This window comes from Nocardioides sp. NPDC051685 (assembly GCF_044453405.1).
GTDB lineage: Bacteria > Actinomycetota > Actinomycetes > Propionibacteriales > Nocardioidaceae > Nocardioides.
In genome coordinates this window covers 211570-269240 of record NZ_JBITCR010000007.1, presented here as the reverse complement: position 1 = coordinate 269240, position 57671 = coordinate 211570, and the positions used below count along the sequence as shown (strand labels likewise).

At 69.8% G+C, this 57671-nt stretch carries 52 protein-coding genes (1 of these 52 running past the window's edge); 42 read left to right on the top strand and 10 right to left on the bottom strand.

Features of this window, described 5'->3' with window-relative positions:
* A protein-coding gene (locus tag ACIA03_RS21220) for a TetR/AcrR family transcriptional regulator (protein WP_396986148.1) crosses the window boundary here: on the bottom strand, window positions 1-10 show its 5' end (the start). Its footprint begins 635 nt before the window's first position; only the first 10 of its 645 coding nucleotides appear in the window; it begins with the start codon at window positions 8-10; its stop codon lies beyond the left edge, outside the window.
* Between the two features lie 66 nt (window positions 11-76).
* Here ACIA03_RS21220 and ACIA03_RS21215 point away from each other — a divergent pair, with 66 nt between their 5' ends.
* Window positions 77-1489, top strand: a complete 1413-nt coding sequence (locus ACIA03_RS21215; RefSeq protein WP_396986145.1) for an amidase — start codon at window positions 77-79, stop codon at window positions 1487-1489.
* Between the two features lie 18 nt (window positions 1490-1507).
* Here the strand turns inward: ACIA03_RS21215 and ACIA03_RS21210 are convergent, their stop codons facing one another.
* Window positions 1508-2896 carry an aspartate aminotransferase family protein gene (locus tag ACIA03_RS21210; RefSeq protein ID WP_396986143.1) on the bottom strand — a complete coding sequence of 463 codons (1389 nt, stop codon included), beginning with the start codon at window positions 2894-2896 and terminating at the stop codon, window positions 1508-1510.
* Window positions 2897-3013: 117 nt separating this feature from the next.
* Here ACIA03_RS21210 and ACIA03_RS21205 point away from each other — a divergent pair, with 117 nt between their 5' ends.
* The 6 genes from ACIA03_RS21205 to ispG all read left to right on the top strand — a co-directional run bounded on the left by ACIA03_RS21205 (window position 3014) and on the right by ispG (window position 13233).
* Window positions 3014-4456, top strand: coding sequence for a gamma-aminobutyraldehyde dehydrogenase (locus ACIA03_RS21205; protein WP_396986141.1), 1443 nt, complete (start codon window positions 3014-3016; stop codon window positions 4454-4456).
* Window positions 4457-4597: 141 nt separating this feature from the next.
* Window positions 4598-6646 (top strand): acyltransferase family protein, encoded by a 2049-nt coding sequence (locus ACIA03_RS21200; RefSeq protein WP_396986139.1) that lies wholly within the window; start codon window positions 4598-4600, stop codon window positions 6644-6646.
* Between the two features lie 258 nt (window positions 6647-6904).
* A complete protein-coding gene (locus ACIA03_RS21195) occupies window positions 6905-9529 on the top strand; it encodes a substrate-binding domain-containing protein (protein ID WP_396986137.1) in 2625 nt (874 codons plus the stop codon).
* Between the two features lie 50 nt (window positions 9530-9579).
* Window positions 9580-10689 (top strand): 1-deoxy-D-xylulose-5-phosphate reductoisomerase, encoded by a 1110-nt coding sequence (dxr, locus tag ACIA03_RS21190; protein WP_396986135.1) that lies wholly within the window; start codon window positions 9580-9582, stop codon window positions 10687-10689.
* The gene (locus ACIA03_RS21185) at window positions 10686-12044 is read left to right on the top strand and encodes a M50 family metallopeptidase (protein WP_396986133.1); all 1359 of its coding nucleotides are present in this window, start codon (window positions 10686-10688) and stop codon (window positions 12042-12044) included. Before dxr ends, ACIA03_RS21185 begins: the two co-directional genes overlap by 4 nt.
* Before the next feature lie 22 nt (window positions 12045-12066).
* Window positions 12067-13233 carry a flavodoxin-dependent (E)-4-hydroxy-3-methylbut-2-enyl-diphosphate synthase gene (gene ispG / locus ACIA03_RS21180; protein WP_396986131.1) on the top strand — a complete coding sequence of 389 codons (1167 nt, stop codon included), beginning with the start codon at window positions 12067-12069 and terminating at the stop codon, window positions 13231-13233.
* 203 nt (window positions 13234-13436) lie between these two features.
* Here the strand turns inward: ispG and ACIA03_RS21175 are convergent, their stop codons facing one another.
* Both ACIA03_RS21175 and ACIA03_RS21170 read right to left on the bottom strand, forming a co-directional pair.
* Window positions 13437-13850, bottom strand: a complete 414-nt coding sequence (locus tag ACIA03_RS21175) for a hypothetical protein (protein ID WP_396986129.1) — start codon at window positions 13848-13850, stop codon at window positions 13437-13439.
* Window positions 13847-14002 carry a hypothetical protein gene (locus tag ACIA03_RS21170; RefSeq protein ID WP_177191407.1) on the bottom strand — a complete coding sequence of 52 codons (156 nt, stop codon included), beginning with the start codon at window positions 14000-14002 and terminating at the stop codon, window positions 13847-13849. Before ACIA03_RS21170 ends, ACIA03_RS21175 begins: the two co-directional genes overlap by 4 nt.
* Window positions 14003-14224: 222 nt before the next feature.
* Between ACIA03_RS21170 and ACIA03_RS21165 the strand changes: the two genes are divergently transcribed.
* The 4 genes from ACIA03_RS21165 (at window position 14225) to ACIA03_RS21150 (ending at window position 18682) form a co-directional block, all read left to right on the top strand.
* Window positions 14225-16231, top strand: a complete 2007-nt coding sequence (locus tag ACIA03_RS21165) for a hypothetical protein (RefSeq protein WP_396986126.1) — start codon at window positions 14225-14227, stop codon at window positions 16229-16231.
* Window positions 16215-16994, top strand: coding sequence for an SDR family NAD(P)-dependent oxidoreductase (locus ACIA03_RS21160; protein ID WP_396986124.1), 780 nt, complete (start codon window positions 16215-16217; stop codon window positions 16992-16994). Before ACIA03_RS21165 ends, ACIA03_RS21160 begins: the two co-directional genes overlap by 17 nt.
* A 126-nt stretch (window positions 16995-17120) precedes the next feature.
* Entirely contained in the window at window positions 17121-17780 is a 660-nt protein-coding gene (locus ACIA03_RS21155; RefSeq protein WP_396986122.1) for a hypothetical protein, read from the top strand.
* 56 nt (window positions 17781-17836) lie between these two features.
* Window positions 17837-18682: a GNAT family N-acetyltransferase gene (locus ACIA03_RS21150; RefSeq protein ID WP_396986120.1), complete on the top strand. Its 846-nt coding sequence runs from the start codon at window positions 17837-17839 to the stop codon at window positions 18680-18682.
* Between the two features lie 13 nt (window positions 18683-18695).
* Here the strand turns inward: ACIA03_RS21150 and ACIA03_RS21145 are convergent, their stop codons facing one another.
* On the bottom strand, window positions 18696-19694 hold the full coding sequence (locus ACIA03_RS21145; protein WP_396986118.1) for a hypothetical protein: 999 nt from the start codon (window positions 19692-19694) through the stop codon (window positions 18696-18698).
* A gap of 91 nt (window positions 19695-19785) precedes the next feature.
* Between ACIA03_RS21145 and ACIA03_RS21140 the strand changes: the two genes are divergently transcribed.
* The 3 genes from ACIA03_RS21140 to ACIA03_RS21130 all read left to right on the top strand — a co-directional run bounded on the left by ACIA03_RS21140 (window position 19786) and on the right by ACIA03_RS21130 (window position 23654).
* Complete coding sequence (locus ACIA03_RS21140; protein ID WP_396986116.1) at window positions 19786-21546, top strand: proline--tRNA ligase; 1761 nt, start codon at window positions 19786-19788, stop codon at window positions 21544-21546.
* A gap of 117 nt (window positions 21547-21663) precedes the next feature.
* Entirely contained in the window at window positions 21664-22905 is a 1242-nt protein-coding gene (locus ACIA03_RS21135; protein ID WP_396986114.1) for an acetyl-CoA hydrolase/transferase C-terminal domain-containing protein, read from the top strand.
* Between the two features lie 44 nt (window positions 22906-22949).
* The gene (locus ACIA03_RS21130) at window positions 22950-23654 is read left to right on the top strand and encodes an HAD family hydrolase (RefSeq protein WP_396986112.1); all 705 of its coding nucleotides are present in this window, start codon (window positions 22950-22952) and stop codon (window positions 23652-23654) included.
* A 222-nt stretch (window positions 23655-23876) separates the two neighbouring features.
* Here ACIA03_RS21130 and ACIA03_RS21125 read toward each other — a convergent pair whose 3' ends face one another.
* Together ACIA03_RS21125 and ACIA03_RS21120 are read right to left on the bottom strand one after the other, a co-directional pair.
* Window positions 23877-24308 (bottom strand): DUF4439 domain-containing protein, encoded by a 432-nt coding sequence (locus ACIA03_RS21125; protein WP_396986110.1) that lies wholly within the window; start codon window positions 24306-24308, stop codon window positions 23877-23879.
* Window positions 24305-24742 (bottom strand): hypothetical protein, encoded by a 438-nt coding sequence (locus tag ACIA03_RS21120; protein WP_396986108.1) that lies wholly within the window; start codon window positions 24740-24742, stop codon window positions 24305-24307. Before ACIA03_RS21120 ends, ACIA03_RS21125 begins: the two co-directional genes overlap by 4 nt.
* 170 nt (window positions 24743-24912) lie before the next feature.
* On the opposite strand from ACIA03_RS21120, the gene rimP reads away from it, so the two are divergent.
* The 17 genes from rimP (at window position 24913) to ACIA03_RS21035 (ending at window position 44699) form a co-directional block, all read left to right on the top strand.
* Window positions 24913-25395: a ribosome maturation factor RimP gene (gene rimP, locus ACIA03_RS21115; RefSeq protein WP_396986106.1), complete on the top strand. Its 483-nt coding sequence runs from the start codon at window positions 24913-24915 to the stop codon at window positions 25393-25395.
* 3 nt (window positions 25396-25398) lie between these two features.
* Window positions 25399-26376, top strand: coding sequence for a transcription termination factor NusA (nusA, locus tag ACIA03_RS21110; RefSeq protein ID WP_141792705.1), 978 nt, complete (start codon window positions 25399-25401; stop codon window positions 26374-26376).
* Window positions 26377-26378: 2 nt separating this feature from the next.
* Window positions 26379-27281 carry an alpha/beta fold hydrolase gene (locus ACIA03_RS21105; protein ID WP_396986104.1) on the top strand — a complete coding sequence of 301 codons (903 nt, stop codon included), beginning with the start codon at window positions 26379-26381 and terminating at the stop codon, window positions 27279-27281.
* A gap of 77 nt (window positions 27282-27358) precedes the next feature.
* Window positions 27359-27721 (top strand): YlxR family protein, encoded by a 363-nt coding sequence (locus ACIA03_RS21100; protein WP_396986102.1) that lies wholly within the window; start codon window positions 27359-27361, stop codon window positions 27719-27721.
* A 93-nt stretch (window positions 27722-27814) separates the two neighbouring features.
* The gene (gene infB / locus ACIA03_RS21095) at window positions 27815-30751 is read left to right on the top strand and encodes a translation initiation factor IF-2 (protein WP_396986100.1); all 2937 of its coding nucleotides are present in this window, start codon (window positions 27815-27817) and stop codon (window positions 30749-30751) included.
* A 124-nt stretch (window positions 30752-30875) separates the two neighbouring features.
* Window positions 30876-31337 carry a 30S ribosome-binding factor RbfA gene (gene rbfA / locus ACIA03_RS21090; protein WP_218145261.1) on the top strand — a complete coding sequence of 154 codons (462 nt, stop codon included), beginning with the start codon at window positions 30876-30878 and terminating at the stop codon, window positions 31335-31337.
* Window positions 31334-32209 (top strand): tRNA pseudouridine(55) synthase TruB, encoded by an 876-nt coding sequence (gene truB / locus ACIA03_RS21085; protein ID WP_396986098.1) that lies wholly within the window; start codon window positions 31334-31336, stop codon window positions 32207-32209. The genes rbfA and truB overlap by 4 nt, the downstream gene beginning before the upstream one ends.
* Before the next feature lie 56 nt (window positions 32210-32265).
* On the top strand, window positions 32266-33294 hold the full coding sequence (locus ACIA03_RS21080) for a hypothetical protein (RefSeq protein WP_396986096.1): 1029 nt from the start codon (window positions 32266-32268) through the stop codon (window positions 33292-33294).
* A 26-nt stretch (window positions 33295-33320) separates the two neighbouring features.
* On the top strand, window positions 33321-34265 hold the full coding sequence (locus ACIA03_RS21075; protein WP_396986165.1) for a bifunctional riboflavin kinase/FAD synthetase: 945 nt from the start codon (window positions 33321-33323) through the stop codon (window positions 34263-34265).
* 49 nt (window positions 34266-34314) lie between these two features.
* Window positions 34315-35181 carry a hypothetical protein gene (locus ACIA03_RS21070; protein ID WP_396986094.1) on the top strand — a complete coding sequence of 289 codons (867 nt, stop codon included), beginning with the start codon at window positions 34315-34317 and terminating at the stop codon, window positions 35179-35181.
* Between the two features lie 92 nt (window positions 35182-35273).
* Window positions 35274-35600 carry a PadR family transcriptional regulator gene (locus ACIA03_RS21065; RefSeq protein ID WP_045548854.1) on the top strand — a complete coding sequence of 109 codons (327 nt, stop codon included), beginning with the start codon at window positions 35274-35276 and terminating at the stop codon, window positions 35598-35600.
* A complete protein-coding gene (locus ACIA03_RS21060) occupies window positions 35597-36820 on the top strand; it encodes a hypothetical protein (protein WP_396986091.1) in 1224 nt (407 codons plus the stop codon). The genes ACIA03_RS21065 and ACIA03_RS21060 overlap by 4 nt, the downstream gene beginning before the upstream one ends.
* A gap of 300 nt (window positions 36821-37120) precedes the next feature.
* Window positions 37121-37396, top strand: coding sequence for a 30S ribosomal protein S15 (gene rpsO / locus ACIA03_RS21055; RefSeq protein ID WP_008363208.1), 276 nt, complete (start codon window positions 37121-37123; stop codon window positions 37394-37396).
* Between the two features lie 103 nt (window positions 37397-37499).
* Window positions 37500-39578, top strand: a complete 2079-nt coding sequence (locus ACIA03_RS21050; protein WP_396986088.1) for an MMPL family transporter — start codon at window positions 37500-37502, stop codon at window positions 39576-39578.
* A gap of 32 nt (window positions 39579-39610) precedes the next feature.
* On the top strand, window positions 39611-40795 hold the full coding sequence (locus ACIA03_RS21045) for a molybdopterin-dependent oxidoreductase (RefSeq protein WP_396986086.1): 1185 nt from the start codon (window positions 39611-39613) through the stop codon (window positions 40793-40795).
* 275 nt (window positions 40796-41070) lie between these two features.
* Entirely contained in the window at window positions 41071-43332 is a 2262-nt protein-coding gene (locus ACIA03_RS21040; RefSeq protein ID WP_396986084.1) for a polyribonucleotide nucleotidyltransferase, read from the top strand.
* Entirely contained in the window at window positions 43329-44699 is a 1371-nt protein-coding gene (locus tag ACIA03_RS21035; RefSeq protein WP_396986082.1) for a M16 family metallopeptidase, read from the top strand. The genes ACIA03_RS21040 and ACIA03_RS21035 overlap by 4 nt, the downstream gene beginning before the upstream one ends.
* 120 nt (window positions 44700-44819) lie before the next feature.
* Here ACIA03_RS21035 and ACIA03_RS21030 read toward each other — a convergent pair whose 3' ends face one another.
* Complete coding sequence (locus ACIA03_RS21030) at window positions 44820-45335, bottom strand: trans-aconitate 2-methyltransferase (protein ID WP_045548848.1); 516 nt, start codon at window positions 45333-45335, stop codon at window positions 44820-44822.
* 131 nt (window positions 45336-45466) lie between these two features.
* On the opposite strand from ACIA03_RS21030, the gene dapB reads away from it, so the two are divergent.
* Entirely contained in the window at window positions 45467-46213 is a 747-nt protein-coding gene (dapB, locus tag ACIA03_RS21025; protein WP_396986079.1) for a 4-hydroxy-tetrahydrodipicolinate reductase, read from the top strand.
* Window positions 46214-46229: 16 nt separating this feature from the next.
* Here the strand turns inward: dapB and ACIA03_RS21020 are convergent, their stop codons facing one another.
* Together ACIA03_RS21020 and ACIA03_RS21015 are read right to left on the bottom strand one after the other, a co-directional pair.
* Window positions 46230-46682, bottom strand: coding sequence for a lamin tail domain-containing protein (locus ACIA03_RS21020; RefSeq protein ID WP_396986077.1), 453 nt, complete (start codon window positions 46680-46682; stop codon window positions 46230-46232).
* 76 nt (window positions 46683-46758) lie between these two features.
* Window positions 46759-47343 (bottom strand): DUF3043 domain-containing protein, encoded by a 585-nt coding sequence (locus ACIA03_RS21015; RefSeq protein ID WP_396986075.1) that lies wholly within the window; start codon window positions 47341-47343, stop codon window positions 46759-46761.
* A gap of 187 nt (window positions 47344-47530) precedes the next feature.
* On the opposite strand from ACIA03_RS21015, the gene ACIA03_RS21010 reads away from it, so the two are divergent.
* The 10 genes from ACIA03_RS21010 (at window position 47531) to ACIA03_RS20965 (ending at window position 57550) form a co-directional block, all read left to right on the top strand.
* Window positions 47531-48313, top strand: coding sequence for a PspA/IM30 family protein (locus ACIA03_RS21010; protein WP_396986073.1), 783 nt, complete (start codon window positions 47531-47533; stop codon window positions 48311-48313).
* The gene (locus ACIA03_RS21005) at window positions 48310-48588 is read left to right on the top strand and encodes a hypothetical protein (protein WP_396986071.1); all 279 of its coding nucleotides are present in this window, start codon (window positions 48310-48312) and stop codon (window positions 48586-48588) included. The genes ACIA03_RS21010 and ACIA03_RS21005 overlap by 4 nt, the downstream gene beginning before the upstream one ends.
* Before the next feature lie 14 nt (window positions 48589-48602).
* Entirely contained in the window at window positions 48603-49511 is a 909-nt protein-coding gene (htpX, locus tag ACIA03_RS21000) for a zinc metalloprotease HtpX (protein WP_396986069.1), read from the top strand.
* Between the two features lie 10 nt (window positions 49512-49521).
* Window positions 49522-50109 carry a hypothetical protein gene (locus ACIA03_RS20995; protein ID WP_396986067.1) on the top strand — a complete coding sequence of 196 codons (588 nt, stop codon included), beginning with the start codon at window positions 49522-49524 and terminating at the stop codon, window positions 50107-50109.
* Window positions 50110-50268: 159 nt separating this feature from the next.
* Entirely contained in the window at window positions 50269-51537 is a 1269-nt protein-coding gene (locus ACIA03_RS20990; RefSeq protein ID WP_396986065.1) for an efflux RND transporter periplasmic adaptor subunit, read from the top strand.
* Window positions 51534-52244, top strand: a complete 711-nt coding sequence (locus tag ACIA03_RS20985) for an ABC transporter ATP-binding protein (RefSeq protein ID WP_396986063.1) — start codon at window positions 51534-51536, stop codon at window positions 52242-52244. Before ACIA03_RS20990 ends, ACIA03_RS20985 begins: the two co-directional genes overlap by 4 nt.
* A complete protein-coding gene (locus ACIA03_RS20980; RefSeq protein ID WP_396986061.1) occupies window positions 52241-53470 on the top strand; it encodes an ABC transporter permease in 1230 nt (409 codons plus the stop codon). The genes ACIA03_RS20985 and ACIA03_RS20980 overlap by 4 nt, the downstream gene beginning before the upstream one ends.
* Before the next feature lie 31 nt (window positions 53471-53501).
* Window positions 53502-55358, top strand: a complete 1857-nt coding sequence (locus tag ACIA03_RS20975; RefSeq protein WP_396986059.1) for an efflux RND transporter periplasmic adaptor subunit — start codon at window positions 53502-53504, stop codon at window positions 55356-55358.
* Between the two features lie 60 nt (window positions 55359-55418).
* The gene (locus ACIA03_RS20970; RefSeq protein WP_396986057.1) at window positions 55419-56141 is read left to right on the top strand and encodes a response regulator transcription factor; all 723 of its coding nucleotides are present in this window, start codon (window positions 55419-55421) and stop codon (window positions 56139-56141) included.
* Window positions 56138-57550 (top strand): sensor histidine kinase, encoded by a 1413-nt coding sequence (locus ACIA03_RS20965; RefSeq protein ID WP_396986055.1) that lies wholly within the window; start codon window positions 56138-56140, stop codon window positions 57548-57550. Before ACIA03_RS20970 ends, ACIA03_RS20965 begins: the two co-directional genes overlap by 4 nt.
* The last annotated feature ends 121 nt before the right edge of the window (window positions 57551-57671 follow it).

Genomic DNA, 57671 nt, shown 5'->3' with positions numbered 1-57671 from the left:
GTCGTTTCATGGGAGCCAGCATAAAGTGTGGAAGATCTTCTAGACTTTTCGGAGCGGATCCAGCACGCTGTCCGGCATGACCGCACCGGCCCGCGTACACGCCTTCACCGACGACGCCCTCGCCGACCACGACGCCGTCGAGCTCGCCCGCCTCGTCCGGACCGGCGAGCTGAGTTCGGCGGAGGTCGAGGCAGCGGCGGTCGCCCGGCTGCGACATGTGGCCCCGGAGCTGCACGCGATGGCGTACGAGGCCTACGACGCGCCCCGTCGCGCGGACACCGACACGGGGTTGCTGCACGGCGTGCCCACCCTGCTCAAGGACAACACCGACCTGCTCGGGATGCCGACCAACCATGGCTCGGAGGCGTTTCGGGCGCGCCCGGCCACCCGCGACGGGCGCTACACGACCCAGTTCCTCAGCACCGGGATGACGGTGCTGGGCAAGAGCCGGATGCCGGAGTTCGGGCTCAACGCGACGACGGAGTTCCGCAGCGGGCCGCCGACGCCCAACCCCTGGAACACCCGACACTCGGTCGGTGCGTCCTCCGGCGGGGCGGCGGCCCTGGTCGCCGCCGGGGCCGTTCCGGTCGCGCACGCCAACGACGGCGGCGGCTCCATCCGGATCCCGGCCGCGGCCGCCGGCCTGGTCGGCCTCAAACCCAGTCGCGGGCGGCACATCGACGGTGAGACTGCCCGCACGCTGCCGATCAACATGGTCAGCGAAGGCGTGCTGACGCGCACCGTACGAGACACCGCGACCTTCCATGCCGCGCTCGAGCGGCACTGGCGAAACCCTGCTCTTCCGCCTCTCGGGCTGGTCGAGGGTCCAGCGCGGCGCCGGCTCCGGGTCGCGATGATCATGGAGTCGGTGACCGACGCCGTCGTGGACACGCCGACCAAGGCGGCCGTGGAACGGACCGCCACCCTGCTCGAGGAGCAGGGCCACAGCGTCGAGCCGGTCCCGATCCCCGTCGACGCGCGCTTCGGCGACGACTTCCTCAGCTACTGGGGCCTGCTCGCCTTCCTCGCCGGCAACCTGGGCCGCCTGACCATCGACCGGACCCTCGACACCGCTCGCCTCGACGGGCTCACCGACGGCCTGCGCCGTGCCTTCACCGCCGGTGGCTGGCGACAGACGCCGGCGGCACTGCTCCGCCTGCGGCGGGCCGCGGCGGCGTACGCTGCGGTCTTCGACCATCACGACGTGGTCCTGTGCCCGGTCGTCGCCGGGGTCACCCCGCCGCTGGGCCACCTCTCCCCGAACGTGCCGTTCGAGGAGCTCGTCGACCGGCTCCGGCGGCACGTCGCGTTCACGCCGCTGCAGAACATCACCGGGGCGCCGGCGATCTCGCTGCCGATGGCGCTCAGCGAGGACGGGCTGCCGATCGGGGTCCAGCTCTCGGCGGCGTACGGCGACGAGCGGACCCTCCTCGAGCTGGCCTATGCCCTCGAGGAGCAGTCGCCGTGGCCCCCCATCCAGGACAACTGAGTCAGCTCTGAGACGTCCTCAGAGCATCGTCGAGGCCTTCTCCAGCACCCGGCGCAGGATCTGCTCCATCTCGTCGAACTCGGCCTGACCGACGGTGAGCGGCGGGGAGAGCTGGATGACGGGGTCTCCGCGGTCGTCCGCACGGCAGTAGAGACCTTCGGACCACAGCGCCTTGGAGACGTACCCGTACAGGATCCGCTCGCACTCCTCCGCCGTGAACGTCTCGCGAGTCCCGCGGTCCTTGACCAGCTCGATGCCGTAGAAGTAGCCGGTGCCGCGCACGTCACCGACGATCGGCAGATCCTTCAGCTTCTCGAGCGTGGCGCGGAAGGCGGCCTCGTTGCGACGTACGTTGCCGAGCAGGTCCTCGGCTTCGAAGAGGTCGAGGTTGGCCAGCGCCACCGCGGTGGAGACGGGGTGACCGCCGAAGGTGTAGCCGTGGTAGAAGGTCTCCTCGCCCTCGAGGAAGGGCGCCATCAGCCGGTCGGAGATGATCGTGGCGCCCAGCGGCGCGTATCCCGAGGTCAGCCCCTTGGCCGAGGTGATGATGTCGGGCACGTAGCCGAACCGCTCGCAGCCGAACATCGTGCCGAGCCGCCCGTAGGCGCAGATGACCTCGTCGGAGACGAGCAGCACGTCGTGCTCGTCGCAGATCTCCCGCACCCGCTGGAAGTAGCCCGGGGGAGGCGGGAAGCAGCCGCCCGAATTCTGCACCGGCTCGAGGAAGACCGCGGCGACGGTGTCGGGGCCCTCGGCGCGGATGGTGACGTCGATCTGGTCGGCGCACCAGCGGCCGAACGCCTCCGGGTCGCTGCCGTCCATCAGCCCGCCGGTGATCTCAGAGGCCCGGTAGATGTTGGTGTTCGGCACCCGGAAGGTCGAGGGCACCAGCGGCTCGAACGGTGCCTTGATGTCGGCCAGACCGGTGATCGACAGCGCGCCGTGGGTGGTGCCGTGGTAGGCGATGTTGCGCCCGATCACCTTGTGCTTGCCCGGCTTCCCGCGCAGCTTGAAGTAGTTCTTGGCGAGCTTCCACGCGGTCTCGACGGCCTCGGAGCCGGAGTTGGTGAAGAAGACGCGGTTCAGATCGCCGGGAGCGAGCGAGGCCAGCCGGGCGGCGAGCTCGATCGCCGGCTCGTGGGCGTAGGACCACAGCGGGTGGAAGGCCAGCTGCTTGGCCTGCGCAGCGCCGGCCTCGGCGAGCTCGGCACGCCCGTGGCCGACCTGGGTGACGAAGAGTCCGGCGAGACCGTCGAGGTAGCGGTTGCCCTCGATGTCGTAGATGTAGGCGCCCTCGCCCCTGGCGATGATCGGCACGTCGGCCTCGGCGTAGCTCGAATGCCGCGTGAAGTGCATCCAGAGGTGGTCCTTGGCGTCGCGCTGCAGCTGCTCGTGGTTGCCGGTCATGACTCCATGGTCACCTACCGCATCTTGCTTTCGCAAGCGAATCCGTTTCAAAGGGCGAATATCACTGCGGATTCAGTTGTGACATCGCTGTTACAGGAAGGAGTTAGTCTCTACCGCATGGCCGACCAGACCTTCAGGAACGTGATCGCGGGCGAGCTGTGCGAGGCAGCCGACGCCGCGACGTACGACGTCGTCGACCCCGCCACCGGCGAGGTCTACGCGCAGGCCCCGATGTCGACAGACGCCGACGTCGACAAGGCGTACGCCGCCGCAGCAGCGGCCTTCGAGACCTGGGGCGAGACCACGCCCCAGGAGCGCAGCCTGGCCCTGCTCCGGATCGCCGACGCGATGGAGGCCCGGGCCGAGGAACTGACCGCCGTGGAGGTCAAGGACACCGGCAAGCCGTTCCAGCTGACGCTGGAGGAGGAACTGCCCCCGACGATCGACCACTTCCGGTTCTTCGCGGGCGCCGCGCGGACCTTGGAGGGAAAGAGTGCGGGCGAATACATGACGGACCACACCTCCTGGATCCGCCGCGAGCCGATCGGCGTGATCGGGCAGGTCACGCCCTGGAACTACCCCCTCGCGATGATGTCGTGGAAGATCGCCCCGGCCCTCGCCGCCGGCAACACGGTCGTGCTCAAGCCCTCCGACACCACCCCGGCCAGCTCAGCGCTCCTGGCCGAGCTGGCCCAGGAGTTCCTGCCGCCCGGGGTGCTCAACCTCGTCACCGGCGACCGCGACACCGGCCGCACGCTGATCCGCCACAGGACGCCGCAGATGGTCGCCATCACCGGCTCGGTGCGCGCCGGCATGGAGGTCGCGGCGAGTGCCGCACAGGACGTCAAGCGGGTCCATCTCGAGCTCGGCGGCAAGGCACCGGTGATCGTCTTCGACGACGCCGACATCGACAAGGCGGTCGCGGGCATCGCCGCGGCGGGCTACTTCAACGCCGGCCAGGACTGCACCGCGGCGACCCGCGTGCTGGTGCAGCAGGGCATCCATGACGAGTTCGTCGCCGCCCTCGCCGAGGCGGCCCGCAACACCACCGTGGGGCTCCCCGGCGACAACACGGACGTCGGCGCGCTCAACAACCCCGGCCAGCTCGCCCGCGTCAAGGGCATGGTCGACCGGCTCCCGGACCACGCCACGATCGCGGCCGGGGGAGCGCCGGCGCGGGTGGAGGGTGGCGAGAACGGCTACTTCTACCAGCCCACGGTCCTGGCCGGTCTGCGTCAGGATGACGAGCAGATCCAGCACGAGATCTTCGGTCCGGTGATCACCGTGCAGCGGTTCGCCGACGAGGCCGAGGCGCTCCGGTGCGCCAACGACGTCGACTACGGCCTCGGCTCGAGCGTGTGGACCAAGGACCACGCCACCGCGCTGCGGGTCAGCAAGCGCCTCGACTTCGGCGTGGTGTGGATCAACACCCATATCCCCTATATCTCCGAGATGCCCCACGGCGGCTTCAAGCACTCCGGCTACGGCAAGGATCTCTCGGTCTATGGGTTCGAGGACTACACCCGGATCAAGCACGTGATGTCCTTCATCGGCGAGTAATCCGCTAGACAAACATGTGAGCGTGCGACCCTCGATGTGCGGGCCGGAGGCGTCCGTGAAAGCATCGAGGACCGTTTCGCGTACCTCCGCGGCACGGACCCAGCAATGGAAGTCGATCCCCCCACACGAGGTGCACCCCACATGTCAGCCAAGCAATGGCGGACAGATGTCCAAGGTCTCCGGGCCGTCGCCGTAGGCCTGGTCGTCGCTGCCCATGCCGGGATCCCGCACACCGAGGGCGGCTTCGTCGGAGTCGACGTCTTCTTCGTGCTCTCCGGCTTCCTGATCACCACGCTGCTGCTGCGCGAGGCCGGTGAGTCCGGCACCGTCAGCATCCCGCAGTTCTATGCCCGCCGTGCCCGGCGCATCCTGCCGGCGGCCACGCTGGTGATCCTGGTCGTCCTGGCGTACGCCGCCTGGCAGCTGCCCGCCACCCGGCTCACCGACGCGGCCCGAGACGGCACCTGGGCGGCGTTCTTCCTGGCCAACGTGCACTTCGCCGCTGAAGGCGTGCAGTACTTCCAGCCCAGCGAGCCCTCGCCCTTCCAGCACTACTGGTCGCTCTCGGTCGAGGAGCAGTTCTACCTGGTCTGGCCGGTGCTGGCGCTCCTGCTCATCCCCAGGCTCGGCCGGAAGGGCTTCACGATCGTCGCCGCGGTGATCGCCGTCGCGAGCCTGGCGTGGTCGGTCCACGCCACCGGTGAGAACCCCACCGCCGCCTACTTCTCCACCCCCGCCCGTGCCTACGAGCTCTCCGCCGGTGCGCTGCTGGCCTGCTGGGGCGGCCGGCTCAAGGGGGCGGCCAGCATCGTGGCCGGCCTCGGCGGAGCGGCCGCGATCGTCGTCTCCACCGTCGTGTTCAGCGAAGCCACCCCGTTCCCCGGGTGGCAGGCACTGGTGCCCACCCTCGGCACCGTCGCGCTGCTCGCCTCCGCCGCCGACGCGCCGACCGCGAAGCTGCTCGCGCTCCGCCCGCTGCGCTATGTCGGCGACATCTCCTACTCGCTCTACCTGTGGCACTGGCCGCTGGTCGTGCTCGGCCCCGAGCTTCTCCACCTCGGCAACGCGGCCCTCGAGATGACGGTCGCAGTCCTGGCCGCGTTCGTGCTCTCCGCGCTGAGCCACCGCTTCATCGAGCTCCCCTTCCAGCGCAAGCAGGTGCCCGTGCTCTCCCACGGGCTGCGCTCGCTGGCCCTGTGGCCGGCCGCGCTCGTGCTCGCGGTCGGCAGCGGCTGGCTGACGACCGGCTATGCGGCGTACGCGGAGAGGGAGCGGGCCGCCGAGGCGCAGGCGTGGTTCGCGGCCAACGAGGTCCCCACTGGGCCCACAGAGGGCGCCGCGGAGACCGGCGGCCCGCCGCAGGTGCAGCGCGAGCTCCGCGCCGCCCTCGAGATCGCCGACCGCGGCGGCCCGATCCCACCGGCCGTGATCGGCCAGGACGTCACCGATGACCGGTGGCAGAAGTCCTACGGCGACTGCTACGCCAACTACGGGGACACCCGCGCCGCCGACTGCACCCTCGGTGACACCGATGCAAAGAAGACCGTCGCCGTCGTCGGCGACTCCCATGCCGGGATGTGGCTGACCGCCTTCGACGAACTCGGCAAGGAGAACGGCTTCCGGGTCGTGCCGGTCGTGAAGGTCGGCTGTGCGCCCTACCCGGTCCAGCACCGCGGCAAGAGGATGACCCAGGCCGAGTGCGACGACTTCCGCGACTGGTCCGCGGACCGTCTCGAGAGCCTGGACCCCGACGCGATCGTGTCCACGGCCCGGGGCCAGCTCTTCATGCCCAAGACGTATGACGGGATGAGCCGTGACGAGCAGTGGTCGCGAGCGGTGCGCAGCACGGTGAAGGTCTATCGGGAGATCTCCCGCAGGGTGATCGTCCTCGGCGACGTGCCCAAGGTCGACCACAATCCCGCCGACTGCCTCAGCGCCGCGGAGGCCGACCAGCGTTCCTGCCTCAGCGACCCGGACTCGCGCGAGACCAGCAGCAACGAGCTCACCCAGGCGGCCCTGAAGGGCACTCGGGCGGCGTACGTCGACACCCAGCGTTTCGTGTGCGCCGACGACCGCTGCCCGCTGGTCGTGGGGGAGAAGGTCACCTACTACGACGACTCGCACCTGACCCAGTCGTGGGTCCGCCACGTCGCTCCTCGGCTCGGTGTCATCCTCGAACCGCTGATCTGACGCGGATTTAACTGGGACACAGGTTTCAGGGTTTGCTTTCGCGTGCCTCTTTGTGGCTTAATTGTGGCCAGACGTTGCAAAACGTTTCATGCACAGCCCTGGACCCGTGGGGGAGTCCGGGGCTGTTGCTATTTCCAGGGCGTTTCGTGGTCGCCCGAACGGGCCCAACTTGACGGCACGCGGTTTATTCGTCCTCCGAGTCGAATAACCTTCACTAGACTCCCGGCCGGTCGAATCGATGCCTGCAAGGAGAGTCAGATGGACCAGTTGCGGGACCTGATGGGCGTCAGGCCCTGGGCGCGGACATCGCTCATCGGTGGCGTCGGCATCGGCGTATCCGCGTTCGTCCAGGCCGCGCTGCTGGGACGGGCCGAGCCGCTCACGATCGCCATCGGCGCAGGTTGCGTCGTCCTGTCGGTGGTCCTGTACGCAGTGCTGGCATGGCGTCGACGGATCGAAGACCTGATCCCGGACGCCTCGCCTGCCATCAAGATGACAGCAGTGGTGAAGGGTCAGCCCGGCGCGCCCGAGCCCGGTTACGCGTTCCCGGTGACGAAGCGACATCTGATGACCTCGAAGACCGTCGTGCTGGCGGCGAGTGGAGGAGAGCCGGTCTCGGGCGGGCTGTTCCTCGAGGTCACCTGGAAGTTTCCCGAAGAGTCCCGCAGGGTCGCGGTGACCTCGGTCTCGGACAGCTACGTCCTGCTCACGCTGGTGCCCGAAGCCAAGCTTCCGCGCAAGGTGAAGCTCGCCCCGCTGGTCCGCAGACACTCCGAGAACGCGCTCCTGGTCGCTGAGGCGTGGCACCAGAACGGCAACAGAAGGATGGGCGGTCGCGCTCATCATGTCGATGAGCGCGACCGAGTGGTCGACCTCGAGGCCACGTCTGCGACCGGGGAGGAGATGGTCGGCGCGCCGCTGGTCCAGGAGGGAAACAGGAGGGTTGCCGGGCTGCTCGACGGAAAGGACAGCCTGGGGCCTCGCTACCTGCCGTTGACCCAGGAGAAGGCGCGTACGTTGGTGGGCGAGGCCTCCTGGTGGCGGAGCACCGGCTGGCTGGTTCCGGCGGCGGTCACAGCGATCGTCGCGTTGGTCGCCGTTCTGCTGCCGATCCTGTGGAACGGCGACTTCGGCGGCGGACTCGGGGCGGCGTCGTGTGAAGGTGAGGCGACGACGCTGAGAGTCGTGGCCAGCACGGAGAAGGATGGCCTCATCAAGGACCTCGCCGCTGACTTCGAGGATCAGTACCAGGACGAGGACGGCGCCTGTGCCGACATCGACGTGATCGGCGTCAACTCGGGCGAAGCGGCCGAGGCGATCGCCGACGGGTGGGTTGCGCCACCCGACGACCGGCTGGAGTGCCCGGTCGACGACCCGGAGGACTGCGACGTCGTCGAGGCGCGCAAGCCGGACCTCTGGCTGCCGACCGAGTCGGTCTGGCCGGAGCTCCTGGCCGCAGGCGAGCTCGGTGAGAACGGCGCCGACGAGCTGGCCCAGAACGACGGCGAGTGGACCTCGGTCGCCTCCTCCGTCCTGACGATCCTGATGCCTGCGGGGAAGCGGGAGAAGCTCTCGGGCTCGCCCGACTGGGACGAGCTCCTCACCAAGGCCGCCGGTGGCGACCTGTCGATCGCGATCGACGACCCGATCGGCTCGACCTCGGGGATGGCGACCTCGGTCGCCCTCAACGAGGCGCTGGTCGCCGACCACGACGAGGAGGACGCGGTCGGGCTGCTGCGCGACGCGATCGCCTCGGTGCCCGATGAGCTGGCCGGCGAGGACATCACCCGGCTGATGAACCGCGTCTACCAGAACCCGGACCTGCTCGCTCAGATGGATGCCGTGGTGGCCCAGGAGCAGACCGCCTACCTCTACAACTGCCAGGACCCGCTCGGCTCCGACGACTTCTCCTGTCGCGACACGGTCGACGAGGACCGCCGGATGGTCGCGGTGAGCCCGGACGACACGATCTACGCGTTCGACCACCCCGCGGTCCCGATGGCCTCGCTCGACTCCGACGAGGCCAAGCGGACGGTGTCGGAGGCCTTCGTCGAGTATCTGAGGACGAAGCAGGCGCAGCAGGAGTTCCGAGCCTGGGGCTTCCGTGCCGCCGGTGAGCCGGAGAAGGTCACCGATGAGCTCGAGGACGTGGTCGGCGCCGCCGACGTCAAGACCGTTGCCCCATGGCCGGAACCGAAGCGGGTCAACAAGTGGCGGCACCAGTGGCAGAACGTACGCCTTCCCGTACGCGTCCTGCTCTCCGTCGACACCTCGGGCTCGATGGAGCAGATCAGCGGTCAGGACCGCCGGGTCCGTCTCGACGGGTTCACCGACGCCTGCACCGACGAGACGACCGACAACCCGACGTATCTCCAGGTCGCGAAGAGTGCGGCGCTCAACGCCATCGGGGAGCTCAAGGACGGCCGCGACTCGGTGGGCCTGGACTGGTTCCCGCCCGCCGGCAAGGACACCGCCACCGAGATCGAGCCGCTGAGCGGCACGACCCGTGCGCGGCTCGAGCGGGAGATCTGTGCGCTGGCTGCCTTCGGCGAGACGCCGTTATACGACGCGATCCGCGACGCAAGCGCCTCGATCAACGCTTCCGAGACCGAGGTCTCGGACCGTACGGTGATCGTGCTCCTCTCCGACGGCGGCCAGAACCCGCCACAGAGCCTCGACGCGCTGATGGACGAGATCGGCGGTGAAGGCGCGATCCCGGTCATCGCGGTCGGAATCGGCGATCAGGCACCCATCGACGTGCTTGGCAGGCTGACCGGGGAGACTGGGGGAGCGCTGCGCAACCTGAGCGAACCCGCGGACGTGGCCAACCTCGACCGTGTCCTGGTCGACGTCTTCCAGGGGCTGGCTGGAAAGGTCTCCTGACGAGACCCGCCGCTTGGCGCCTTCTCAGTCTCTCCTGGGAGGATGGGCGGGTGAACGATCAGCGACCACGCGACGTGGTGATCCTTGGCTCGACCGGGTCCATCGGCACCCAGGCGCTCGACCTGGTGCGCGCCAACCCGGATCGGTTCCGGGTCGTGGCACTGACCGCGGGCGGGTCGAACAAGGAGCTGTTCGAGGCCCAGGTGGCCGAGTTCGCGCCCAAGCTCTCCGGGCTGGGGGAGGAGGCCTCGGTCGAGGCTGCCGCCCAGCCGGCCGACGTGGTGCTCAACGGCATCACCGGCGCCGTCGGGCTCCGTCCGACGCTGGCCGCGCTGGAGGCCGGCAACACGCTCGCCCTGGCCAACAAGGAGTCGCTGATCATCGGCGGACCGCTGGTCAAGCGGGTCGCGCGCGAGGGGCAGATCGTCCCGGTCGACTCCGAGCACTCCGCGATCGCCCAGTCGTTGCGTGCCGGGCGTGCCGAGGAGGTGCGCAAGCTGGTGCTGACCGCGTCCGGCGGCCCGTTCCGTGGCCGTTCCCGCGCCGAGCTGGCCGAGGTCACCCCGGCAGAGGCCCTCCGGCACCCCAACTTCGCCATGGGCCGGGTGATCACGACCAACTCCGCCACGCTGGTCAACAAGGGGCTCGAGGTCATCGAGGCCCACCTGCTCTTCGACGTACCCTTCGACCGGATCGACGTCGTCGTCCACCCACAGCAGTACATCCACTCCATGGTCGAGTTCACCGACGGCGCCGTGGTCGCCCAGCTCGGGCTGCCGACGATGCTGGTGCCGATCTCGATGGGGATGGCCTGGCCCGATCGGGTGCCGGACGCCGAGACCCCGATCGACTGGACCAAGGCCGCCGACTGGCGCTTCGAGCCGCTCGACGACGAAGCCTTCCCTGCGGTGCGGCTGGCCCGCGAGGCCGGCACCCGCGGCGGCACCCACCCCGCCGTCTACAACGCCGCGAACGAGGTCTGCGTGGACGCCTTCCACGAGGGCCGGATCCCGTTCACCGGCATCGTCGACACGATTGCTGAGGTGATGGCAGCCCACCACGGCGTACGCTCGGAAGGCAGCCTCACCATCGAGGATGTGCTCGCCGCCGATGCCTGGGCGCGCGAGGAAGCCACTCGGATGCTGGAGACCCGTCGATGAGTGTTCTGCTGTACACGCTGGCCGTGATCGGCTTCGTCGTCGCGATCCTGGTCTCGATCGGGCTCCACGAGCTCGGCCACATGATCCCGGCGAAGGCGTTCGGCGGGAAGGTCACCCAATACTTCATCGGCTTCGGGCCGACGGTGTGGTCCAAGCAGGTCGGTGAGACGGAGTACGGGCTCAAGGCGATCCCGCTCGGTGGCTACGTCAAGATCGTCGGCATGCTGCCGCCCGGCGCCGACCAGCTGGGGGAGCGCACCGAGGACGGCGCCCTGAAGGTGCGCAAGTCCAACACCGGTATGTTCACCCAGCTCATCAGCGACGCCCGCTCGGCCGAGTGGGAGCTGATCCGTCCCGAGGACGAGCCGCGCCTCTTCTACAAGATGTCGTGGTGGAAGAAGGTCATCGTGATGGCCGGCGGTCCCACGGTGAACATCGCGATCGCGTTCTTCGTGCTGTGGGGCGTCTTCGGCATCTACGGGGTCCGCGAGAACGTGGTGAACGAGGGGCATCCGGTCGTCTCCAGCCTGCAGGAGTGCCTGCTGAGCTGGGAGGACCAGGGCCGCGAGTGCCGCCAGAGCGACAAGCCGACGCCGGCCGCCGACGCCGGATTGAGGCCCGGTGACGAGCTGGTCTCGTTCAACGGCACCGAGCTGACCTCGTGGTCGGTCGCCCAGAAGCTGATCCGCGACAACATGGACGGCGACGCCACCATCGTGATCAAGCGCGACGGTCGGGAGATGACGCTGCGCACCCAGACGGTCGTGCAGGAGCGCGTCAAGGACGTCAACGACACCAGTGCAGACCCGGAGACCGCCAAGGTCGGATTCTTCGGGATGTCTCCCGAATCGCACGTGGTGACCACGAAGGAAGGGCCGGTCTACGCGCTGAAGGAGATGGGTTCGATGGCCGAGAACGCCGTCCACTCGCTGCTCCGGCTCCCGGTCAAGGTCTGGCACGTCGCGCTCGCGATCGTCGGCGTCGAGGAGCGCGCGGCCGACAGCCCGATGAGCATCGTCGGGGGCGGCCGCATCGCCGGCGAGATCGCCGCCGACGACGGACTCCATGTCGGCGAAAAGGTCGCGAGCTTCGCGTTCCTGGTCGGCGGATTCAACCTGTTCATCGGCATCTTCAACTTCGTCCCGCTGCTGCCGCTCGACGGCGGTCACATCGCGACCGCACTCTGGGAGGGCATCCGCCGCGCCTTCGCCCGGGTCTTCCGGCGGCCCGAACCGGGACATGCCGACCCGGCGAAGCTGCTGCCGGTGGCGTACGTCGTGGCCTCGGCGCTGCTGGTGATGGGTGTTGTCCTGATCGTCGCCGACCTCGTCGTCCCGCTTCATCTCCAGGCCTGACCCGCACGTAGAATCGGTAGACATGACGTCGATCCCCACGCCGACAAGCCTCGGTATGCCGGAGGCACCCGCCCCGGTGCTCGCTCCTCGCCGCAAGACCCGCCAGATCAAGGTCGGTTCGGTGGGGGTCGGCAGCGAGAGCCCCATCTCCGTGCAGTCGATGACGACCACGCTGACCTCCGACGTCAACTCCACCCTGCAGCAGATCGCCGAGCTCACCGCGTCGGGCTGCGACATCGTCCGGGTGGCGTGCCCGAGCCAGGACGACGCCGACGCGCTGCCGGCGATCGCGAAGAAGTCGCAGATCCCGGTGATCGCCGACATCCACTTCCAGCCGAAGTACGTCTTCGCCGCCATCGAGGCCGGCTGTGCGGCCGTCCGGGTCAACCCGGGCAACATCCGCAAGTTCGACGACCAGGTCAAGGAGATCGCGGCCGCGGCCAAGGACCACGGCACGAGCATCCGGATCGGCGTCAACGCGGGGAGCCTCGACAAGCGGCTGCTGGAGAAGTACGGCAAGGCCACCCCCGAGGCGCTCGTCGAGTCGGCGATCTGGGAGGCGAGCCTCTTCGAGGAGCACGGCTTCCAGGACTTCAAGATCTCGGTCAAGCACAACGACCCGGTCGTGATGGTGCGCGCCTACGAGCTGCTCGCCGAGGCCGGCGACTGGCCCCTCCACCTCGGTGTCACCGAGGCCGGACCGGCGTTCCAGGGCACGATCAAGTCCTCGGTCGCCTTCGGCCACCTGCTCAGCCAGGGCATCGGCGACACCATCCGCGTCTCGCTCTCCGCGCCGCCGGTCGAGGAGGTCAAGGTCGGCATCCAGATCCTGGAGTCGCTCAACCTCAAGCCGCGCCGCCTCGAGATCGTCTCCTGCCCGTCCTGCGGCCGCGCTCAGGTCGACGTCTACACCCTCGCGGAGCAGGTGACCGCGGGCCTCGACGGCCTCGAGGTCCCGCTGCGGGTCGCCGTCATGGGCTGCGTCGTCAACGGGCCCGGCGAGGCCCGCGAGGCCGACCTCGGTGTCGCCTCGGGCAACGGCAAGGGCCAGATCTTCGTCAAGGGCGAGGTCATCAAGACCGTCCCCGAGGCCGCCATCGTCGAGACCCTGATCGAGGAGGCGATGAAGATCGCCGAGGGCATGGAGCCCGTCGAGGGCGCTGGGGCGCAGGTGTCGGTCAGCGGCTGACTGGGTGGATGTTCACCGAGGTAACTCGGTGAACGGTCGCTCCCTTCGCGGAACTCCACGAGGGAAGTGCGCACCGAGCGAGTTACCTCGGTCAGCATCCCGCGGCTCCCACGCAAGAAGGCCCGGTCCGAACCTCGGACCGGGCCTCTTCGTCTGCTCCGCGGCGTCCCCCTCGCGTACGTCGCGAAACTGTGTCGGCGGTATCACCAGTGCATCAGCCTGGAGACCACGCCGAGGAACCCGAGGTGGAGCAGCGCTCCGAGCGGGTCCGTGGTGACCAGGTGGCCCCAGGCGAGTGCGGCCTGGCCCATCTGGGTTCCGAGGGCCGTGGCGAAGCCGTCCAGTCCGCCGTGGGTCCACAGGTAGACCACGACGAACCGGAGACCCGGCACGACCAGGAACAGGACGAGTGCGGCCTTGACCGGAAGAATCCAGGACAGCGAGCCGCTGCCGGTGGACCTCAGGTTGCTGCTGCGCACCCAGCTGGTCCCGCTGCTGCCGTTGAAGCGGACCTTGGTGCGGCCTGCGGCGGTGGCGACGACGACACCGCGCTTTCCGGAACGGACGCCGCCGCGAGCCTTGACGGTATCGCCGAGGCGCATGAAGTTTCTGGTCATGACAGCGCTCCTTCCGTGAGGACGACGGACACGGACGAGGTGCCGGCGGTTGCCTGGCACGTGGGCGGCTCGGCGCTGAGCAGCTGGTTGAAGCCGAACACGACAAGAAGCGTGACGGCGAAGGTGGCGATGCTGAACTTGTGGTTCCTCATGGTCATCATCTCCTTCAGCGGTGGGGCCCGTAGGTGGGGCCGGCGCTGTCCCTGATGGGGACATCTCCAAGGTGGCGGAGGCCACATGTGTCTCGCCAGAGGGCGGGCGGGAGTGGGGACGATGTGAAGACAGTCCCAGGTGAGTTGGGACGTTTCTGGGACAGAATTGGGACGCCTGCGGGATACTCTCAACCGCGAACGCGGGCGACTCGGCGAGGGGCAATGACCGACGAATCTCTCTCACCAGAGCAGTTCAACAGCGAATTGCGCGCCTGGGTCCGGCAGGTGACCGGAAAAGCTGATGGCGGCGCCGGTGTGGCGATGGCCAGGAGCACCTTCTACCGGCGTACGTCCGGCTCGAAGCTGATGCCGCTCGACGAGCTCATCCGCGTCGTCGGAGGGTCGGTGCCCCGCACCCTCGACCCGGCCCATCGCGGGGAGTGGATCCGGAAGAACACCGGCATCTGGCAGGCGAAGTGGTGGAAGGCGTACGCCTGGCGCGATGCGGCCGCGGAGCCGCCCGGTCCCGTGCTGGCCCCCGCGCTCGCGGCCCCCGCGCCTGCGTCGGCCACCAGCTCCCGGCTGACCTTCCCCCGAGCGCGGGTGGCGGCGCTGAGCGGACTGATGACCGAGCAGGCCACGATCCCGCTCGTCGAGGCGCTGGGCAGGTGGCTCGAGAACACCGAGTCCAACCTCTTCTTCCTCACCGGCCCCTCGGGCTCGGGCAAGACGATCGAGGTCAGGGAGTGGACCTCCTCGAAGGAGCAGGTGCGCTACATCAGCCTGCGCGACGGCGCGGTCGACTACGGCGACCTGGTCGGCGAGGACCGCTCGCCGATCGTCATCGACGACTTCGACCTGATCTCCTCCAGCGCCGAGGAGCACGGCGTCACCCGCCCCGACCTGAGCGAGCTGCGCTCGGCCTTCGGCCGGGGCGGCCGCTTCGTGGTGATCAGCAAGCGCAACCTGCAGACCGAGCGCGACGAGCTCGCCGAGCAGCTGCGCAGCCCGGCCAGGCTGGAGGACCTCGGCGTCGAGGCGCCGATGGTCGTACGCGTCGAGCCGATCTCCCCGGTCGAGGTGCGCGCCCTCGGCGAGGAGCGCGGTGGCGACGACAAGCTGCGCAACCTGGCCGCGGAGATGGAGCGCGGCGGCGGGTTCTTCCCCGCGACCCCGATGGTCCTCAAGCAGCTCTACGCCTCCGTCGAGGAGGGCGTGGCGGCTCCCCGCACCCAGTGGGACGGCTACACCGTCCATCTCAAGCACGTCTGCGGTCAGCCCTGGGACCGGAAGAGCTCACGCATCCCCAGCCGGGTGCGGTTCCAGACCTACCGTGACATCGCCTGGGACCTGTTCACCGGGATGGACGAGCCGGCCTCGCAGGAGCAGGACCTGATCCCGGTCCCGCGCGTCTCGGAGTGGCTCTTCGCCAACCTGCAGCGCGACCTCGACATCACCCGGCAGCGGGACTTCCTGACGTACGAATGGATCGCGGACCTGCTCGACCACTCCGAGGTCTTCGGGGTGACCGGACGGACCAGGGATGGGGTGGAGTCGGCGGAGTTCGCCCACGAGACCTTCTACCAGTACTTCGTGGCCGAGGGCATCCGCGACCGGCTGCGCGACGGGCACGGCATGGCGCTGGACGGTGCCCGCTTCGCCGACATGCACATGGGGCCGTTGGTGATGACATTCCTGAAGGCCGGGTTCCAGCCCGGTGACCTCGACGCCGTGGCCCGGCTGAGCGTACGCGAGAGCCTGTCGTGGATGGACCGGCTGATCTGCCTCTACCTGACCGAGGAGCGCGAGGACTACGGCGACCTCCTCGACCAGGCGCCGGAGCGCTACTGGGACGAGCTGGAGTTCGTGCTCGAGGCGTTCCGGTCGTTGTTCCTGCGCAAGGCGGCGATGTTCCAGCTGATCCTGCGGGGCCGAGTGCCGGTCGACGGCTATCTCGAGATCCTGGACCGCGAGGAGGATCCGGGGGCGGTCGCCCGCGAGCGTGACGTGCTGGGCTGGGGCACCGACATCACCGAGGCGCTGGTTCGCCGGCTGCACCATCCGGTCCTGGCTCCGGCGATTCCGATTACCGCATACCGGCTCGGGCAAATGGGTGATATCACTTGCCTGAGCCATCTCGAAGGTCTCACTGATCTGCCACCCGCCCATCAGGATGTGGTGAGGTCGGCGATCCACCGGATCAAGGAGCGCCATGAGCACAGCGTCTGAGTCAGGCACCCCGCCGCGACCTCCCGTGCTCGTCCTCGGCGCGACCGGCGACCTCGGCAGCGCGGTCGCGCGTCGGCTCACCGCGGAGGGCACCCCGGTGATCCTGCACGCCTACAGCCGCACCACCGAGCTGGCCTACCTGGCCGACGAGACCGGTGCCGTCGCCCGTGTGGACGGCGACCTGACCACCGACGTCGGCGTGGACGCCCTGGCCGAGACGCTGGCCGGGTTCGAGACGCTGTCCGGGCTCATCAACTGCTCCGGCGTCAACCCCAGCCCCGACACGGTCGCCGAGATCGACCGGTCCGAGTGGCAGCTCACCCTCGACCTCAACCTGACCTCGGTATGGCGCACGGCCTCGCTCGCGCTCCCGAAGCTCCGCGCGGCGCGGTCCGGGGCGGTCGTCCTGGTCAGCTCCGTCTTCGGGATCCGTACGCCGTCGCGACGGGCCGCCTACGGCGTGTCCAAGCACGCGCTGACCGGGCTCGCCCAGGCGATCGCGCAGGAGGAGGAGGGCATCGTCCGGGCCAACGTCGTCGCTCCGGGCCCGATGTGGAGCGAGTCCTCCCGGCAGGTCTTCGTCAAGCACGCGCGCAAGGAGGGGGTGACCGTCGACCAGTACATCTCCTACCGGGCGGCGCGCATCCCCGGCCACCGGTTCGTCACCGCCGACGCCGTCGCGAAGGTCTGCGTCTTCCTCGCCTCCGATGTCTCCGGCGCGATCAACGGGCAGTGCATCGTCGCGGACGGCGGGGAGTACTGACGTACGCGCGACGCGACCCGAAATCTTCAATTCACACAAGATGCCGGTGATGCGCGGTCGCTCTGCTTAGGCTTCGCCTAGCGCCTCCACACGCCTACTTCCTCCCTTCTCAGACTGGCGACAACAGTGACCAATTTCTGGCTTGCCATCGATCACGCGGACGACGCGCTGTTCCGCACCCCGGACTCCTCCGACATCAGGCCCGGCATCCTCGATCTGGTGGCCGACACTCCCGGCTGGGGCATCGTCGTGCGTCCCGCGCAGGGGCACGGCGACGTACGCCGCGAGCTCGCCTGCGCCGGGCTCCCGGACATCGACGCCGTCGATGAGCTCGTCGTCCCGGAGAGGTCGACGGACGCGGTGAAGGTCGGGTTCGACGACCGCCAGGCCGCCTGCGCGCCGATGGCGCTGGCCATCCTGGAGCGCCTCCCCGGCTACGACCGGGTCTTCCTCGAGCCCTACTGCACGACGCCGGGCTGCCTCGACGATCTGGCCAGGCTCGCCACGCGGTCGCGCTGCGGCGGCATCGTGCTCAAGCTCAAGGTCAACGACGAGGGTCTCGCAGCCATCGACCGAGCCGACATCGCCCGAGCTTCCTGGGTCGCGCGCTCCGACGGGATGGGCTGGGACGACTTCAGCGGGCGCCTGCCGCAGGTCCGCGCGCTCGGCGCGAGCGGTGTGATGGTGGGCCGGGCGGTCTGGGGGGACACCGGCGAGGCCGGTCAGGACGTACGCCTCAAGACCATCGGCGAGCGCATGCACACGATCGAACGGATCTTTGCCTGATCCGGCCAGCGAGCCGCAGGGCGACGTACGACCAGATTGGCCCTAGGCTCGGTGACATGCTCACGACGCGCCAAGGGATCCGCCCGCTGCATGCGGGTGATCTCGGTGCGTTCCTGGAGCTGACCGCCCAGGATCCGGTGGTGAACGTGTTCGCGGAATACCGCGCCCGCACCACCAACCTCGAGCCGCGCTGGCTCGGCGGTGAGATCTGGGGGCGCTGGGACGGCGGCGACCTGGTCGCGGCCTGTCACGTCGGCGCCAACCTGGTCCCCATCCAGGCCACCGAGGACGACGCCTTCGCGTTCGGTGAGCGGGCCCGCAGCCGCGTACGCACCGTCTCCACGATCGTCGGGAGACAGCCCGCGGTCCGGGCGCTGTGGGGGGCGATCGGCGAGTCCTGGGGCGAGCCACGCGACCAGCGCTGGGAGCAGCCCCACCTCGAGCAGCAGCTGCAGAGCCTGGTCGACCCCGACCCGTTCGTACGCCGCACGGTCCGCGCCGACATGGAGGTCCTCTACCCGGCGTGCGTGGCGATGTACACCGAGGAGGTCGGGATCTCGCCCGAGACCGGTGGCGGCCGCGACCTCTACCGCGCCCGGGTGCTCCAGCTGATCTCGCGGGGCTGGTCCTTCGCGCGGATCGAGGACGGCGAGGTCGTCTTCAAGGCCGAGGTCGCCTGCGCGACCCCCGAGGCCGCCCAGATCCAGGGTGTCTGGGTGCCCGCGCACCGACGCGGCGAGGGCCTCGCCGCCCGCGGCATGGCCGCGGTCTGCGACATCGTCCGCAACGAGATCGCCCCACGCGTCTCCCTCTACGTCAACGAGTGGAACGCCCCCGCGCGTCGTGCCTACGAGCGGGCCGGCTTCCTCGAGACGGCCCGCTTCTCCACCATCATGTTCTGATCGAGCTCCGCTGTCAGTACGCCCGCCAGGCGCGCTCGCACTCGGCGCCCTCGCACCGCACCAGCCAGTTGATGCCTGTCTGGGGTGCGGACTCGAGCAGGACCCGGGTGCTGTTCTCCCAACCGTGCACCCAGACGCCGTTGGGGTTGCGGTAGGTCGCCAGCAGCGTGCCGCGGACGCTGCGGCGCTGTACGACCGAGCTCACGTCTCGCCACGGGATCGCGTTGGTGGCGATCCGGGCACCGTCGGGCGAGAAGGCCCCGACCGCCTCCGCGCACGATCGCCACAGCGCCGTGCCCGGCTGGGAGATGGTCGACACGACGGTGCAGGCGTCGGTGTCGTACGGCTTGTCGGTGTAGGTGGCCAGCCGGTCGATGCCGAAGGCGCCGGCGTAGGCTGCCCGCGAGGCGATCGTCCGGATCGTGCCGGTCTGCCAGTTCCACGTCATCGTCCGCGCCGGGGAGAACCCGCCGAGAAGCACGCGGGTGCCGCTGACGTCGATGGGGTTCGGTTCGGTCGTGTTCCGGAAGGTGTGCCGGGCGAGGACCGCACCGGTGACCGCGTTCCGGACCTGCAGCTGCGTGCCGCTGGAGACGAAGGTCGTCATGAGCAGGTATCGATTGTCGGCCGACAACCTGCTCCAGGCCTGGTAGTGGAGCCCGTCGAAGATCGTGCGCTGCGGCCTGTCCAGCTCGACCCGGATGATCCGGTCGCTCCGGTTGCCGATCCGCAGCAGGAACCCGCTGCCGGACCTGCCCAGGAGCATGACCGAGTCGGTCACGTCGATGCCGGCGATCGGGGTCTTCATGCCCGTCTTCGGGTCGACCACCGACCAGGCGTCCTCCGAGGGATGGTGCAGGTAAGGGATCGTGGGTGCGCTGCCCTGCGGCAGCGTCCAGGGGCGTACGTCGACGGTCGGGGCCGCCGCAGAAGCCGGTGACAGGAGCGTCGCCGGGAGCATGAGAGCAGCAAGGATGGCCGTGGCCAGTGCCGGGATTCGGATACCTCTCATGAAGGTAAAGATGCGCGGGGTGCCGCCGGGGTTGCAACGCCAATTCCAACCGGTTCGCGGGAGCGGTCCGGTGCGCCGTACGCTTGCCCGCATGATCGCCCGTATGTCGACCCTTTTCGTGCGGACCCTGCGTGAGGATCCCGCCGACGCCGAGGTCGCGAGCCACAAGCTGCTTGTCCGTGCCGGCTACATCCGCCGCGCCGCTCCGGGGATCTACTCCTGGCTGCCGTTGGGCCTGCGCGTGCTCGGCAAGGTCGAGGGGATCATCCGCGAGGAGATGGCCGCGATCGGCGCCCAGGAGGTGCACTTCCCGGCGCTGCTGCCCCGTGAGCCCTACGAGGCGACCGGCCGCTGGACGGAGTACGGGGACGGCATCTTCCGGCTCAAGGACCGCAAGGACGCCGACTACCTGCTCGGGCCCACGCACGAGGAGATGTTCACCCTCCTGGTCAAGGACCTCTACGGCTCCTACAAGGACCTGCCGCTGGCGATCTACCAGATCCAGACGAAGTACCGCGACGAGGCGCGTCCGCGCGCGGGGCTGCTGCGCGGCCGTGAGTTCATCATGAAGGACTCCTACTCCTTCGACGTCTCCGACGAGGGGCTGGCCGCGGCCTACGAGGCCCACCGCGCCGCGTACGTGAAGGTCTTCGACCGCCTCGGGTTCGAGTACGTCATCGTCAAGGCCACCTCCGGCGCGATGGGCGGCTCGGCCTCCGAGGAGTTCCTGGCCGTCTCCGAGGCCGGGGAGGACACCTTCGTACGCTCGCCCGGCGGCTACGCCGCGAACGTCGAGGCGGTCACGACGCTGGCCCCCGAGGCGCTCTCCTACGAGGGGGTGCCGGCTGCCCATGCCGAGGACACCCCCGACACCCCGACGATCCAGACCCTCGTCGACCACCTCAACGAGGCGTTCCCGCGGGAGGACCGGCCCTGGGAGGCCGGCGACACGCTGAAGAACGTGCTGGTGATGCTGCGTCACCCCGACGGCACCTCCGAGCCGCTGGCCATCGGCCTGCCCGGCGACCGTGAGGTCGACATCAAGCGCCTCGAGGGCCAGCTGGAGCCGATCGAGGTCGAGCCCATGGACGACGTCGAGCTGAAGAAGCACTCCTCGCTCGTGAAGGGTTACATCGGGCCCGAGGCGCTCGGCGAGAAGTCCGAGTCCGGGATCCGCTACCTGGTCGACCCGCGCGTGGTCACCGGCACCCGCTGGGTCACCGGCGCCAACGTCGAGGGCAAGCACGTCATCGATCTCGTCGCCGGCCGTGACTTCACTCCCGACGGCACCATCGAGGCCGCCGAGGTGCGCGAGGGCGACCCGGCTCCCGACGGTTCGGGCCCGTTGACGCTGGCGCGCGGCATCGAGATGGGCCACGTGTTCCAGCTCGGCCGCAAGTACGCCGACGCGCTGGGTCTCCAGGTGCTCGACGAGAACGGCAAGCTCGTCACCGTCACCATGGGCTCCTACGGCATCGGTGTCACCCGCGCCGTCGCCGCCATCGCCGAGGGCACCCTCGACGACATCGGCCTCGCCTGGCCCCGCAACGTCGCTCCGTACGACATCCACCTGGTCGCGACCGGCAAGGACGCCGCCGTCTTCGAGGCCGCCGAGAAGCTGGCCGGTGAGCTCGAGGCCGCAGGCATCGACGTGCTCTACGACGACCGTCCCAAGGTCTCGCCCGGCGTGAAGTTCAAGGACGCCGAGCTGATCGGTGTGCCGACCATCGTCACCGTCGGCAAGGGCCTGGTCGAGGGCAAGGTCGAGGTCAAGGACCGCAAGAGCGGCGAGCGGGCCGAGATCGCCCTCACCGACGCTGTCGCCCACCTGACCGAGGTCGTCCGCGGCTGAACCACTCGCCGAATCCGTAGTTGTGGGCGACGAAACTCGAGTTTCGTCGCCCACAACTACATTCTCGGCCGCCACAACTGCGGATTCGGGGTGCGCAGGTGAGGCAAGATCGACCCCATGACGGGGGACAGGATTCTTGACCGTACGCTCGCCGGACGGGTGATGAGCGCGGCAGAGGCGGCCGCGCAGATCGGCCCGGGGGAGACCGTGGCGCTCTCTGGGTTGACCGGGGCCGGTCACCCGAAGGCGGTGCCGGAGGCGCTGGGCGAGGTCCGGGAGTGGCCGGAGGGTGTCGACGTACGTCACTCGCGGGTCGCCCAGTATGCGCTCTCCGGGTTCTACGGCGCCCTCGACGTCGCGGTGGTCGAGGTGGCGGCGATCCTGCCCAACGGGCTGCTCGTCCCCGGGAGCAGCGTCGGCAACAACCAGGCGTGGCTCGACCTCGCCGACAAGGTGGTCCTCGAGGTCAACAGCTGGCATCCACGCGGGTTCGAGGGATTCCACGACATCCATCACGGCTCCCGGCTTCCGCCGCTGCGGGCGCCGATCCAGCTGACGACGCCGACGCAGAGGATCGGTGACCCGTTCCTCCTCGTCGATCCCGACAAGGTCGTCGCAGTCGTCGAGACGGATCGTCCCGACCCGGGCACGCCGCCGAGCCCGATCGGGGAGGAGAGCCACGCGCTGGCCGACCTCGTCGTGGACTTCCTCCGCCACGAGGTACGCCACGACCGCCTCCACCACAGCCTGCTCCCGCTCCACGCCGGCGCCGGAGACGTCGGCGACGCCGTCCTCACCGGTCTGCAGAAGGCCGAGTTCGAGCACCTGACGGCCTACACCGACACGATCCGGGACGGCCTTCTCGACCTGCTCGACTCCGGGAAGCTGATCGGGGTCTCGGCGACCTCCTTCGGCCTCTCCGAGGCGGGTGCCCGCCGGTTCAACGGGGACGTCCACCACTACAAGGGCCGGATCCTGCTGCGTCCGCAGGAGATCTCCAACCACCCCGAGGTCATCCGCCGGCTCGGCCTCATCGCGATCGACCCGATGGACGAGGCCGACATCCACGGCAACGTGAACGCCGCCGGAAGCTCGGGAGACTTCGCGAGCAACGCCCATCTCAACTTCTTCGTCGCGCCCTCCACCGCCGAGGAGGGCACGGTCTCGCGCATCGTGCCGTTCGTCCGCCACGTCGACCACACCGCCCACGACGTCCAGGTCGTCGTCACCGAGCAGGGCGTCGCCGACCTGCGCGGCCTCTCCCCGGCCGCGCGGGCCCGGCGGATCATCGACCGCTGCGCCCACCCCGGCTTCCGCGAGCAGCTCGCCGAGGCCGCCGACTCGGCGCGACTGTCCTGAAAATCCCTTCCTGGTCAGCCGGGAGACGCCGCTAGGGTCGGGCCATGGCGATCGACGCGGTGATCTTCGACTGGGGCGGCACGTTGACGAAGTGGCACGACATCGACTTCCACGCGGAGTCGCTGGCGCTGGCCCAGGCGGTGAAGGGAGCCTGCGACGACGACCACCCGGTCAATGCGACCAGGCTGCACCAGGCCGGTGACACGATCTGGGCCCGCAGCCGCGACCACCAGCAGAGCTCGGTGATCGGCGATCTCTTCGACGAGGCCGGCCTCGAGCACGACCCGGAGCTGCTCGACGCCTACTACGAGTTCTGGGAGCCGCACACCCTCACCGACCCCGAGGTCGGGCCGCTGTGGGAGGCGCTCCGCGCCGATGGCGTACGTGTCGGGGTGCTGTCCAACACGATCTGGCCGCGCGCGTGGCACCGCGGGTTCTTCGAGCGCGACGGAGTGCTCGACCTGCTCGACGGTGACGTCTACACCTCGGAGGTCCCGTGGACGAAGCCCGCCGAGGAGGCCTTCCACGCGGCCATGGACGCCGTGAAGGTCTCGGATCCGTCTCGATGCGTCTACGTGGGGGACAGGCTCTTCGATGATGTGTACGGTGCTCAGAAGGCCGGTCTGCGGGCGATCCACATCCCGCACAGCAACATCCCGAGCAGCCAGGTCGGCCACAGCGAGGGCTCCCCGGACGCTGTGGCCCAACGACTGAGCGACATACACCAGATCGTTCGCTCCTGGGAATGACGCCGGGAGAAGTTGCAAGTTCTTGCAATGCGCTTTTGCGGGTCTGGGCCATTCTGAGCGGGGATTGCATACTTCTGCAAGAGAGGTTCAGCCCCAGGCGACTTCTCAGGCCTCGTGTCCAGGCCACAACCTGGCCCGCGAGCCGCCCGGTCTCGGGAGACATCTCGGGAGTCTCCCGCGCCGGACGGTTCGCGGGCCAAGGCCGTTTTCGGGCGCCGGGCCTCAGGTCCCCGGGAACGCGACCGGCCTGGCGCCCAGGTCGAGCTGCCGCGCAGCCGCCCGGCAGAGCAGCTGGATGAGCAGCGTCCGGTCGGAGCCGGCCGCCTTCGGGACCAGCGAGAGATAGGTCGCGGTGGTGTCCTTCTCCAGCCGCAGGGCCGCCTCGCCGATGCGGGCGTCGGACCCGATCCGGGCGGGCAGGTCGTAGACGGCGGAGGGCGCCACCGGCTCGATCCCGGCGGCCACCACGTGCGCGGCCAGCGCCTCCCGGGCGTTCACGTGGTCGTCGTACGCGTCGGTGAGCGCCCGTGCCAGGGCCGGCGAGGACGTCGCCGACGTGCGCCCGCCCAGCGCGCCCAGGACGTAGATCGAGGCGTGCTCGACCGCGAGCGCCGCCTGGACCGCCTCCGTCGAGGCCGAATTCGCTGCCGTCATGCCAGACCCCTGCCGTGCAGGAGCTGCTGCTGCCCGGCGGCGGCCGAGGCGAGCAGCGTGATCAGCTGCGGGTCGGCCGCCTGCCCTGCAGCGGTGGTGAGCGTCGTGACCAGGGCGAGCTGGCGGTCCTGCCAGCGCCCCTTCGCCGCGACCGCCGCCACCCCCTTGGTCGGCGCCAGCGCCTCGATGTGCACGCGATGGAGCTGCACGAACGCCGAGGGGGCGCCGTCGTCGGCGCCGAGGATCTCCGCGACCGTGGCATCGATCACACTCTGGTCGGGGTTCGCGGGGGCCGGGGGAGTGCTCGGTGGGGGTGCTTTGACAGGATCCAGCACCTCCGAGGCCGAACACGCCGAGGCGGCCAGCGGGGCAACCACGGCGACACCCACGGCGGTGCGTCGCGAGAGCATCCGGAGGGCACGTGCGCTGGTCACGTGAGGAACCCTAACGACACCCGGTGGGAGTCGCGTCAGCGGCTTTCCAACACAGCCGCGCGGCGTTCGAGACACCCGAGGCGTACAGGTATGGTGTCACCAGAAGCGCCGCGTGCTCGGAGGCGCAACACACAACAGGACCGGACAACAGGATGCAGGGGGAGATCGCGTTGAGTGCTGAGCGGAAGGACGCGATCACGAGTGCCATCGAGAAGGCCCTCGGAGACCCGCTTCTGGCCCTGGGTCTCGACATCGAGGCCGTGGAGATCACGCCGGCCGGCAAGCGCCGGATCCTGCGGATCGCCGTCGACAAGGACGGCGGGATCACCCATGAGGAGGTCACCGAGGCAACCCGTGAGGTCAACCGGGTCCTCGACGAGTCCGACGTCATGGGCGAGCAGCCCTACACGCTCGAGGTGACCTCGCCCGGTGTCGACCGGCCGCTGACCCTGCCGCGCCACTGGCGCCGCAACAAGGGTCGCCTGGTCAAGGTCACCGCCACCGACGGCTCCGCGTTCACCGGGCGCGTCAAGGAGTCCGACGAGGAGCGGGTGAGCCTCGAGGTGAGCGGCAAGCGCCGCGAGGTGGCGTACGCGGACGTGAAGAAGGCGCTTGTGCAGATCGAGTTCAAGCGGATCGACGAGGGGGAGTAGGCCATGGACATCGATATGAGCATCCTGCGGATGCTGGAGCGGGAGCGGGAGATCTCGCTCGATGTGCTCGTCGAGGCGATCGAGCAGGGGCTGCTGACGGCCTACCACAAGACCGAGGGCGCCCAGACGAAGGCGCGGGTCGACCTGGACCGCAAGACCGGGCACGTACGCGTGCTGGCCTCCGAGGTCGACGACGAGGGCAACGTCGTCGGGGAGTACGACGACACGCCCGAGGGCTTCGGCCGGATCGCCGCCACCACCGCGAAGCAGATCGTGCTGCAGCGGCTGCGCGACGCCGAGGACGACGTGAAGTTCGGTGAGTTCTCCGGCAAGGAGGGCGACATCCTCTCCGGCGTCATCCAGCAGGGCCGCAACCCCGACGACGTGCTCGTCGACCTGGGCCGGCTCGAGGGCGTCATCCCGCTCTCCGAGCGTGTGCCGGGCGAGGACTACAGCCACGGCACCCGGATCAAGGCCCTGGTGGTGAGCGTGCGGAAGGGCATGCGCGGCCCGCAGATCACGCTCTCGCGCTCCCACCCCAACCTGGTCAAGAAGCTCTTCTCCTTCGAGGTGCCCGAGATCGCCGACGGCACCGTCGAGATCGCCGCGATCGCCCGCGAGGCCGGTCACCGCACCAAGATCGCGGTCAAGTCGACCGTCCCCGGCGTCAACGCCAAGGGCGCCTGCATCGGCCCGATGGGCCAGCGGGTCCGCCAGGTCATGTCCGAGCTGCAGGGCGAGAAGATCGACATCGTCGACTGGTCCGAGGACCCGAAGGTGCTCGTCGCCTCGGCGCTCTCGCCGGCCCGGGTCTCCTCGGTCGAGATCATCGACGCGGCGACCAAGTCGGCCCGCGTCGTCGTCCCGGACTACCAGCTCTCGCTGGCCATCGGCAAGGAGGGGCAGAACGCCCGCCTCGCCGCCCGCCTGACCGGCTGGCGCATCGACATCCGTTCCGACGAGGAGACCCCGGTCGCCTGATCGTGCGTGAGACCACTCTGACCGAGTCGGAGGGCGTCCTGCTGGAGCCGGAGGGCGCCACCACGGGCGTACTCGTGCTCTCGGGGTCCTCGGGACGGATCGAGACCGACCGGTGCCGGATGCTGGCCTCGCACGGGGTCGCCGCGGCCTCGATCCGCTACTTCGGTGGTCCCGGCCAGCCGGACGAGGCCCGGCTGATGCCGCTGGAGACGTTCGACGACGTCCTCGCCGACCTCCACTCCCGCTACGAGCGGCTGGTGGTGCTCGGGACGTCCTGGGGCGCCCAGGCGGCGCTGCTGCTCGGCACCCTGCACCCCGAGATCGACGCGGTGGTCGGGATCTCCCCGACGTACGTCGCCTGGGCCGGCCTGAGCGACGAGCGGCCACAGCGGTCCTCGTGGACGCTGCGGGGCGAGCCGGTGCCGTTCGTGCCGTTCGACGACGAGGCCATCGAGGCCGCGGTGAAAGAGGCCGAGGCAACCGGAGCGAGGTCGAGCGGCGAGCTTGCTCGTCCGCTCGCGCCGAGCGAGGGAGCAAGCGCGCGAAGCGCGCACGGGGAGCTGCCCTCGTTCTGCGAGGCCTACCTCTCGGCCCTGGAGAAGTACGCCGACCGCGTCCCCGCCGCGACCATCCCGGTCGAGCGCATCGCCGGTGAGGTCGTCCTGGTCGCCGGCGGAGCCGACGCGCTGTGGCCATCGGTCCTCTTCGCGGAGGCGGTGCGGCGGCGACGTACCGCTCATGACCTGGAGACGATCGTGGTCTCCCATCCCGACGCCGGTCACCGGGTCGTGCTGCCCGGCGAGCCGGTGCTCCCGCTCAGCCGCAGGATCGCGTGGGGCGGATCGGAGGAGGCCGACCGCGAGCTCGGCCTGCGAGCGTGGCCGGAGATCGCCGCCATCCTGTGAGGATGGGTCACGGAATAAGAACGACCTGTGCCCCGGTTTCGTCTACCGAACCCCGGAAGCGGTAGTGTTGAGGATCGGTGGCACGCCTCGAAGAAACTACGCAGAACGGACCCGTCCGTACGTGCGTGGGTTGCCGGAAGCGAGCCGCCAAGCGCGAGTTGTTGCGGGTGACCGCCGGCTCGGACCGCAACGGCCAGCCGGCCGTGGTGCCCGATCCGACAGCCACCGCACCCGGGCGAGGGGCGCATCTGCACCCCACGCGTGAGTGTTACGAACTCGCGGTGCGCCGGAAGGCGTTCACCCGGGCCCTGTACCCGAAAGGTAAGGGGGCCGAGGGCGGGCTTTCCAGCGCACCGGTGGAGGACTACCTCGACACGCGCCAAACACCCACGACCGTCGTCGACGGTCAACTGACCAGGAATTGGAGCAAAAGCTCATGAGCACTCGATGAGTACTTCGCGATGAGCGTGTTCTACACCCACTAGTGGTCACAGTTTTCACCCGGATTTGGGTCTGTGGCCAGAAGGAGAAGCGTGGCTAAGACCCGAGTCCACGAACTCGCCAAAGAGTTCGGAGTCGAGAGCAAGTTCGTTCTCGAGAAGTTCAAGGAGATGGGTGAGTTCGTCAAGTCGGCGAGCTCGACCGTCGAGCTGCCTGCGGAGATGCGTTTCCGCAAGGAGATCGGCCCCGGCCTGAAGGCCGGCGGCAAGGGTGGTTCCGCGTCCACGGACGAGAAGGCCGCCCCCAAGCCCGGCCCCAAGCCTGGCCCCAGATCGGTAGAGCCCAAGCCCGCCGCCCCCAAGCAGGCTGCGGACACGGCGCCCGAGAAGCCCGCCGAGGCTCCCGCGGCGACCAAGCCGGCTGCGCCCAGGCCAGGCCCGAAGCCCCCGGCCAAGAAGGCCGAGGCTCCGCCGGTCGCCCCTGCGGCGTCGGCTCCGGCCGCGCCCAAGCCGAGCCCGAGTGCTCCGGCAGGTGGCGACCGACGTTCGGCCGCGCCCAAGCCGGGTGCGCCCAAGCCTGGTGCCCCGAAGCCCGGCGCTCGTCCGCAGGCCCCCGCGGCTCGCGGTGGCGCGGGTGGTGCCGGCGGTGCTGGTGCCGGTCGTCCCGGACCGCGTCCGGTCGGCAAGCCCGGCGCTCCGCGCCCGGGCAACAACCCGTTCTCCTCCAACCAGGGCATGGGGCGTCCGCGTCCCGGCGGCCAGGGTGGGGGCCAGGGTGGCCAGGGTGGTGCCCCGGCCGGTGGCGACCAGCGTCCGCCGCGTCCTGCTGCTGCCCGTGAGGGTGGCCAGACCGGTGGCCGTCCCGGCATGCCGCGTCCCAACCCGGCGATGATGCCGAAGTCCCCGGCCGCGTTCGGTGCCCGTCCTGGTGGCGGTCCCGGTGGTCGTGCCGGTGCCCCGGGTCGTCCCGGTGGCGGCGGTCGCCCGGGCGCCGGTGGGCGTCCCGGTGGCGGTGCTGGTGCCGGTCGTCCCGGTGGCGGCGGCTTCGGCGGCGGTCCCGGTGGCGGTCGCCCCGGTGCCGGTCGTCCCGGCGGTCGCGGAACGACCCAGGGTGCCTTCGGTCGCCCGGGCGGTCCCTCCCGTCGTGGCCGGAAGTCGAAGCGGGCGCGTCGCCAGGAGTTCGAGGCCATGGAGGCCCCGACGATCGGTGGCATCCGCGTACGCAAGGGCAACGGTGAGACCGTTCGCCTGGCTCGCGGCGCGAGCCTGACCGACTTCGCCGAGAAGATCAACGTCGACCCGGCTCAGCTGGTGCAGATGCTGTTCGGCCTCGGTGAGATGGTCACCGCGACCGAGTCCGTCAACGACGAGACCCTCGAGCTGCTCGGTGAGGAGCTCAACTACATCGTCCAGGTCGTCTCCCCTGAGGACGAGGACCGCGAGCTGCTGGAGTCCTTCGACATCGAGCTCGGCGACGAGGGCGACGAGTCCGACTGGACGGTCCGTCCGCCGGTCGTCACCGTCATGGGTCACGTCGACCACGGTAAGACCAAGCTGCTCGACGCCATCCGTGACGCCAACGTCATCGAGGGCGAGGCCGGTGGCATCACCCAGCACATCGGTGCCTACCAGGTCTCGACCGAGGTCGACGGCACCGAGCGCAAGATCACCTTCATCGACACCCCGGGTCACGAGGCGTTCACCGCCATGCGTGCCCGTGGTTCGCAGTCCTCGGACCTCGCGATCCTCGTGGTCGCTGCCGATGACGGTGTGATGCCGCAGACCATCGAGGCGCTCAACCACGCCAAGGCGGCCGGTGTCCCGATCGTGGTCGCGATCAACAAGATCGACAAGCCGGAGGCGGACCCGACCAAGGTCCGTGGCCAGCTGACCGAGTACGGCCTCATCCCCGAGGAGTACGGCGGCGACACGATGTTCGTCGAGATCTCGGCGAAGTCGCGGATCAACATCGATGGCCTTCTCGAGGCCGTCGTGCTGACCGCCGACGCCTCGCTCGACCTGCAGGCCAACGCCAGCCAGGACGCGCAGGGCATCGTGATCGAGGCTCACCTCGACCGCGGCCGCGGCCCGGTCGCGACCATCCTGGTCCAGCGCGGCACGCTGCGCGTGGGTGAGTCCATCGTTGCCGGTCCGGCCCACGGTCGTGTCCGCGCGATGATCGACGAGTACGGCAACGAGATCACCGAGGCGACCCCGTCGCGTCCGGCGATGGTCCTGGGTCTCTCGGCGGTGCCGGGTGCGGGTCAGAGCTTCCTGGTCGTCGAGGACGACCGGATGGCTCGCCAGATCGCCGAGAAGCGCGAGGCACGCGAGCGTGCCGCGCAGCAGGCCAAGCGCCGCGTACGCCGCACGCTGGAGGACTTCATGGCCTCCATGGAGAAGGGCGAGAGCCAGGAGCTCAACCTCATCCTCAAGGGCGACGTGTCCGGTTCGGTCGAGGCGCTCGAGGACGCACTGGCCAAGATCGACGTGGGTGGCGACGAGGTCTCCATCCGGGTCATCGACCGCGGTGTCGGTGCGATCACCGAGACCAACGTCGACCTGGCTGCTGCCTCCGACGCGATCATCATCGGCTTCAACGTCCGCCCGCAGGGCAAGGCGACGGAGATGGCCGACCGCGAGGGTGTCGAGATCCGCTACTACTCGGTCATCTACCAGGCGATCGAGGAGATCGAGGCGGCCCTCAAGGGCATGCTCAAGCCGGAGTACGAGGAGAAGGTCCTCGGCAGGGCGGAGATCCGCGCGATCTTCCGCTCGTCGAAGGCCGGAAACATCGCCGGTTGTATGGTCACCGAGGGCCTCATCCGCCGCAACGCCAAGGTTCGCGTGCTGCGCGACGGCGCCGTGGCGGCCGACAACCTCGACCTGGCCTCGCTGCGCCGCGAGAAGGACGACGCCTCCGAGGTCCGCGAGGGCTTCGAGTGCGGTCTGGTCCTGAAGAACTTCCAGGACATCAAGGAAGGCGACATCATCGAAGCCTTCGAGATGGTGGAGATTCCCCGGGGCTGAGTTGGTTGTTCCGCCGGGCCCAGGGCGCTTCGCGCCCGGCCCGGCGGTTCGCCGTCTCTGGAGGACAAGTGCTGCGGAGGCGGCCCGGCCAACGTCTCGATTTGCTTCGATTATTTGAGAGAGTGTGAACATGAGTAGCCCACGGGTTCGCCGGATCGCTGACCGGATCAAGGTCATCGTGGCGCAGATGCTGGAGCGGCGGATCAAGGATCCGCGGATCGGGTTCGTCACCGTCACCGACGTACGTGTGACCGGAGACAGCCAGCAGGCGACGATCTTCTACACGGTGCTGGGCGCCGACTCGGAGGCCGAGCTGGCCGGCACGGCCGCGGCGCTGGAGTCGGCCAAGGGCCTGATCCGCTCCGAGGTGGCCAAGCAGCTCGGCACCCGCACCGCGCCGACGCTGGAGTTCATCCACGACGCGCTGCCGGAGACGGCCCGCCACCTCGACGACGTGCTCGCCCGCGCCAAGGCGCAGGACGACGCGGTCGCCGCTTCGCGTGGGGCGACCTACGCCGGTGACGCCGACCCCTACAAGAAGCCTCGCGAGATCGAGGACGAGTGGGACGAGGACGACGAGGAGTGACCGCTGCCGTCTCCGGGCTCGTCATCGTGGACAAGCCCGCCGGGGTCACCTCCCACGACGTCGTCGCGCGCGTACGCCGGCTGGCCGGCACCCGCAAGGTCGGGCATGCCGGCACGCTGGACCCGATGGCCACCGGCGTACTCGTGCTGGGGGTGGAGCGCGCCACCCGGCTCCTCGGCCACCTGATGCTGACCGAGAAGTCCTACTCGGCGACGGTGCGGCTCGGGATCTCGACGACCACGGACGACGCCGAGGGCGAGGTCACGGAGACCCGCTCGGCCGCCGACCTCGACGAGGAGCGTGTACGCAGCGTCTTCGCGACCCAGGTCGGCGACATCCTCCAGGTGCCGACCGCGGTGTCGGCGATCAAGGTCGATGGCAAGCGGGCCCACCAACGCGTACGCGACGGCGAGCAGGTCGAGCTGAAGGCACGACCCGTCACGGTCCACGAGCTCACCGTCGGCGAGCTCCGGCGCGAGGGCGATCTGGTCGATGTCGACATCTTCGTCCGCTGCTCCTCGGGCACCTACATCCGGGCGATCGCCCGGGACGTCGGCGCGGCCCTCGGGGTCGGTGGACACCTGACCATGCTGCGCCGCACCGCGGTCGGGCCCTACGACCTCGAGGTCGCGAGGACGCTCGACGAGCTCGGCGAGGAGTTCGCGGTGCTGCCGCTGGCCGACGCCGCCCGTGCCGCGTTCACTCCCTACGACCTCTCCGAGGAGCAGGCGCAGGACGTCCGCTACGGCCGCAAGCTGAAGCTGGCGCTCGACGGGCTGACCGCCGTCTTCGCCCCCGACGGGGAGTTCCTGGCGCTCTACGAACCGGTCGGACCGCAGAGTGCCAAGGCGGCCGCCGTCTTCGTCGGGTGAGCGACCACGGGCCCGTGAGCCCGATGGACGGCAAAGCCTGCGAGGATGACGCTCTTGTGGAGCAGAACGGATCGGCCGAGACGCTACGGCTCACTGACTCGTGGTTCCGGCACAACGGGCTCACCTACTTCGTCCCGGAGGAGCGCGAGGCGGTGCGAGCGGCGATGCGGCCGCGGCGTACGGTCCGGGTCGGTCTGGTGGTCGTGATCGTCGCGGTGGCTGCGGGTGTGGCCCTGGCGTGGGTGACCGGCGACCTCGGAGCCGCTCCGGCGCTGCTGCTGACCCTGGGCGGGGCCGCCGCCGGGTGGTACGCGCTGACCGCGATGCGGTTCCGGCCGATCCTGGTGTGGGCGATGGGACGTACGTTCGGGTCGCTGCACCGGCTGCTGCCGATGGCGCTGCGCGCGCTGCCGCTGCTGCTGCTCTTCATGACCTTCCTCTTCATCAACGCCGAGGTCTGGGAGATGTCGGCCAACCTTCGCCCGGGTGCGTTGTGGCTGGTCACGCTGCTGTTCGGTGGGTCAGCCGTGGCGTTCCTCCTGGTCCGGTTGCCCGAGGAGGTGGACCGGATCGACGACGACGTGGACGCTGCGTTCCTCCTCCGCACCTGCGCGCGTACGCCGCTGGCGACCGCGTGCGCGGAGCTGGTCGAGGAGGCCCGCGACGACGGGGGCACCGACCCGGCGGAGTATGCCCAGGTCACCGGCTTCGAGCGCTGGAACCTGGTGCTCGCCCTGCTCGTCATCCAGGCGACGCAGGTCGTGCTGATCGCGTTCGCCGTCTTCGCGTTCTTCCTGGTCTTCGGGGCGATCGTGATGACCGACGGCGTCCAGCTGGGCTGGACCGGGCAGCAGTCCCTGCACAACCTGTCCTGGCTGCCCAACGTGTCGGGCGAGCTGGTCAAGGTCGCGCTGTTCCTCTCCGCCTTCTCCTCGCTCTACGTCACGGTCTCGACGGTCACCGACGAGACCTACCGCGAGCAGTTCTTCGGCACGGTGCTGCGTGAGATCGAACGGGCGGTCGGGATGCGCGCCGTCTACCTCGCTCTCCGCGCCCGTCAGTCGGCCCAGGTCCCATCCCCGTGAGCAACCACCGATATTCTGTCCGGGTGTTGTGGCGAAGTCTCAGTGAGGTGCCATCCGGTCTCGGCCGTACGGCCGTCGTGATCGGCAACTTCGACGGCGTCCACCTCGGGCACCAGCATGTGCTCAGGCGGGGCCGTGAGGTGGCGGACGCCAAGGAGCTCACCCTGGTGGCGGTCACCTTCGACCCGCACCCGATGGCGGTGCTGCGGCCCGAGCACGCCCCCGGTGTGCTCACCACGATGGAGGAGCGCGCCGAGCTGCTGCTCGCCGCCGGCGCCGACGCCGTGCTCGCGCTGCCCTTCGACATGGAGATGGCCAACTGGTCGCCCGACGACTTCGCCCAGCGGGTGCTCGTCGACGCGCTGCACGCCGAGGCGTGCGTGGTCGGTGCCAACTTCCGCTACGGCTGCAAGGCCGCCGGCGACGTGGCCGACCTGGTCGCCTACGGCAAGATCCACGACTTCTCCGCCGAGGGGATCCCGCTCGACGGTGGTCCGCAGGTGTGGTCCTCGACCTACATCCGCACGTGTCTGGCGACCGGTGACGTCACCGGCGCCGCCGAGGCGCTGGGCCGCCCCTACTCCGTGCGCGGTGTCGTGGTGAAGGGCGACCAGCGTGGCCGCGAGCTCGGCTTCCCGACGGCCAACGTGCCCACCGACTCGCTGACCGCGGTGCCGCCCGACGGCGTCTACGCGGGCTGGCTGACCCGGCGCGACACCGGCGAGCGGTTCCCCGCCGCCATCTCGGTCGGCACCAACCCCACCTTCGAGGGCGTGGTGGGACGCCGGGTCGAGTCCTACGTCCTCGACCGTGACGACCTGGAGCTCTACGGCGTCGAGGTCGAGGTCGCCTTCGTGGAACGCCTGCGCGGCATGGTCGCCTTCGAGGGGATCGACGCGCTCGTCGAGCAGATGCACGCCGACGTGGTGCGGGCGCGCGAGATCCTCCAGCAAGGTCTTACCGAGTCGTAGATCCCGGCGGCCTGTTCAGCGGGGTCCAGGTGCGGTTGAATTGCTGGTTATGGATCCCCACTCCACGCCCACGTCCGTCTACGAGACCGAGGTGGAGGCCGAGCGCCCCCGCGGCGGCATCCCGGCCTTCCTCAACGCGGTGCTCGTCACCGGTGGACTCTGGGCTCTGCAGTTCCTCTCCGGCTCCGCGCCGTTCTCGACCTGGGCCGAGGAGAGCGGGAGCGACTCGGCCGGCTGGGTGGCCGCGCTCCTCGGTGACCGGCTGACCTACTTCGGCGACGGCGGGTTCGGTGGCCTCTTCTCCGGTGGCGACCTGGTGCACTCCATCGTTCTCTCCGCGACCGTCTTCGTGCTGACCTGGCTGCTGACCTGGCTCGCCACCGTCGGCATCTGGCCACGCGCGTTCTGGCCGGTGTTCCTCGGCTGCTGGTTCGCCGCGATCGTCGCCACCGCTGCCGGCCAGATCGCCGACAGCCTCTACACCTACCTCAGCGACGGCCGCGAGGCCTCGGTGGTGGCCTCGCTCGGTGACGTGCTCGCCGCGGGTGGCGCGTACGGGCTGACGTACGGGTGGGCGATCGGGTTCCTGATCGCACTGATCTGGCTGGCGATCCCGGGCAAGACCGACGAGGTGGAGGAATACACGCCGATGTCCTCGCTCATCTCCGGAGGCTCCGGGGGAGCGCCGGGTGGGACGCCGGGTGGGGCACCGGGCGGCGCGCCCGGCGGCTACGGCCAGCAGCTGCGCGCCGGCGTCGCGGTGCCGACCGCACAGACCGGCCTCGCCCGTGCGACCACCCAGCCGGCGCAGCCGGTCCAGGTGCGCACCTTCACCGGACCGACGCGCGGCCAGGGCCCGGCCGGTGACACGGCCGCCTGGAAGGACTTCGTACGCGACGTCCGCGGCCGGTCCTGACCCGGCCCGCCTTCCGGCGTCGCTGAGCTCCTCGGCGGCGCGCGGTGCAATGCTCTGGCAAGTAGTGCGCACTGCGTAGTAGTGTGCCAAGCATGGATACCACCCAGCTGCTCAAAGGGGTGCTCGACCTGACCGTCCTGGCCGTCGTCGACGGCGAGGACGCGTACGGCTATGACATCGTCCGCAAGCTCCGCGACAGCGGGCTCACGGACGTCGGCGACGCGTCGGTCTACGGAACCCTGCGGCGGCTGTACGCCGCGGGCGCCCTGACCTCCTACGTCGTGCCGTCGGAGTCCGGTCCGCACCGCAAGTACTACGGCATCACGCCTGCCGGGCAAGGCCAGCTCAAGCAGCAGAGCGAGGACTGGTCCCACTTCTCCACCACCGTCACCGAGATCCTCCGAGGGGCAAGCGCATGACGACCACAGATGCAGAGGCGAACGTCGCGCCGGAGGTGCGGCTCTTCCTGGCCCGCGTACGCCGCGAGCTCGCCGACCTCGACCCGGAGGTGCTCAGCGACATCACCGACGGGCTCGAGGCCGACTTCACCGAGCTCCTCGAGGAGCGCGGTCCCGATGCGCTCGGCGACCCTGTCGAGTACGCGAAGGAGCTGCGAGCCGCGGCAGGCATCCCGGCAGGCGTGAAGGCGCCCCGGGGCTTCGCCGAGCGGGTCGACGGTCTGCTGGACGCCGGCCACCACCGCTTCGACGAGTCGGTCGCCAAGCTCGGTGAGCTGCTGCGTACGGATCTGGGGCCTGTGGTCGCCTGGCTGCGGCCGCTGTGGTGGATCGTGCGTGCCTGGGCGGCGGTCTGGCTGGTCGCGGCACTGTTCGGGTGGGGCATGTCGAGCGCCGCGGTGGTCCTGCTCCTCGTCGTCGCGGTGGCGGTCAGCATGTTCATCGGTGCCGGCCGGGTCTGGCCGGGTGGTGAGCGCGGGACGCTCGCGCGCGTCGTGCTGCTGGGGCTGAACACCTTCGCCGCGTTCGTGCTCTTCATGACCTGGGCGAGCGGCGGCGTCGGCGGCACCGACTACGACCGTGGCTGGAGCGACGGTTTCAACGAGGCCGGAGGTGGCGGTGGCTACGCTGCGCCGATCGACGAGCAGGCCGGGATCTACTCCGGCGGGAAGTGGGTCAGCAACATCTACCCCTACGACGCCTCGGGCAAGCCGCTGACCGGCGTCCAGCTCTTCGACCAGGACGGGAAGCCGATCGACGTCGTCACCCAGCCCGACTGCACCTCGACGAGCGCCGCCCCGCTCCCCCCGCTCGCCGTCGACGAGATCGACATGGCCGAGGTCGCCTGCACCGACGAGATGACCGGGGAACCGCTGCAGCCACGGATCTTCTACCCCTGGTCCAACGGCGCCGCGCAGCTCTACAACGTGTTCCCGCTGCCCAGCCGGATCCAGCCGGGCACCGAGCTCGACCCGAACGCGTTCGCCGAGGGGAGCGAGGGCGCGCCCGCCATCCAGGAGCCACCGCTGGCGACCGTGCCGAAGGTGTCGCTGCCCGGGGTCGTGACGGGCTCGCCGAGCGCCTCGCCGAGCGCCTCGCCGAGCGCCTCGCCGAGCGCCTCGCCGAGCGCCTCGCCGAGCGCCTCGCCGAGCGCCTCGCCGAGCGCCGCTGAGAAGCCTTGAGCTGATCGATGCAACCGAACCCGGCTCCACAGCGTCGAACCCAGTGGTGGGAGAGACGAGGGGGAGGGCGATGAAGTTCTGGTGGAGGTTGCGCCGGCTGGTGGCGCGCCTCGTGCTCGTGGCCTGATCCGGCGGCGATTCGGGGCGCGCACGGGCTCGCTGTTAATCTTCTCGGGTTGTCGGCCCATGGGGGTCGGCAGCTCAAGCCGTGAAATCGGCCGCGGACCAAGAGTGCCCCGGTGAACAGGCCCGGGCGCGCCGCGCAACGAGTAGGCCCACGGGCCGGAAGGGAGCCTTCGCATGGCAGTTGGAACTGACGCGGAGACCAAGAAGAAGATCATCGCCGAGTACGCCACGACCGAGGGTGACACCGGTTCGCCGGAGGTGCAGATCGCGCTGCTGTCGCACCGCATCTCCCACCTGACCGACCACCTCAAGGAGCACAAGCACGACCACCACAGCCGTCGTGGTCTGCTGCTGCTCGTCGGCCAGCGCCGCCGCCTTCTCAACTACCTTCAGAAGAAGGACATCGAGCGCTACCGCTCGATCATCGAGAAGCTCGGCCTTCGTCGTTGATCTCCTGATCTTCGTGAGCAACGGGCCGCCCCCACATCGGGGGCGGCCCGTTCGCCTGTTTTGGTGAGGTTCGGACAGGTGCATCAGGCGCAGTCTTGAGACCGTGCATCGACAGATTGCGGGCAAGCTGACCGGACCCAGGACCAAATACCTCGTCGTGGTGCTCTGGCTGCTCGCCTTGGCGGTCTTCGGTGGCTTCGCCGGGAAGCTCACGGACGTACAGAACAACGAGGCCAGCTCATGGCTGCCGGCGTCGGCGGAGTCGACCCGCGGGTTCGACAGGATGAGCCCGTTCCAGAACCCCAACGCGATCCCGACCACGCTCGTCTACACCTCGTCCACCACGACCGGAGCCGACCTTGCCGAGGTCGCCTCGGGCGACATCGCCGCGCTCGGCGGGCTCGACGGGGTCGAGGGCGAGATCGGTCCACCGCTGCTGTCCAAGGACGGCGAGGTCGCCCAGCTCACCGTGACCTTCGACCTCGGCTCGGACGGCTGGAGCAAGATGCCGGGCATCGTCGACGACATCCGCGAGATCGCCGATCACGACGGCGTGCGGCTGCATGTCACCGGCCAGGGCGGCTCCGCGGCCGACGCAGCGGAGGCGTTCGGTGGCATCGACTCGACACTGCTGCTGGCCGCGCTCGTGGTGGTCGTGGTGATCCTGCTGTTCGTCTATCGCAGCCCGGTGCTCTGGGTCTTCCCGATCGTCTCGGTGGTCGTCGGTCTGGGGGTGACGATGGGCCTGGTCTACTTCCTGGCGAAGGACGCGGGCCTCACCGTCAACGGCCAGAGCCAGGCCATCTTGAGCATCCTCGCGATCGGTGCCGGAACCGACTACGCCCTGCTGCTGGTCTCCCGCTACCGCGAGGAGCTGCGCAACTTCGAGGACCGGCACGAGGCGATGGCGCATGCCCTGCACCGTGCTGCTCCGGCGATCCTCGCCAGTGCTGTCACCGTCATCCTGGCCATGCTCGGCCTGACCTTCGCGGAGATGAACTCCACCTCCGGGATGGGGCCTGTCGTCGCCGTCGGGATCGGGGTGACCTACCTGGTGATGGTCACGCTGCTGCCCGCCCTGCTGGTCATCTGCGGCCGGTGGGTCTTCTGGCCGAAACGTCCGGCGTACGGATCGGCGGAGCCGACCCAGACCGGCCTGTGGGCGAAGGTCGGCGCGATGGTCTCGGTCCGGCCGCGCGCGGTCTGGATCACCACCACGGTCCTGCTGCTCATCGCCTGCTTCGGCCTGCTGCGGCTCGACGCCAACGGACTGGCCTCGGACGAGACCTACACCAAGGAGTTCGACTCGATCGTCGGTCAGCAGGTCCTGGTCGACCATGACATGGCCGACCAGTCCAACCAGCTGCTCGTGGTCGCCGACGCGGCAGCGCAGACGCAGGTGCAGCAGGCGCTCGACGGTGTCGAGGGGCTGGTGTCCACCACGACCCCGGAGGGGGAGGTGAAGAGCTTCCCGCTCGGCCCGGCCCAGGACGGCGTCGTCGCGATCGCGGCGGTGGTGGACGCCGACGTGACCTCGCCCGCGGCGTACGACATCGTCGATGCCTCCCGCTCGGCGGTGCGCGGGGTGGAGGGCTCCGACGCTCTGGTGACGGGCACCTCGGCGATGATGCTCGACACCCTCGAGGCGAGTCAGCGCGACAACCTCGTGATCATCCCGATCGTCCTGGTCGTCGTGCTGCTGGTGCTGATGGTGCTCCTGCGGGCGGTGGTCGCCCCGTTGATCCTGCTCGGCACGGTGATCCTGTCGTTCGGGGCCGCGCTGGGGATCTCCGTGCTGCTCTTCGAGTACGTCTTCGGTTTCGCGGGGACGGATCCGTCGTTCCCGCTGTTCGCCTTCGTGTTCCTGGTCGCGCTGGGCATCGACTACAACATCTTCCTGATGACCCGGGTGCGTGAGGAGGCGCAGACCCGCGGCACCCGAGCGGGGTCGCTCGTCGCCCTGACCTCGACCGGCGGGGTGATCACCTCGGCGGGGGTCGTCCTGGCCGCGACGTTCCTGGTGCTCGGCTCGCTGCCGATGGTCTTCCTGGCCGAGATCGGGGTGACGGTCGCCCTTGGGGTCATGCTCGACACGATGATCGTCCGGTCGATCCTGGTCACCGCCATCAACCTCGATGCCGGCGACCGGATCTGGTGGCCGGGGCGGCCGGCGAAGCTCTAACAAGAGTAAGTTGGTCATGTTAATATCTGGACATGACGCCCCCAGGTCTCAACCGACGTACCTTCCTCACCACCGCAGCGCTCGGGGCGGCCTCCGTGGGCGCCACCCAGGTCACTGACTCGGTGACGGCCGACGCCGCCGCGGGTGCTCCCGCGATCCTCAAGCCGCTGCCCGCGGAGCGGTTCATCGACTACGGCACCAATGCCGAGACCCGCTGGGACTCGGTCGACCCGCGCCGCTACCTGACCCCGCAGGCCGACCTGTTCGTGCGCAACCACACGGCCACCCCGAGGATCGACGCCGAGACGTACGAGCTGGAGATCTTCGGCGACGGACTGCGCGACCCCGCCGGCGTGAGGCTCACCCTCGACGACCTCAAGGCCTTCCGGCACGTCGAGACGACCTCCGTCCACGAGTGCACCGGCAACGGCCGCAGCTTCTTCATCACCCAGCAGGGCCAGGAGGTCAGCGGCACGAAGTGGACGCTCGGCGCGGTCGGCGCGGTCCGCTGGAAGGGCGTACGCCTCCAGGACGTCCTCACCGCCGTCGGCATCCGTCGGGACGCGGTCTCGGTGCAGGCGACCGGGCTCGATGCCGCCTATGTGGACAAGGGCGTCGACTACGGCCGGGTGCGACGCCCGTTCCCGATCGAGAAGGCCTTCGACGACGCCCTGCTCGTCTGGGGTGCCAACGGCGAGGACCTGCTGCCGGACCACGGCTTCCCGCTGCGGCTGCTGCTCCCGGGATGGATCGGCATCGCGAGCATCAAGTGGCTCGGCTCGCTCGAGGTGTCCACGAGCCTGCTGACCTCGCCGTGGGACACGAAGTGGTACAACGTCGACGGCCCGCTCACGGTCAACCCCGTTCGCTCCGCCCTCGAGCTCGGGTGGAACGCCGAGATCCCGGCGGGGGACCGGATCGTGCTGAGCGGCCGCTCCTGGTCCGGGGCGGCCCCGATCGCGCGCGTCGAGATCAGCGTCGACGGGGGAGAGACCTGGGCGCCGGCGGTCCCGCACGCGCCGGGCCGCCCCACCGGCGGCCACGGGCTCGGCTGGGCGCAGTGGGACCACACCTGGCGTGACCCCGAGCCGGGGACGTACGAGATCCTCGTCCGGGCCACCGACCGGGCCGGCCGCACCCAGCCCGACGTCGCCGCTCACAACCCCGGCGGCTACTTCTTCGACGCCGTCGTACGCCACCCCGTCACCGTCGTCTGAGAGGCGTCCCGGAAGCGGGCACAGGCGCGCGTTCCACGTTTCGGGCAGTCGACGGATAGGCTGGACCGAGAGTGCTACGGCCACCGGCCGGCGTACGAAGAAATGATCATCACCAGGAGCGGCCCGCCCGACCGGCTCGGTCCTCGGTAGTGACTCCCAGATTTCGGCATCTGCCGCGAAGGCTGAGGGTCTCGATCGAAGACCGGCCCTGTGCGCAACGAGCGCACACGCCCGGCGCGGGGACGCTCCGCGATAGAAGACTAAGGACGAATTCCTTGACCGAACCAGTCATCACTGCCGTCGAGACGACCATCGACAACGGCAAGTTCGGCACCCGCACCGTCAAGTTCGAGACCGGGCTGCTCGCCCGGCAGGCCGCGGGCTCCGTGACCGCCTACCTCGACGACGAGACGATGCTGCTGTCTGCGACCACCGCCTCGAAGCAGCCGAAGGACCACTTCGACTTCTTCCCGCTCACCATCGACGTCGAGGAGCGGATGTACGCCGCGGGCAAGATCCCCGGCTCCTTCTTCCGCTCCGAGGGCCGCCCGGGCGAGGACGCGATCCTCACGTGCCGCCTGATCGACCGCCCGCTGCGCCCGACCTTCAAGAAGGGTCTGCGCAACGAGGTCCAGGTCGTCATCACCGTCATGGCGCTCGACCCCGACCAGCCCTACGACGTGCTCGCGATCAACGCCGCGTCGATGTCGACCCAGCTCTCCGGCCTGCCGTTCTCGGGCCCGGTCGGCGGCGTGCGCGTCGCCCTGATCGAGGGCCAGTGGGTCGCCTTCCCGACCCACAGCCAGCTCGAGAACGCCGTCTTCGACATGGTCGTCGCCGGCCGCGTCACCGACACCGGCGACGTCGCCATCATGATGGTCGAGGCCGAGTCCACCGAGAAGACCTGGGACCTGGTCCAGTCCGGTGCCCAGGCGCCGACCGAGCCGATCGTGGCCGGTGGCCTCGACGCCGCCAAGCCGTTCATCAAGCAGCTGGTCGAGGCCCAGGCCGAGCTGGCCAAGCAGGCCGCCAAGCCGGTGCAGGACTACCCGGTCTTCCTGGACTACCAGGACGACGTCTACGAGGCCGTCGAGGCCACCGTCGGCGCCGACGTCACCGACCTCTACAGCGTCAAGGGCTCGCGCGAGCGCGTCCTGACCAAGCTGGAGCGCGAGGAGGAGGGCGACCGGATCAAGCTCGCCCTGCTCGAGAAGATCGGCGCCCAGTTCGAGGGTCGCGAGGGCGAGATCGGTGCGGCGTACAAGGCCATCACCAAGAAGGCCATCCGCACCCAGGTCCTGCGTGACAAGGTCCGCATCGACGGCCGTGGTCTGGCCGACATCCGGCCGCTGCACTCCGAGGTCGGCGTGATCCCGCGGGTCCACGGCTCGGCGCTCTTCGAGCGCGGCGAGACCCAGATCCTGGGTGTCACCACCCTCGACATGCTCAAGATGGAGCAGCAGCTCGACACGCTCTCCCCGGAGAAGCACCGTCGCTACATGCACAAGTACATCTTCCCGCCGTTCTCCACCGGCGAGACCGGCCGGGTCGGCTCGCCCAAGCGCCGCGAGGTCGGCCACGGTGCGCTCGCCCGTCGCGCGCTCCTGCCGGTGCTGCCGAGCCGCGAGGAGTTCCCCTACGCGATCCGCCAGCTCTCCGAGGCGATGGGCTCCAACGGCTCGACCTCGATGGGCTCGGTCTGCGCCTCGACGATGTCGCTGCTCAACGCCGGTGTCCCGCTGAAGGCCCCGGTCGCCGGTATCGCGATGGGTCTGATCTCCGGTGAGATCGACGGCGAGACCAAGTACGTCGCGCTCACCGACATCCTCGGTGCCGAGGACGCCTTCGGCGACATGGACTTCAAGGTCGCCGGCACCGCGGAGTTCGTGACCGCGCTGCAGCTCGACACCAAGCTGGACGGCATCCCGGCCGAGGTCCTCGCTCAGGCCCTCAACCAGGCCAAGGACGCGCGGACGACCATCCTGGACGTCATGCACGAGGCCATCGGCGGCGTCGAGGAGATGGCTCCGACCGCTCCGCGGATCATCACCGTGAAGGTCCCCGTGGACAAGATCGGCGAGGTCATCGGCCCGAAGGGCAAGGTGATCAACCAGATCCAGGAGGACACCGGCGCCCAGATCTCCATCGAGGACGACGGCACGGTGCTCATCGGTGCGACCGACGGCTCTGCCGCCGAGGCCGCCCGAGCGGCGGTCAACGCGATCGCCAACCCGACCATGCCCGAGGTCGGCGAGCGCTACCTCGGCACGGTCGTGAAGACGACCAACTTCGGTGCCTTCGTCGCCCTGCTCCCGGGCAAGGACGGCCTGCTCCACATCACCAAGCTGCGCGCCCTCAACGGCGGCAAGCGCGTGGAGTCGGTCGAGGACGTCGTCGAGGTCGGCCAGAAGATTCAGGTCGAGATCGCTGAGATCGACGACCGCGGCAAGCTCTCGCTCGCCCCGGTGCTCGAGGAGGAGGCTCCCGCCGAGGAGACTCCGGCCGAGACCGCCACCGAGGCCGCAGACGAGGAGTGACCTTGGCGTCACGCAGCATCCGGGGGACCGGTCGACACGCAGGTGTCGGCCGGTCCTCCGGCTATAACCAGGAGCCCGGCACCACCGTCACGCTCGAGCAGACCGAGGTCAACGGCGCGGTGACGTCGCTCGTACGCCGCACCGTCCATCCCTCGGGCCTGCGGATCGTGACCGAGCAGATGGCCGGGGTCCGCTCGGCCGCGATCGGCGTCTTCATCGGCGTCGGGTCCCGGGACGAGACCGCGCGTCAGCACGGCTGCTCGCACTTCCTCGAGCACCTGCTGTTCAAGGGCACCCCGTCGCGTACGGCCTTGGAGATCTCCTCCTCGATGGACCGCGTCGGCGGCGAGTTCAACGCCTACACCGCCAAGGAATACACCTGCTTCCACGCACGGGTGCTCGACGTCGACCTGCCGCTGGCCATCGACGTCGTGGGCGACATGCTGACCTCCTCGCTGATCACGGCCGAGGACGTCGAGGCCGAGCGTGACGTCATCCTCGACGAGATCGCGATGCACGACGACGATCCCGACGACGTGATCCACAACCTCGTCTCCGCGCAGGCGTGGGGCGCCGAGGCACCGCTCGGACGGGGCATCGCCGGGACGGAGTCGTCGATCTCCGCGCTGACCCGCGAGGAGATCAACGACTTCTACCAGGAGCACTACGTCGCGCCCAGGATGGTCGTCTCGGTCGCCGGCAACGTCGACCACGACGACGTCGTGGCGATGGTCGAGAAGGCGTTCTCCGGTGCCGGCTTCCTGCGTTCCTCGGCCGCGCCGGTGCCGCCGCGCGAAGGATCCCCGCTCGAGGTCGTCCCGGGTGAGATCAGTGCCGAGCGGCCGCTGGAGCAGGTCAACGTGATCCTGGCCCGCGAGGGCCTGCAGCGGGGCGACGACCGCCGGTTCGCCTTCGAGGTGGTCAACACCGCCGTCGGCGGCGCCACGTCCTCACGGCTCTTCCAGGAGGTCCGCGAGCGCCGGGGCCTGGCCTACTCGGTCTACTCCTACGCCTACAGCCACGCCGAGACCGGCCTCTTCGGGGTCCAGGTCGGCTGCCTGCCGGCCAAGCTCGACGAGGTCCTCGAGGTCGTACGCTCCGAGCTGGCCGCCGTCGCCCGCGACGGCATCACCGCCGAGGAGCTCGAGCTCGGCAAGGGGCAGCTGCGTGGCGGTCTCGTGCTGGGGCTGGAGGACTCGGCCTCCCGGATGTCCCGCATCGGCCGCGCCGAGCTGGTCCACCGCGAGCTCTACTCGATCGACGAGGTCCTGGCGCGCATCGACGCGGTGACGTTGGAGGACTGTCGCAAGGTGGCCGCCGAGATCCTAACCCGCCCGGAAATCCTGGCCGTGGTAGGCCCCGCCTGACCCCACCCCCGCCGAGACGTCGATTATTGAGCCCGAGGGGTCGATTTCTGACGCCGAATGGACCATTCGGCGTCAAAAATCGACGCTTCGACGTCAGAAAGTGACGTCTCGGCGGGTGGGTCAGCGGCGGCCGATGATGCCGACGGCGGCGGGGACCTTGGAGTCGACGATGGAGACCCGGAAGCCGGCGTCGGCCAACGCCTTGCTCGACTTCTCGATGATCTCGGGGACCTGCTCGCGCTGGGTCGCCTCGTAGAAGAGGTTGACCGTGCCGCCGGGGAGCACGCGCTCATGGAGCAGCGCGATCTCGGCGGATGCGTCACGCACCCAGAACAGGTTGACGTTGAACGCGAAGACCTTCGTCAGCCGCTTGACCGGAACCCGCAGCGTCGCGAGGTCGATCTGGCGGACCGTGAGGCGTCCTGCCTCCAGGTATTTCGCGCAGCGTCGCTTCGTACGATCGACACCCGACTCCGAGCGGTCGATCGCAAACAGCTTTCCGGTCTCCAGCCGGCTACAGATCAGCTCGGCACCAGCCCCCGGACCGCAGCCGACTTCAAGGACATGATCGTTCGGTTGAATGTCCATGAAGTCAACGGCCCAACGGATCCGAGCAGGGATCGTCTGCACCACCATGGGTCCAAGACTGCCAGATCCTCCTACGGTTCCGCTCACAGCCCCTTCGACAAGCTCGGGACAAGGCCTCGCGATTTGTTCACCGGATGGTGGTGGATCGTTGCTGGAGCGTGATCTATAGGGTGGCGCCCATGACTAAGGTGGCGGTTCTCGGTGCACGTGGCAAGCTCGGTTCGGCGGTCTGCGAGGCCGTCGAGTCCGCCGAGGATCTCGAGCTCGTGGCGAGGATCGGTCGCGGCGACGAGCTGTCGGCGATCACCGACGCCGGCGCCGAGGTGGCCGTCGACGTCACCACCCTCGAGGCGGTGATGGGCAACGCCGAGTTCTGCCTGTCCCACGGCGTGCACACGGTGATCGGCACCTCGGGCTTCGGCCCCGACCGTGTCGAGCAGCTCGAGGGCTGGCTGGCGAAGGCGCCGGGGGTCGGCGCGATGGTGGTGCCCAACTTCTCGGTCGGTGCCGTGCTGATGATGCGGTTCGCCGAGCTCGCCGCCGCGCACTTCCCGTCCGTGGAGATCGTCGAGACCCACCACGAGCGGAAGGCCGACGCCCCCTCCGGTACGGCACGCAGGACCGCCGAGCTCGTCGCTGCGGCGCGTCGCGAGGCCGGGGTGGCCCCGGCGCCCGACGCGACGACCTCGGCCCTCGACGGGGCCCGTGGAGCCTCTGTGGAGGGCATTCCGGTCCACTCCCTGCGGATGTCCGGCTCCGTCGCCCACCAAGAGGTCATCCTCGGCGGTGTCGGCGAGCTGCTGACCATCCGTCACGACTCGCTCTCCCACGCCTCCTTCGCCCACGGGGTGCTCGCCGCGATCCGCGGTATCGGCTCGCGGCCCGGCCTCACGATCGGCCTGGAGGACGTCCTCGGGCTGGCCTGAGGCCGGTGGAGTCCGCTCAGCAGGTGATCGTGCCCGAGCCGTCGCCCCAGGCGCAGGTGTCGACGATCGCCAGCGACCTGTTCTTGAGGGTGGCCTTGTCGCCGGTGTTGTTCCAGACGTACGCGGAACGGCCCCAGTAGCGGTTGCGCGAGTCCTTCGTGCCCCTGCCGGTGTGGACGGTGATGCTCGTGCCGCCGGCGAGCCTGGTGGTCGGGAAGACGTAGACGTGACCGGAGCGGTCACGCAGGCGCCAGCCGGTGAGGTCCTTGGTGCGGCTGGTCGTGTTGGTGATGCGTACCCACTCGGCGTTCAGCGACCAGTTGGAGTAGCTGTCGCTGCCGGGGGAGTCGTACTGGACCTTGGAGATGTACACGCGACCGGCCGCCTGAGCGGGCGCGGTGGTGGTCGTGACGAGGGCGAGGGGGGCCAGCAGCGTCAGTGCTGCCGCTGCGATCTGGGGCAATTTCATGCGCCCGGACGCTAGGCCCGGGCGCTGAGCCGTCTACGGGTAACGCCCGACGGGCTACCCAGATCTAGGGAGGGCCTCAGCGGTAGTCGTCGGGGAGCCGGGAGCCGATCTTGACCTGCGGCTTGGGCAGGCGCAGCGGGCGGATCTGGATGGACCGCATGATCGCGTAGTAGGTGGTGCCCTTGAGGTCGTTGTCGGGGAAGCGGCGCTTGAGCTCCTTGCGGAGAAGGAAGCGCAGCGCGACCAGGTTGATGATCACGGTCGCCATCACGACGAGCGTGAAGAGCTGGGAGTACATCGCCAGCTCGAGGCTGATGTAGGGCACCACGAGGGCGATGATCAGCACCGGCAGCACGATCTCGGCGAAGGTGAACCGGGCGTCGATCCAGTCGCGGATGAAACGCTTGACCGGGCCCTTGTCGCGCAGCGGCAGGTAGCGCTCGTCGCCGGTCTTCATCGCCTGGCGCATCTTGTCGCCCTGCTCGGAGCGCTGGGCGCGGTTGGCGGCGTTGATCTCCTTGCGCGTACGCGGCTGCTTGAGGCGCGCCCTGCGAGCCGCCTCCGCCTCCTTGCGTGAAGGGGTCGGACGACCCTTGCCGGTCTCCTTGACCGGGTTCTCGGGCTCGACGACCTGCTGGGCGGGGGACTTGCGACCGAACAACTTAAGTGACCTCTTACCTGTTGGCTGGGACACACACAGGATATCCCGAGCGGCCTTGACAGCGAGTTTTGTGGACCCGGCCTAAGGTGAGAGGCAACACTTGTCCCAGGACGGCGAGAGTCCAGCGGCAAGCGACGACGCGGGGCGGCCGGCGGTCGGCCGCATATGAGAGGCGTAAAGGGAACCGATGAGTGTGATGAAGCGGCTGAGCCTGGTCTTCAAGGCGAAGGCAAACAAGGCGCTCGACAAGGCCGAGGACCCACGGGAGGTGCTCGACTACAGCTACCAGAAGCAGCTTCAGATGCTGCAGCAGGTGCGCCGCGGAGTCGCCGACGTCGCGACCAGCCGCAAGCGCGTCGAGCTGCAGATCAACGGGCTCAAGCAGCAGTCCGACAAGCTCACCGGACAGGCCCAGAAGGCCATCGAGATGAGCCGCGAGGATCTCGCCCGCGAGGCGCTGACCCGCAAGTCTGGCCTGACCAGCCAGATCAACGACCTCAACACCCAGCTGGCGACCCTCCAGGGCGAGGAGGAGAAGCTCACCCTCGCGCAGCAGCGGCTGCAGGCCAAGGTGGAGTCCTTCCGCACCAAGAAGGAGACCATCAAGGCGACCTACACCGCCGCCGAGGCGCAGACCCGGATCAACGAGGCAATCTCCGGCATCGGCGAGGAGATGGGCGACGTCGGCATGGCCATGCAGCGCGCCGAGGACAAGACCCTGGAGATGCAGGCTCGTGCCGGTGCGGTCGACGAGCTGCTCGCCTCGGGTGCTCTCGACGACCTGACCGCCGGTCCGTCCGACGACATCACCCGCCAGCTCGACGCGCTCAGCTCGACCAACGACGTCGAGGCCGAGCTCGCCGCCCTCAAGGGCCTCAGCGCTCCGCAGCAGACCCAGGCGCTGCCCGGTGCCGACGCCAGCGCGCAGGTCATCGACGTGGACGCGACCGAGAAGAAGGCCGAGCAGTGATCGTTCGCATTCTGGGCGAGGGACAGTACGACCTCGACGAGGCCGCCGTGGACAAGCTCAACGAGCTCGACGCCGCGGTCGAGTCCGCCTGCCAGGGCACGGACGAGGCCGTCTTCGACGCCGCCCTGGCCGCGCTGCTCGACGGCGTGCGTTCGCTGGGCACCGCCCACCCGGTCGACGCGATCGACTCCTCCGACCTGATCCTCCCCGGACCCGGCTCCACGCTCGCCGAGGTCTCTGAGATGCTCGGCGACGAGGGCCTCATCCCCGGCTAGAACCCCGCACGACCATGTCACGCTTCCAAGGTGATGCCGGGCTGACCGTCCGGATGACCACGGTGATGTTCCTGCTCGGTGCGCTGTTCGTCGGGCTCGTCGTGGCGCTGATGTTCGTGATGCCCGCCCAGTGGGCGCCGATCATCGGCATCGTCGGGCTCGGCATCGCCTGGTGGCAGTGGTACTCCTCCGACACCCTCGCGATGCGCGCCATGCGCGCGCGAGAGGTGTCGGCCGAGGAGGCACCCGAGCTGCACGCCATGATCGACCGCCTGTGCGCGCTGGCCGACATGCCGAAGCCGCGCGTCGGGATCGCCTACACCGACATGCCCAACGCCTTCGCCACCGGCCGCTCGCCGAAGCGGTCCGTGGTCGTGGTGACCACCGGCATCATGCAGCGGCTGAGCGCCGAGGAGCTCGAGGGCGTGATCGCCCACGAGCTCTCCCACGTCGCCCACCGCGACGTGCTGGTGATGACCGTCGCCTCCTCGGCCGGCATCGTGGCCGGGATGCTGAGCAGGGGCTCCCGATTCGGTGCGTACGCCGGTGTCGGCCGTCGCGCCAACAACAACGGCCTGCCGGTGTGGCTGGTCGTGTTGCTGGTCTCGCTGCTCGTCTACGCGGTGTCGTGGCTGCTGCTGCGGATGCTGTCGCGCTACCGCGAGCTGGCCGCCGACCGGGCCGGCGCGCAGCTGACCATGAAGCCGGGTGCGCTGGCCAGCGCGCTGCAGAAGATCACCGGCGAGATCTCCGCGATCCCGAGCCGCGACCTGCGGTCCTCGCAGGCGATGAACGCGTTCTTCATCGCGCCGGCGATCAGCGGCCAGTCGCTGCGTACGCTCACCTCGACGCACCCCTCGCTGGAGCAACGTCTGGAGCAACTCGCCCGGATCGAGGCGGAGCTCGGCCGTCCGGCGCAGTAGGGTCGGCCGCGTGGGCTTCTGGGACGTCATCACCGGTCGTACGCGACCGAAGCAGGCCAACCTCGACGCACTGTTCGCGGTGCCGACCGCCGCGCTCACCATGCAGACCTCGCTCGGGCTGGTCCCGACCGGCGACGGGGCGGTCTGCTACCGGGCCGCTGCCGGTGCGGGCTTCGCGGGCACGCAGCACGACATCGTCGAGCTGCTCGGTGCCTCCGAGGGTGCGCCGAAGGTGACCACGAGCGTCGACGAGTTCGGCTTCACCTGGCTCAGCGTCGACCACGACCCCCTGGATCCGGCCAACCCCGACATCACCGGCCTCGTCACCGACCTCCACGCGGTCAACACCACGCTGGAGATGAACGGCTTCGGCCCCGGGCTGCTGTGCTCGCTGATCGCCTTCACGGGCGCCGACGGACGCAGTGCCGCCCTGATCTACCTCTACAAGCAGGGCACCTTCTACCCCTTCGTCCCGACCGGCCCGCAGCAGCGCGACAACCTGCTGGAGATCAACATCCGCACCGCGGTCGAGGGCGATCTCCCGGTCGAGAAGGACCTCTCCCGCTGGCTCGCGGTCTGGGGCGCTCCCGGGCTCTGAGAAGCGACATGGAACGGCCGCGGAGCCTCGGGGCCGTCGGCGTCGCGCCGGATTCATAGGCTCCGCACAGCCGGGGCCGACCTCTCGCATAGCCAGGTTCACCACAGTCCTCTCGTCAGACCCTCCGGCGCCGCCGGGGCGTAGGAGAGAGGCAGTGTGGTGCGCAAGAGACTCACGGAGCGGTGGCGGAGGCTGGGGCGTACGGCCCGGATCCTGCTCGCCGCCGGGGTGGCGGCAGCGGTGATCGGTGGCGGAGCGGGTGCCTGGGCGCTGACCAGGGAGGACACCGCGCAGGCGCAGGCGATGCAGGTCCAAGCGACGTCCGGGACGGTGAAGGAGACGGTGTCGGCCAGCGGCACCGTGGAGGCGGCCGAGACCGCCGACCTGTCCTTCGAGGTCTCCGGAACGGTGACGAAGGTCTACGTCGCCGAGGGTGACACCGTGAAGAAGGGCGACGCGCTGGCCCGGGTGGACGACACCACCCTGGTCGCCGGCCGCGCCGCGGCCTCCTCGGCGCTCACCGCCGCTCAGGAGCAGCTCGACACCGACGAGTCCGCGGGGGCCTCCGACGTACAGATCGCTTCCGACGAGGCCGCCGTCGCGGCCGCCGAGGCCGACCTCGACTCCGCCCGCCAGGCCGTGGAGGACGCCGTGCTGCGGGCCACGATCGGCGGCACCGTCACCGCCTTCGACATCGCCGTCGGCGACGTGGTGGGCTCGTCCTCCGGCGGCTCCGACGGCTCGGGGTCGTCGACGGGCGGCACCTCGGGCGGCACGTCGGGAGGCACGAACGGCGACAGCTCCTCGGACTCGACGAGCACGGGCACGGTCTCGATCGTCTCGGCGGGCAGCTACGTCGTCGAGGCGACCGTCAGCGCCGACGACGCGGCGTCCCTGAAGAAGGGCCTGCAAGCCACCGTCACCGTCAACGGCGTCGACGAGCAGGTCTCCGGCACCGTCGCGACGGTCGGCAAGGTCGCCGAGACGAGTTCCTCGGGCGCAGCGGTCTTCCCGGTGACCATCACCGTCACCGGCAAGCCCGACGATCTCTACCCCGGCACCTCGGCCACCGCCGAGATCACCGTGAAGCAGCGCGAGGACGTCCTCACCGTGGCCAGCGCCGCGATCACGACCGAGGGCGACCAGGCGTACGTCCAGAAGGTCGTCGACGGCAAGGCGGTCAAGACGAAGGTGACGATCGGCGAGGTCTACGGCACCACCACCGAGATCACCAAGGGGCTCGCCGAGGGCGACACCGTCGAGATCGAGGGCTTCACCCGCCCCAGCGGCGCGGGCACCGGGAACCAGGACGGCGGCCAGAGGGACGACTTCGGCGGCGTCGGCGGCGAGGGACAGCTGGGGCAGATGCCAGGCGGGGGCCAGTTCCCCGGCGGCGGGGTGCCGGGACAGATGGGAGGCGGTCAGTGAGCCCGAACGCCCCGGTCGTCGCCCTGGACGGCGTGCGGAAGACGTACCGCTCCGGATCGATCGAGTTCGAGGCGCTGCGCGGTGTCGACATGGAGATCGGCGCGGGGGAGTACGTCGCCGTGGTCGGGCCCTCCGGCTCCGGAAAGTCCACCCTGATGAATATCCTCGGCTGCCTCGACGTGCCCAGCGAAGGCACCTACCACCTCGGCGGCGAGGACGTCTCGACGATGTCGGAGGCATCCCTCGCCCACGTACGCAACCGCCGGATCGGCTTCGTCTTCCAGCAGTTCAACCTGCTGCCGAGCCTGCCGGCCTGGCGCAACGTCGAGCTCCCGCTGATGTACGCCGGTGCGCCCAGGTCGCAGCGCCGCGAGCGCGCCGCCCGGGCGCTGGAACGGGTCGGGCTCGGGGACCGGCTCGAGAACCGTCCCGGCGAGCTCTCCGGCGGACAGCAACAGCGGGTCGCGGTGGCCCGCGCGCTGGTCACCGAGCCGGACATCATCCTGGCCGACGAGCCGACCGGAAACCTCGATTCGGCCTCCTCCGCGGCCGTGCTCACGCTGCTCGACGAGCTGCACGCGAGCGGGCGGACCATCGTGCTGATCACCCACGAGCACGAGGTCGCCGCCCGCGCCGGGCGCAACCTGACCATCCGCGACGGCCTGATCACGGCCGACGAGCCGGTGCTCGCCGGGGGTGCCCGATGAGCTGGGCGGAGACTTTGGCCACCGCGTGGGACGCGGTGCGCTCGCACCGGCTGCGGTCGCTGCTGACCATGCTCGGCATCGTCATCGGCATCGCCTCGGTGATCCTCACAGTCGGCCTCGGACAGGGTGCGCAGGACCAGGTCAAGAGCCAGATCAGCGCGCTCGGCAGCAACCTGCTGATCGTCTCGCCGGGCTCGTCGACGGACTCCTCGGGCGTACGCGGCGGCTTCGGCTCGGCCTCCACGCTGACCCTCTCCGACGCCGAGGCGCTCGGAGACGACGAGGCCGCTCCGGACGTCAAGGCGGTCGCCCCGGTGACCACCTCGAACGCGCAGCTCGACACCGCCTCGACCAACTGGACGACCTCGCTGGTCGGTGCCACGACCACGTGGCCCGACGTACGCAAGCGCGAGATCGCGACCGGCCGGTTCTTCACCTCCGAGGAGGTCGCCTCGGGGGCGAGGGTGGTCGTGCTCGGCGCCGACACCGCCGCCGAGCTCTTCACCGGGCCGGCCAGCCCGGTCGGCGAGACGGTCTCGGTCGGTGGCACCGCACTGACGGTGATCGGGGTACTGGAGTCGACCGGAGCGAGCTCCTCGGGCTCGACCGAGGACGACACCGCGGTCGCCCCGATGAGCACGGCCAAGGCGCTCACCGGCGCGACCAGCGGCTCGGTCTCGACGGTCTACGTCGAGGCGGTCTCCGACGACGCCTTGCCGGCGGCCTACCAGGAGATCAACGCGCTGCTGCTCAACCTGCACGGTGTGAGCGCCGACGAGGCCGACTTCTCGATCTCCTCGCAGGACTCGCTGGTCGAGACCGCCAACGCCACGAACAGGACCCTCACGGTGCTGCTCGGCGGCATCGCGGCCATCTCCCTGCTCGTGGGTGGCATCGGCGTCATGAACATCATGCTCGTCTCCGTCACCGAGCGGGTCCGCGAGATCGGCCTGCGCAAGGCGCTCGGGGCGACGCCGTCGGTGATCCGGCGCCAGTTCCTGGCCGAGGCATCGTTGCTCGGCCTGGCCGGGGGCGTGGTCGGCGTCGTCATCGCCGCCATCGGTGCCTGGGGCCTGCCCGGCCTGATCGACCAGCCCGTGTCCCTGTCCCTCCTCGCCACCGCTGCCGCTCTGGTCACCTCCCTGGCGCTCGGCGTCGGCTTCGGGGTCTACCCCGCCGGCCGCGCCGCTCGCCTGACCCCGATCGACGCGCTCCGCAGCGAGTGACACCACCATCTCGACGTACGAAGGAATCTCGATGACCAACACGTCCACGCTCCGCGCGCGGCGACCGCGCACGCTGCCGATCGTGGCTCTCGCCGCGCTCGTCGTGATCGCGGGCGGTGGCTACACCGCGTACGCTGCGACCGCCTCGTCCTCGGCCGGCTACCGTGCCGCCGCGGTCACCACCGGCGACGTGGAGCAGACCCTCTCGCTGACCGGCACGGTCGCGCCCAACGGCCGCGCGGACCTCGCCTTCGCCACCGACGGGACGGTCGAGACCGTCGTCGCCGAGGGCGACACCGTGAAGAAGGGCCAGGTGGTGGCCCGGCTGGACCGTACGTCCCTGAAGAAGTCGCTCACCTCCGCCAAGGCCACGCTGGCCGCCGCCCGTGCGCAGCTGCAGAGCGACAAGGAGGCCCAGGTCTCCGGTGTCGCCTCGACGAGCTCGACAGGCTCCTCCGGTGAGGACGTCCCCGCGGTCTGGACCGGGTCGACGCCGTCGTCGGACGCGCGCACAGCCTCGACGGCCACGACCGCCGACCTGGTCGCCGACGTCAAGAAGCTGCAGAACGCGGTCGTCTCGGCGCAGAAGGCGCTCGACACCGCCGACGCCGAGCTCGGCAGCGCGCAGACGGAGCTCGCCTCGGCCTTGGAGAAGCTGACCGCGCTGGTCGCCGTCGGCGGCACCCTCGACGAGGACGGCGAGCTCGCCGGCGCGTTGAAGGCGGCCCAGGAGTCCTGCGCCGCCGACACCTCCACCTCCACTTCCTGCGACAAGGATCTCGAGACCGCGCTCGGTGCCCAGAGGTCGGCCGGTGGAACCGTCACCGAGGCCACCGCGCTGCTCGGTTCGGCCCAGTCGGCGGTCGCCGCCGCCAAGACGGCCGTGAGCACCGCGAGGACCGACCTGAAGGACTACAGCGAGCAGCTCGACGAGACCCTTGCGGCCGCTGGTACGTCCGGCGGGCAGAACCCTGACCAGCCCAGCGGCGGCCAGAGCCAGCAGGGGCAGCCGTCCGGCGGTGCTCCGGAGTCCGGCGTTGCTCCGGAGTCCGGCGGTGCTCCCGACCCCGGCGGATCCGGCGGCCAGAGCGGCTCGGTCTCCGGCGGCTCCGGTGAGTCGGGTATGTCCGGCGGGTCCGGCGGGTCCGGCGGCGAGAGCGTGACCGCGGCGACCCTGGCCAAGGACCAGGCCGAGATCGATCAGGCCAAAGCAGACGTCGCCCAGGCCAAGGCAGCGCTCGCGGGCGCGGTGCTGAAGGCACCGGCGTCGGGGACCGTCGCCTCGGTCTCGGTCGAGAAGGGCGACAGCGCCTCCGCCGGAACCGACGCGGTGACTCTCATCGCCAAGGGGCTGACCAGCGTCGAGCTCACCGTCAGCGCCACCCAGGTCGAGCAGCTCGAGGTCGGCCAGGTCGCCGAGGTCACCCCGGCCGGTGCCGAGCAGTTCCTTCCTGGCAAGGTCACCCTGGTCGGCCAGGTGCCCGACACCTCCTCGGGGAGCAGCACATTCCCGGTGACGGTCACCCTCGACGAGACCGGTCTCGACCTCCTGGCCGGAAACATGGCCACGGTCGATGTCGTCGTCGGGTCGACCGAGGATGTCCTGACCATCCCGGCCTCGGCACTCGACAGCGGCTCGGTGACGGTCGTGGACGGCGACAGGACCGAGCGCAGGCAGGTCACCACCGGTCTGGTCGGCGCGACCCGGATCGAGGTCACCGACGGCCTCCAGAAGGGTGAGCAGGTCGTCCTGGCCGACCTGTCACAGGAACTGCCCAGCGGTGACACGTCCGGCCAGGGAGGCCCCGGCCGGACGGGCGACGACGTCCAGCGGTTCGTCGGCCCCGGGGGACAGATGCCAGGCATGCCGGGCGGTGGCCAGGGATGACACCGACACGCCACAGCGACCTCACAGGTGCCTCACAGCAAGCGACCGCATGATGGAGCCATGACCGGAGCACAGGACCTGACCCGCGCCGACGGCTCGCCGCTGCGGGTGCTCGTCGTCGACGACGAGGTGAACATCGCCGAGCTGATCGCGATGGCGCTGCGGTTCGAGGGGTGGGAGATCACCATGGCCCACTCCGGCTCCAAGGCCGTCGCCGCCGCGAAGGAGACCGCTCCCGACGCGATCGTGCTCGACTGGATGCTGCCCGACTTCGACGGGCTCGAGGTCCTGCGCCGCGTACGGTCCACCAACCCGGCCGTACCCGTCCTCTTCCTCACCGCCAAGGACGCGGTCGAGGACCGGGTGGCCGGGCTGACCGCGGGCGGTGACGATTACGTGACCAAGCCGTTCTCGCTCGAGGAGCTCGTCGCACGGCTGCGCGGGCTGATGCGGCGGGCCGGCGCGACCCGGGTCGAGGAGCACTCGGTGATCCGGGTCGGGGACCTGACGATGGACGAGGACTCCCGCGAGGTGCACCGCGCGGGGGAGGAGGTCGCCCTCACCGCGACCGAGTTCGAGCTGCTCCGTTTCCTGATGCGCAACCCGCGCCGGGTGCTGTCCAAGGCCCAGATCCTCGACCGGGTCTGGTCCTACGACTTCGGTGGCCAGGCCAACGTCGTCGAGCTCTACATCTCCTACCTGCGCAAGAAGATCGACGCCGGTCGGGACCCGATGATCCACACCATGCGCGGCGCGGGCTATGTGCTGAAGGCCGCTGAGTGAACGTGCGCTTGAAGCGGCTGGTCGCGCCGCTCATCTCACGACTGGTCATCACCGCGGTCTGCTTGGTGCTGGTCGTCTCCGTCCTGATCGCCACGTTCGCCACGCTCGCACTGCGCGAGACCCTGATGGGACGGCTGGACCGGGACGTGACCGACATGGCTCGCAGCGTCAGCGCACCCGGTCCGAGGACCTTCAGCGGCGCGCCCGACTCGGTCATCGCGTTGTTCCCCGAGAACGGCGAGGCTCGCGGCACACTCGGCGACCTCGATCCGGACAAGGTGATGTCGCTCAGCGGCACCGACCTCGACGTGTTCGAGGCCGTGGAGGTCGATGCCCGTCCTCACGACGTCGAGCTTCCCGACCGCGGCACCTACCGGGTGGTCGCCCAGTCGCTCTACGACCCGAATGCCGGCCGGGTCGTCGTCGTCACCGGGCGCTCGACCGACGAGGTCGACAACACGATCGAGAGCCTGACCTACTGGGAGGCCCTGCTGATCCTGCTGGGCGTCGTCGTCGCCGCCGGCGCCGGCTACCTCGTCGTACGCCGCCAGCTCAGCCCCCTGCGCGAGGTCGCGGCCACCGCCCACACGGTGGCCGCGCTGCCGTTGTCCTCCGGCGAGGTCTCGGTGACCGAACGGGTTCCCGAGCGGCTCACCGACGAGGACACCGAGGTCGGTCAGGTCGGCGCGGCACTCAACTCGCTGCTCGACCATGTCGAGACCTCCCTGGCCGAGCGTCACCGCAGCGAGCAGCAGGTACGCCAGTTCGTCGCCGACGCCTCCCACGAGCTGCGCACCCCGCTGACCACGATCCGCGGCTACACCGAGCTGGCCCAGCAGCGTCCCGAGGCCGTCCCGACGGCGCTCGGCAAGGTCGAGGAGGAGTCGCTGCGGATGACCGCGCTGGTCGAGGACCTGCTCCTGCTCGCGCGCCTCGACCAGGGCCGCCCGCTCGCGGGCGACTCCGTCGACCTGACCCGGCTGCTCCTGGAGGCCGTCGACGATGCCCGCGTCGTCGACCCCTCGCACATCTGGCGGCTCGAGCTCCCGGCCGATGCCGACTCCGACGACGCCGAGGTGATCGTGACCGGCGACGCCCAGAGACTCCACCAGGTGATCAGCAACCTGCTCACCAACGAGCGCAGGCACACGCCCGCCGGCACCACGGTCACTGTCCGCGTACGTCCTGACGGGTTCGACGTCCACGACGACGGCCCCGGCTTTCCCCCGGCCCTGGTCCCGCACGCGTTCGAGCGCTTCACCCGTGCCGACGAGGCCCGTCAGCGCGACGGTGGCGCCGGCCTCGGCCTTGCCCTCGTCCACGCCATCGTCACCTCCCACGGCGGCACCGTGAAGCTGACCAGCGTCCCCGGCGACACCACCATCGCCGTACGTCTCCCCGCCCACTGACCCCAGCCGAGGCGTCACCCCCGTGGGGGGGGGGGGGGGGGGGGGGGGGCGGCGGGGGGGGGGGGGGGGGGGGCGGGCGCCGGGGGGGGGGGGGGGGCCGCCCGGGGGGGCGGGGGGGGGG

What these genes read in the sequence shown, in the direction of transcription:
- ACIA03_RS20975 (WP_396986059.1), top strand. Translation starts at nt 53,502, where the DNA reads ATGACCAACACGTCCACGCTCCGCGCGCGGCGACCGCGCACGCTGCCG.
- ACIA03_RS21195 (WP_396986137.1), top strand. Translation starts at nt 6,905, where the DNA reads ATGGACCAGTTGCGGGACCTGATGGGCGTCAGGCCCTGGGCGCGGACA.
- ACIA03_RS21205 (WP_396986141.1), top strand. Translation starts at nt 3,014, where the DNA reads ATGGCCGACCAGACCTTCAGGAACGTGATCGCGGGCGAGCTGTGCGAG.
- ACIA03_RS21185 (WP_396986133.1), top strand. Translation starts at nt 10,686, where the DNA reads ATGAGTGTTCTGCTGTACACGCTGGCCGTGATCGGCTTCGTCGTCGCG.
- ACIA03_RS21030 (WP_045548848.1), bottom strand. Translation starts at nt 45,335, where the DNA reads ATGGTGGTGCAGACGATCCCTGCTCGGATCCGTTGGGCCGTTGACTTC.
- dapB (WP_396986079.1), top strand. Translation starts at nt 45,467, where the DNA reads ATGACTAAGGTGGCGGTTCTCGGTGCACGTGGCAAGCTCGGTTCGGCG.
- ACIA03_RS21060 (WP_396986091.1), top strand. Translation starts at nt 35,597, where the DNA reads ATGACGACCACAGATGCAGAGGCGAACGTCGCGCCGGAGGTGCGGCTC.
- ACIA03_RS21200 (WP_396986139.1), top strand. Translation starts at nt 4,598, where the DNA reads ATGTCAGCCAAGCAATGGCGGACAGATGTCCAAGGTCTCCGGGCCGTC.
- ACIA03_RS21215 (WP_396986145.1), top strand. Translation starts at nt 77, where the DNA reads ATGACCGCACCGGCCCGCGTACACGCCTTCACCGACGACGCCCTCGCC.
- ACIA03_RS21145 (WP_396986118.1), bottom strand. Translation starts at nt 19,694, where the DNA reads ATGAGAGGTATCCGAATCCCGGCACTGGCCACGGCCATCCTTGCTGCT.
- ACIA03_RS21065 (WP_045548854.1), top strand. Translation starts at nt 35,274, where the DNA reads ATGGATACCACCCAGCTGCTCAAAGGGGTGCTCGACCTGACCGTCCTG.
- ACIA03_RS21135 (WP_396986114.1), top strand. Translation starts at nt 21,664, where the DNA reads ATGACGGGGGACAGGATTCTTGACCGTACGCTCGCCGGACGGGTGATG.
- ACIA03_RS21070 (WP_396986094.1), top strand. Translation starts at nt 34,315, where the DNA reads ATGGATCCCCACTCCACGCCCACGTCCGTCTACGAGACCGAGGTGGAG.
- ACIA03_RS21130 (WP_396986112.1), top strand. Translation starts at nt 22,950, where the DNA reads ATGGCGATCGACGCGGTGATCTTCGACTGGGGCGGCACGTTGACGAAG.
- ACIA03_RS21045 (WP_396986086.1), top strand. Translation starts at nt 39,611, where the DNA reads ATGACGCCCCCAGGTCTCAACCGACGTACCTTCCTCACCACCGCAGCG.
- ACIA03_RS21210 (WP_396986143.1), bottom strand. Translation starts at nt 2,896, where the DNA reads ATGACCGGCAACCACGAGCAGCTGCAGCGCGACGCCAAGGACCACCTC.
- ACIA03_RS21175 (WP_396986129.1), bottom strand. Translation starts at nt 13,850, where the DNA reads ATGACCAGAAACTTCATGCGCCTCGGCGATACCGTCAAGGCTCGCGGC.
- ACIA03_RS20980 (WP_396986061.1), top strand. Translation starts at nt 52,241, where the DNA reads ATGAGCTGGGCGGAGACTTTGGCCACCGCGTGGGACGCGGTGCGCTCG.
- ACIA03_RS20970 (WP_396986057.1), top strand. Translation starts at nt 55,419, where the DNA reads ATGACCGGAGCACAGGACCTGACCCGCGCCGACGGCTCGCCGCTGCGG.
- ACIA03_RS21150 (WP_396986120.1), top strand. Translation starts at nt 17,837, where the DNA reads ATGCTCACGACGCGCCAAGGGATCCGCCCGCTGCATGCGGGTGATCTC.
- ACIA03_RS21140 (WP_396986116.1), top strand. Translation starts at nt 19,786, where the DNA reads ATGATCGCCCGTATGTCGACCCTTTTCGTGCGGACCCTGCGTGAGGAT.
- ACIA03_RS21125 (WP_396986110.1), bottom strand. Translation starts at nt 24,308, where the DNA reads ATGACGGCAGCGAATTCGGCCTCGACGGAGGCGGTCCAGGCGGCGCTC.
- ACIA03_RS21165 (WP_396986126.1), top strand. Translation starts at nt 14,225, where the DNA reads ATGACCGACGAATCTCTCTCACCAGAGCAGTTCAACAGCGAATTGCGC.
- ACIA03_RS21170 (WP_177191407.1), bottom strand. Translation starts at nt 14,002, where the DNA reads ATGAGGAACCACAAGTTCAGCATCGCCACCTTCGCCGTCACGCTTCTT.
- ACIA03_RS21020 (WP_396986077.1), bottom strand. Translation starts at nt 46,682, where the DNA reads ATGAAATTGCCCCAGATCGCAGCGGCAGCACTGACGCTGCTGGCCCCC.
- ACIA03_RS21160 (WP_396986124.1), top strand. Translation starts at nt 16,215, where the DNA reads ATGAGCACAGCGTCTGAGTCAGGCACCCCGCCGCGACCTCCCGTGCTC.
- ispG (WP_396986131.1), top strand. Translation starts at nt 12,067, where the DNA reads ATGACGTCGATCCCCACGCCGACAAGCCTCGGTATGCCGGAGGCACCC.
- rpsO (WP_008363208.1), top strand. Translation starts at nt 37,121, where the DNA reads ATGGCAGTTGGAACTGACGCGGAGACCAAGAAGAAGATCATCGCCGAG.
- nusA (WP_141792705.1), top strand. Translation starts at nt 25,399, where the DNA reads ATGGACATCGATATGAGCATCCTGCGGATGCTGGAGCGGGAGCGGGAG.
- ACIA03_RS21010 (WP_396986073.1), top strand. Translation starts at nt 47,531, where the DNA reads ATGAGTGTGATGAAGCGGCTGAGCCTGGTCTTCAAGGCGAAGGCAAAC.
- htpX (WP_396986069.1), top strand. Translation starts at nt 48,603, where the DNA reads ATGTCACGCTTCCAAGGTGATGCCGGGCTGACCGTCCGGATGACCACG.